The organism is Caballeronia sp. GAWG1-5s-s, from assembly GCF_023631445.1.
Lineage (GTDB): Bacteria > Pseudomonadota > Gammaproteobacteria > Burkholderiales > Burkholderiaceae > Caballeronia.
Genome location: NZ_JALQDC010000020.1, coordinates 113765 through 167692, shown reverse-complemented (window position 1 = coordinate 167692; position 53928 = coordinate 113765). Strand labels below are relative to the sequence as shown.

39 protein-coding genes and 1 CRISPR repeat array (1 of these 40 running past the window's edge) are annotated in these 53928 nt (G+C 64.3%); of the genes, 15 read left to right on the top strand and 24 right to left on the bottom strand.

Annotated elements, in window-relative coordinates:
• Positions 1-114: 114 nt before the first annotated feature.
• Positions 115-563: a CRISPR direct-repeat array (repeat unit 28 nt; unit sequence GTTCGCTGCCGCGTAGGCAGCTTAGAAA).
• A 378-nt stretch (positions 564-941) separates the two neighbouring features.
• The 3 genes from NCR34_RS14170 to NCR34_RS14160 all read left to right on the top strand — a co-directional run bounded on the left by NCR34_RS14170 (position 942) and on the right by NCR34_RS14160 (position 7292).
• Positions 942-2297 carry a hypothetical protein gene (locus tag NCR34_RS14170; protein WP_250500160.1) on the top strand — a complete coding sequence of 452 codons (1356 nt, stop codon included), beginning with the start codon at positions 942-944 and terminating at the stop codon, positions 2295-2297.
• Complete coding sequence (locus NCR34_RS14165; RefSeq protein WP_250500159.1) at positions 2297-6640, top strand: RHS repeat-associated core domain-containing protein; 4344 nt, start codon at positions 2297-2299, stop codon at positions 6638-6640. Before NCR34_RS14170 ends, NCR34_RS14165 begins: the two co-directional genes overlap by 1 nt.
• A gap of 349 nt (positions 6641-6989) precedes the next feature.
• A complete protein-coding gene (locus tag NCR34_RS14160; RefSeq protein ID WP_250500158.1) occupies positions 6990-7292 on the top strand; it encodes a hypothetical protein in 303 nt (100 codons plus the stop codon).
• Between the two features lie 82 nt (positions 7293-7374).
• Here NCR34_RS14160 and NCR34_RS14155 read toward each other — a convergent pair whose 3' ends face one another.
• The 6 genes from NCR34_RS14155 to NCR34_RS14130 are packed head-to-tail and all read right to left on the bottom strand — an operon-like array spanning position 7375 to position 14122.
• Positions 7375-8496 carry a Gfo/Idh/MocA family protein gene (locus tag NCR34_RS14155; RefSeq protein WP_250500157.1) on the bottom strand — a complete coding sequence of 374 codons (1122 nt, stop codon included), beginning with the start codon at positions 8494-8496 and terminating at the stop codon, positions 7375-7377.
• Positions 8493-9566 carry a sugar phosphate isomerase/epimerase family protein gene (locus NCR34_RS14150; protein ID WP_250500156.1) on the bottom strand — a complete coding sequence of 358 codons (1074 nt, stop codon included), beginning with the start codon at positions 9564-9566 and terminating at the stop codon, positions 8493-8495. Before NCR34_RS14150 ends, NCR34_RS14155 begins: the two co-directional genes overlap by 4 nt.
• A 55-nt stretch (positions 9567-9621) precedes the next feature.
• Positions 9622-10584 carry a substrate-binding domain-containing protein gene (locus NCR34_RS14145; protein ID WP_248322915.1) on the bottom strand — a complete coding sequence of 321 codons (963 nt, stop codon included), beginning with the start codon at positions 10582-10584 and terminating at the stop codon, positions 9622-9624.
• A gap of 31 nt (positions 10585-10615) precedes the next feature.
• Positions 10616-11632, bottom strand: a complete 1017-nt coding sequence (locus tag NCR34_RS14140; protein WP_175940872.1) for an ABC transporter permease — start codon at positions 11630-11632, stop codon at positions 10616-10618.
• The gene (locus NCR34_RS14135) at positions 11613-13100 is read right to left on the bottom strand and encodes a sugar ABC transporter ATP-binding protein (RefSeq protein WP_250500155.1); all 1488 of its coding nucleotides are present in this window, start codon (positions 13098-13100) and stop codon (positions 11613-11615) included. The genes NCR34_RS14140 and NCR34_RS14135 overlap by 20 nt, the downstream gene beginning before the upstream one ends.
• Before the next feature lie 2 nt (positions 13101-13102).
• Positions 13103-14122 carry a LacI family DNA-binding transcriptional regulator gene (locus NCR34_RS14130; protein WP_175940870.1) on the bottom strand — a complete coding sequence of 340 codons (1020 nt, stop codon included), beginning with the start codon at positions 14120-14122 and terminating at the stop codon, positions 13103-13105.
• A gap of 198 nt (positions 14123-14320) precedes the next feature.
• On the opposite strand from NCR34_RS14130, the gene NCR34_RS14125 reads away from it, so the two are divergent.
• Entirely contained in the window at positions 14321-14740 is a 420-nt protein-coding gene (locus NCR34_RS14125) for a YciI family protein (RefSeq protein ID WP_244849746.1), read from the top strand.
• Here the strand turns inward: NCR34_RS14125 and NCR34_RS14120 are convergent.
• Both NCR34_RS14120 and NCR34_RS14115 read right to left on the bottom strand, forming a co-directional pair.
• On the bottom strand, positions 14737-15444 hold the full coding sequence (locus tag NCR34_RS14120; RefSeq protein WP_250500154.1) for an SDR family oxidoreductase: 708 nt from the start codon (positions 15442-15444) through the stop codon (positions 14737-14739). The two genes, NCR34_RS14125 and NCR34_RS14120, sit on opposite strands and share 4 nt — an antisense overlap.
• Before the next feature lie 77 nt (positions 15445-15521).
• Positions 15522-15950, bottom strand: a complete 429-nt coding sequence (locus tag NCR34_RS14115) for a MarR family winged helix-turn-helix transcriptional regulator (protein WP_175940867.1) — start codon at positions 15948-15950, stop codon at positions 15522-15524.
• 361 nt (positions 15951-16311) lie between these two features.
• Here NCR34_RS14115 and NCR34_RS14110 point away from each other — a divergent pair, with 361 nt between their 5' ends.
• On the top strand, positions 16312-17472 hold the full coding sequence (locus NCR34_RS14110) for a branched-chain amino acid ABC transporter substrate-binding protein (RefSeq protein ID WP_250500153.1): 1161 nt from the start codon (positions 16312-16314) through the stop codon (positions 17470-17472).
• 3 nt (positions 17473-17475) lie between these two features.
• On the opposite strand, the gene NCR34_RS14105 is transcribed toward NCR34_RS14110, so the two are convergent.
• Positions 17476-18414 carry a LysR substrate-binding domain-containing protein gene (locus NCR34_RS14105; RefSeq protein WP_250500152.1) on the bottom strand — a complete coding sequence of 313 codons (939 nt, stop codon included), beginning with the start codon at positions 18412-18414 and terminating at the stop codon, positions 17476-17478.
• Between the two features lie 93 nt (positions 18415-18507).
• Between NCR34_RS14105 and NCR34_RS14100 the strand changes: the two genes are divergently transcribed.
• The 3 genes from NCR34_RS14100 to NCR34_RS14090 all read left to right on the top strand — a co-directional run bounded on the left by NCR34_RS14100 (position 18508) and on the right by NCR34_RS14090 (position 22142).
• Positions 18508-19662 (top strand): methionine aminotransferase, encoded by a 1155-nt coding sequence (locus tag NCR34_RS14100; RefSeq protein ID WP_248322907.1) that lies wholly within the window; start codon positions 18508-18510, stop codon positions 19660-19662.
• Between the two features lie 24 nt (positions 19663-19686).
• The gene (locus tag NCR34_RS14095; protein WP_250500151.1) at positions 19687-20469 is read left to right on the top strand and encodes an ABC transporter substrate-binding protein; all 783 of its coding nucleotides are present in this window, start codon (positions 19687-19689) and stop codon (positions 20467-20469) included.
• A gap of 104 nt (positions 20470-20573) precedes the next feature.
• A complete protein-coding gene (locus NCR34_RS14090; RefSeq protein WP_250500150.1) occupies positions 20574-22142 on the top strand; it encodes a DHA2 family efflux MFS transporter permease subunit in 1569 nt (522 codons plus the stop codon).
• Between the two features lie 19 nt (positions 22143-22161).
• Here NCR34_RS14090 and NCR34_RS14085 read toward each other — a convergent pair whose 3' ends face one another.
• The 3 genes from NCR34_RS14085 to NCR34_RS14075 form a co-directional block, all read right to left on the bottom strand.
• Complete coding sequence (locus NCR34_RS14085; protein ID WP_250500149.1) at positions 22162-22599, bottom strand: DUF29 domain-containing protein; 438 nt, start codon at positions 22597-22599, stop codon at positions 22162-22164.
• 92 nt (positions 22600-22691) lie between these two features.
• The gene (locus tag NCR34_RS14080; protein ID WP_250500148.1) at positions 22692-26354 is read right to left on the bottom strand and encodes a DUF748 domain-containing protein; all 3663 of its coding nucleotides are present in this window, start codon (positions 26352-26354) and stop codon (positions 22692-22694) included.
• A 145-nt stretch (positions 26355-26499) separates the two neighbouring features.
• Positions 26500-27966: a DUF1254 domain-containing protein gene (locus NCR34_RS14075; protein ID WP_250500147.1), complete on the bottom strand. Its 1467-nt coding sequence runs from the start codon at positions 27964-27966 to the stop codon at positions 26500-26502.
• A 265-nt stretch (positions 27967-28231) separates the two neighbouring features.
• Here NCR34_RS14075 and NCR34_RS14070 point away from each other — a divergent pair, with 265 nt between their 5' ends.
• The 6 genes from NCR34_RS14070 to purU all read left to right on the top strand — a co-directional run bounded on the left by NCR34_RS14070 (position 28232) and on the right by purU (position 37772).
• On the top strand, positions 28232-28882 hold the full coding sequence (locus tag NCR34_RS14070; protein WP_250500167.1) for an FMN-binding negative transcriptional regulator: 651 nt from the start codon (positions 28232-28234) through the stop codon (positions 28880-28882).
• A gap of 148 nt (positions 28883-29030) precedes the next feature.
• Positions 29031-31259: a heavy metal translocating P-type ATPase gene (locus NCR34_RS14065; RefSeq protein WP_502800076.1), complete on the top strand. Its 2229-nt coding sequence runs from the start codon at positions 29031-29033 to the stop codon at positions 31257-31259.
• 421 nt (positions 31260-31680) lie between these two features.
• A complete protein-coding gene (locus tag NCR34_RS14060) occupies positions 31681-31983 on the top strand; it encodes a hypothetical protein (RefSeq protein WP_250500145.1) in 303 nt (100 codons plus the stop codon).
• 210 nt (positions 31984-32193) lie between these two features.
• Complete coding sequence (locus NCR34_RS14055) at positions 32194-35262, top strand: acetoacetate--CoA ligase (RefSeq protein ID WP_284506564.1); 3069 nt, start codon at positions 32194-32196, stop codon at positions 35260-35262.
• Between the two features lie 197 nt (positions 35263-35459).
• Complete coding sequence (locus NCR34_RS14050) at positions 35460-36779, top strand: glycosyltransferase family protein (RefSeq protein WP_250500143.1); 1320 nt, start codon at positions 35460-35462, stop codon at positions 36777-36779.
• A 117-nt stretch (positions 36780-36896) separates the two neighbouring features.
• Positions 36897-37772 (top strand): formyltetrahydrofolate deformylase, encoded by an 876-nt coding sequence (gene purU / locus NCR34_RS14045; RefSeq protein WP_206469051.1) that lies wholly within the window; start codon positions 36897-36899, stop codon positions 37770-37772.
• 59 nt (positions 37773-37831) lie between these two features.
• Here purU and NCR34_RS14040 read toward each other — a convergent pair whose 3' ends face one another.
• The 10 genes from NCR34_RS14040 to NCR34_RS13995 form a co-directional block, all read right to left on the bottom strand.
• Positions 37832-38686 carry a glycine betaine ABC transporter substrate-binding protein gene (locus NCR34_RS14040; RefSeq protein WP_250500142.1) on the bottom strand — a complete coding sequence of 285 codons (855 nt, stop codon included), beginning with the start codon at positions 38684-38686 and terminating at the stop codon, positions 37832-37834.
• Between the two features lie 100 nt (positions 38687-38786).
• Positions 38787-39977, bottom strand: a complete 1191-nt coding sequence (locus tag NCR34_RS14035) for an FAD-binding oxidoreductase (protein ID WP_250500166.1) — start codon at positions 39975-39977, stop codon at positions 38787-38789.
• 23 nt (positions 39978-40000) lie between these two features.
• Entirely contained in the window at positions 40001-41296 is a 1296-nt protein-coding gene (locus NCR34_RS14030) for an aromatic ring-hydroxylating oxygenase subunit alpha (protein WP_250500141.1), read from the bottom strand.
• A 62-nt stretch (positions 41297-41358) separates the two neighbouring features.
• Positions 41359-42117 (bottom strand): electron transfer flavoprotein subunit beta/FixA family protein, encoded by a 759-nt coding sequence (locus tag NCR34_RS14025; RefSeq protein ID WP_250500140.1) that lies wholly within the window; start codon positions 42115-42117, stop codon positions 41359-41361.
• On the bottom strand, positions 42114-43280 hold the full coding sequence (locus NCR34_RS14020; RefSeq protein WP_250500139.1) for an electron transfer flavoprotein subunit alpha/FixB family protein: 1167 nt from the start codon (positions 43278-43280) through the stop codon (positions 42114-42116). The genes NCR34_RS14025 and NCR34_RS14020 overlap by 4 nt, the downstream gene beginning before the upstream one ends.
• Before the next feature lie 3 nt (positions 43281-43283).
• Entirely contained in the window at positions 43284-45197 is a 1914-nt protein-coding gene (locus tag NCR34_RS14015; protein ID WP_250500138.1) for a (Fe-S)-binding protein, read from the bottom strand.
• Positions 45198-45212: 15 nt separating this feature from the next.
• Positions 45213-47276: an NADH:flavin oxidoreductase gene (locus NCR34_RS14010; RefSeq protein ID WP_250500137.1), complete on the bottom strand. Its 2064-nt coding sequence runs from the start codon at positions 47274-47276 to the stop codon at positions 45213-45215.
• A 22-nt stretch (positions 47277-47298) separates the two neighbouring features.
• On the bottom strand, positions 47299-47841 hold the full coding sequence (locus tag NCR34_RS14005; protein ID WP_175940849.1) for a DUF5943 domain-containing protein: 543 nt from the start codon (positions 47839-47841) through the stop codon (positions 47299-47301).
• Between the two features lie 29 nt (positions 47842-47870).
• On the bottom strand, positions 47871-48842 hold the full coding sequence (locus NCR34_RS14000; RefSeq protein ID WP_206469039.1) for a dipeptidase: 972 nt from the start codon (positions 48840-48842) through the stop codon (positions 47871-47873).
• 21 nt (positions 48843-48863) lie between these two features.
• Positions 48864-50138: a serine hydroxymethyltransferase gene (locus tag NCR34_RS13995; RefSeq protein ID WP_250500136.1), complete on the bottom strand. Its 1275-nt coding sequence runs from the start codon at positions 50136-50138 to the stop codon at positions 48864-48866.
• A 449-nt stretch (positions 50139-50587) separates the two neighbouring features.
• On the opposite strand from NCR34_RS13995, the gene NCR34_RS13990 reads away from it, so the two are divergent.
• Complete coding sequence (locus NCR34_RS13990; protein WP_250500135.1) at positions 50588-51583, top strand: GlxA family transcriptional regulator; 996 nt, start codon at positions 50588-50590, stop codon at positions 51581-51583.
• A gap of 57 nt (positions 51584-51640) precedes the next feature.
• Here the strand turns inward: NCR34_RS13990 and fdhA are convergent, their stop codons facing one another.
• Together fdhA and NCR34_RS13980 are read right to left on the bottom strand one after the other, a co-directional pair.
• Positions 51641-52837: a formaldehyde dehydrogenase, glutathione-independent gene (gene fdhA / locus NCR34_RS13985; protein WP_206469037.1), complete on the bottom strand. Its 1197-nt coding sequence runs from the start codon at positions 52835-52837 to the stop codon at positions 51641-51643.
• Positions 52838-52978: 141 nt separating this feature from the next.
• A protein-coding gene (locus NCR34_RS13980) for an MFS transporter (RefSeq protein ID WP_250500134.1) crosses the window boundary here: on the bottom strand, positions 52979-53928 show its 3' portion. 469 nt of this gene lie beyond the right edge of the window; 950 of the gene's 1419 nt are visible here — the last part of the coding sequence; its start codon lies off the right edge, out of view; it ends in the stop codon at positions 52979-52981.

The window sequence follows — 53928 nt, the reverse complement described above, 5'->3', positions numbered from 1 at the left end:
GCTAACCCAGCGCCGCGTGTACACATGCTGCACGCCGCACATCCCCCTCTGAGGGGCGTCGGTCGTGGATCGCATACGGAAAATCTGCCGCCGATACGCAGCGTTCAGACGCTTGTTCGCTGCCGCGTAGGCAGCTTAGAAAGCAGTCGGGAACAGTTCCGCGGCGAGCGCGATGTTCGCTGCCGCGTAGGCAGCTTAGAAAGCGATGTAGGCGAAGGGATAAGACGTGTAACCGTTCGCTGCCGCGTAGGCAGCTTAGAAAAAGCCGCTCGACCAGTTCGAGATTGAACGGCTGTTCGCTGCGGCGTAGGCAGCTTAGAAAGATGCGATCAAAAAGGCTTGCGGAAGGTACAGGTTCGCTGCCGCGTAGGCAGCTTAGAAATCCATCGGCTGAAAGGAAACATCGTCTGTGTAGTTCGCTGCCGCGTGGGCAGCTTAGAAAACTTGAAGATGAGGATGCCTTCGGGTTCAAGCATTCGCTGCCGCGTAGGCAGCTTAGAAAAACGTGCGCACCTTGTTGCTCCGTGACGCTGCGGTTCGCTGCCGCGTACGCAGCTAAGAAGACTACTGCAACTGACTCCCGCGTCGGCCCCAGAATCGCCCTCGCCGAAATTGCGAATCGTCAATAAAAGCCATGTTCGAATATACGCGCCCCGAAGCGCTCTCTCCTCCCGAAGCACCTTCGCTCCCGCGCACAGCACCCCCAAGCACCTCCCGCGTTTCGCTGCCGCTTATCAGTGTATTTGGCTTAAACGCTTTCCCTGATTCCTCTCGAAAAACATCCCGCATAGCGTGTCGCCGTCGTGTCGAGCCGCTGGCAGCTCGGCCGTTCTTACGGCGCGCGAACAAACTCGCTGCGCCAAGAGCAACAGAACAGCTTCGTAACTCAATATAACCAACAGCGGCGAGTGCCTTCGCAGGCAAACCCTTAGAACAACAAAATGAATGATTGGCACCCCACCAATCCGGTTGAACGCCGCTTCATGGCCGTTCACGAAGACTGGCTCGGTTTCGCAAGCGATCCGCAAGCGCGGCTGCTCTACTGGCACACCAGCGAAGCCGATCAGCGCATGATCGCCGCGTACATCCAGCGGCAAAGCCAGCTATCGAGCGCAGTACTGCGCCTGCATTCGACCTTCGACGATGCGGAGCACTATGCCGCCGCCTTGGCCGACGAGATCATGGCCTGGTACGAGAGCGGCAAGGAAGCCTCGACCGCAAACGGCGTGACGGCGGATTGGAAGCCACCTTTGCGGGATCGCAACGAAGCGGCCACGCCTTACCTTCTGCGCGTGACCGGCAGCCTGATGCGCCATCACCCGGACGTCTTTCCGCTATGGGTGCTGGTCCTTGAACCCGAGCCCATCCGCAAGCCGGCCGACTTCGAGCGTTGGCTCGACGCGCTCCTCGCAAACCTGGAACAGGACGCATGGCAAGCCCAGCGTCTTCGGCTCTTGCTGACGGGGACCGATAACGAGCCGCTTCCTCGGCTCACGAAAGACCGTCCGCAACAAGTGAAAGTGCTGCGCGGCCGCTATCACATGGAAGCGTTGCCGCGCGAGTTGATCGCCGACTCCGGCGAACGCGGCCCCGCCGCTGACTTCCGACGGTTGTTCGTCGCGCTGAACGACACCATCACCAGTGGCACGCCTGCCCGGCTCGAAGAGTTGCGTTCGCAGGCTCTCACGATCACGAAGGCGCAAGGCTGGCCCGACCAGAGCGTCGTCGTGCATATGCTTGCCGGCGCGGCGTATCTCAAGTGGAATTCGCCGCAGCTTGCCTTATCCGCTTACGAACAGGCGACGCAGGCCGGGCGGGAGGCCGTCGCGGCGAATCACGAAGCAGGCAACAAGCTCGTCATCAACAGCCTGTTCGGCGAAGCCTCTGTCTACTGGATTCAAGCCGACTACGCGCACGCCGCTGAACGCTACGCGCAAGCCGCCGAGTTGGCCGAAGCCGATCGCGACGGGTTTCTCTCGGTCGAAGGCTGGCGCATGTGCAGTGAGTGCTTCGCGCAGATGAGCCGGCCCGACGCGACGGTCGACGCGGGACTGCGCGCGCTCGATGCCGGCACCCTCATCCCTGTCCCCATGCGTGCCAACAGCAACCTGCAGATGGTCGCGCAGAGCCTGCTCAAGCGCGTCGGCTCGTTCCACAAACAGCGGCGCGAGTTGACGTCACGCCTTGTCGCCCTCTATGGCGAGAATTGGCCCGAAACCATCCGCCCGCTACCCGCAGGTGAAGTGACACAGCAGTTCGCCGAGGCATTACCGCTTGAAGCAGGAGATCAGGCGTAATGGCGCTGCTCGCAGTCAATCACCTGACGCCGGTGATCGGCATCGACGTCCACCTGATTCAAACAGTCGCAGGCCCCATTCTCCCGCTGCCTCACCCGCACGTTGGATTGGTGCTCGATCCAATGGAGTACCTGAGTTGCTTACCCGAAGGCGTCGGCAGCATGGTCTCCATCGGCATGATGGCGATGGGCGCGGCTTCCATCGTGAAGATGGGCATGCGCAGTGTCGGCGCGGCAGCGGTCGGTATCGCGTCAATGGGCGTCATGATGGCCGCAGGCGGCGGTGGCGGGCCGATCTTCGTCAACGGTCTGATGCGAACCACTGCGGGTACGCAGACGATTCACGTTCCGGGCCTGCATTTTCCGATCGGCGGCACGTTCACCGGTGACGATGCGCCGAAGCCCTCGAGCAATAGCGAGTCGTTCCTCGGCAGCCTCACCGTGCGCGCCAACGGCGACCCGATGTCTTACGCCGTCCTGCCCGCGCTGAGTTGCTGGTTCGCGGGCATGCTTCCGCTATCGCACAACGCAGAGCACAGCAAACGCGAGTGCGCTTCGTTGCCCACCTCGCTCATGCTGCCGATCCCCGCATCGCGCCCGGTTCTCGTAGGCGGGCCGCCCGTGCCGAGCATCGCGGCGCTCGCCGGCATGGCAATGAGGGCCGCACACGCCCACGCGATGAAGCAGAAGCCGAAGTTTTGCGGCGTGTCGCGGGCGATTCAAGATCGGCTGGGCGATGGATTGTGGGGCCGATTCATCAAGGGACTCGTCCAGCGCGGCTTCGGTGAACCCGTCGATGGGGTGACCGGCGAAGTGATCGTAGAGCAACACGACTTCACGGTCACAGGACGGCTGCCGCTTGTATGGAACCGCTATTACGCAAGCCACGACCTTCTGCCCGGCGCAGTTGGGCAAGGCTGGCGCACGCCTGCGGACATCCGCCTCGATCTATTCGAACACGATGGCGATATCGGCGCCATCCTCCGCCTGCCTGACAAACTCGTCGCCTTCGATCAGCTACCGATCGACGAAGGATGGTCCGCGCGAATCATCGAAGGCGTCGGAGGCCATGCCCTTTATCGCGACGGCGAGCGCTTCATCGTGCGCACACGCGAAGCGCTCGAATATCGCTTTGCAATGCACGATGGATGGCGTGACGCCGCGCTATTCGCGCAGCCCAACGGACCGCTCGCGCTGTGGCTGGAGCAACTTAACGACCTCAACGGCAATGCTTGGCGCGTTCGCTGGCGGACCGGACGCGATGCGCCACAGCAACCGCTGTTGCGCCTGATCGAATATGCGGGCGATGCGCCTACCGGGCGAAGCGTGCAATGCGCGCAGGGAAGCCTGCGCGGCCAACTCGGCGAGATCACGCTGCACGATGCAAACGGCGAGCGTCATGCGCTCGTGCGCTATGCGCAGGACCGCGCGGGCGATCTCGTCGCCGTGCATGATGCGCTCGATATGCCGTATTGCTTCGAATACGGCGGCGATCATCTGATGGTGCGCCATACGGATCGCAACGGACTGTCGTTCTATTACTCGCATCAGCATCACGACGATGGTCTGTGGCGCGTCGATCACGCGTGGGGCGATGGCGGACTGTATGACTACCGCTTCGAGTACGACCTGACGCATCTCGAGACGCACATCACCGATTCGCTCGGCGGCGTGACGCTTCTGCAAGCCGACGCGCGCGGTTTGCCCATCATGCTGACCGATCCGATGGGCGGTGTGTCCAGTTATCAATACGACGGCCTCGGGCGCACGACGTCGATGGTCGATCCGGCGGGCAATCGCACGACGTGGGAATACGATGCGTTCGGCAACGTGCTCACGCACACGCTGCCGGATCAAAGCCAGATCTGCACCGAATATGACGCAACGCTCAAGCCCGTGTCGATCACCGATCCCGAGGGAGGAGTCTGGAAGCAGACCTGGAATGCACGCGGCGGTCTCGTCGATCAAACGACGCCTGCGGGCATCAGAACGGCTTACCACTACGACCTTAGTGGGCAGCTCGTACGCGTAGTCGACCCGATCGGACAGGCGACGACGATTGCCTACGACCCGCTCGGATATGTCGCCGAGATCATCGACGCGGCGGGTCGCAGCATGCGTCTTTCGCACGATACGCGCGGCAATCTCCTGCGCCGCGAAGCGCCGGGCGAAGACGTCACGACATACCGTTGGGACGCGAAGAACCGCTTGAGCGCCTGCGAGCTGCCCGGCTCGCGCCTTGTGCGCTGCGAGTACGACGCGCAAGACAATCTCATCCGCTACATCGACGAAGCGGGCCAACACACGACGTTCAGCTACTTCGGGCAAGGAAAGCTGCGCACGCGCACGGCCCCGGACGGCAGCGTCACGCGCTACCACTACGACACCGAGGAGCAGTTGATCGGCGTGAGCAATCCGCTCGGGCAGCGGTGGCAACTCAAGCGCGATGGCAATGGCCGGCTTGTCGAAGAAGTGGACTATTGGGGACAAGCGCGACAGTACATCTATGACCCCGCCGGTCATCTGACGCAGACCATCGACCCGCTGGGGCAAGCCCTCGCCATCCAGTGCGATGCGCTGGGACGGGTCATCGAGCGACGCGCACAGCCGACCGAAGCGGAACGCTACGCGTACAACCGTAAAGGCCAGTTGACCGAGGCGAGCAACGCGCACGGGACGGTCGTGCGCGCCTACGATGCCGATGGTCGACTCACGCGTGAAACGCAGCAACAGGCGTCGTTCGGTGGCGCGATCGACTATGCCTATGACGAGGCCGGACGCCTGGTGACCCAACGGCGGCGTATGCAGGCCGGCGCGAAACCACCGTTCGAACAGACGCTGACCTACGGCTATGACGCGTTGGGCCATCCTCAGACGCTCCAGATCGACGATCAAGAACCGATTCGCTTCACGCGCGACATCGCGGGGCGTCTGAGCCGCGTGAGCTTCTCGGCGGAACTCGATCACGTTCTCGAATACGACCGCGCCGGGCGCCTCGCGCGCCATACGACGATGCAGGCGGCGCGCGCTGTCGATCAGGTCGCCTATCGTTACGACGCACTGGGCAACTTGACGCAGCGCGACGATTCACGGCTGGGCGTGGACAGCTACCGCTACGATCCGTTGGGGCGGATTGTGGCGCATACCGATCCCGCGCAGACGCTGCGCTACTTCGTGTATGACAAGCAAGGCGACCGCTTCAGCAGCCAATACGCGGATGGCAATCGACGGCACATTCAGCACCATGACGGCGCGCGCTGGTGGCTCGATGCAGCAGGTCAACTGGTCGAGCGGCACGACCGCCGGTCGGGCATGCAGTGCTTCAAGTGGGATGCCTTCGGGCGGCTCGCGGAGTTCGAGAACACGCACAACGAGAAGTGGGCTTATCGCTACGATGCGCTGGGCAGGCGGATCGGTAAGGTCGCGTTGGGTGGGCCTTACAGCACGACGCCCGGCGAAGCTCAGACTTGGTTTTTGTGGGATGGCGATGCGATGGCCGGCGAACTGCGCGACACGCCGGTACGACAGCAGGCACGTTTCTATGCGTATCATCTGAATAGCTTCGAGCCGCTGGTGATGCAGCTCAGCGCGACAGATGAAGCGGCTGGCGCAATAGCCGCTCGTACGTTCTATTACCAGAACGATGTGAACGGCGCGCCGGTGAGGTTGCGCTCAGGCGACGGTGAGATCGCATGGGAGGCGCATTATGATGTGACCGGTGGCGTTGATTACGCCGAGACGGATAGAATCGATCAGCCGATTCGGTTGCAGGGGCAGTACTTCGATGCGGAGTCGGGACTGCATCATAACCGCTTCAGATACTTCGACCCCACGACGGGCGGTTTCATCAGTCAGGATCCGATTGGCTTGCTTGGTGGTACTAATCCCTATCGGTTCGCTCCGAATACCCTTGGTTGGGCCGATCCTCTTGGACTAAGCTGCGAAGAACTAAAGAATCAAATGCCTCATTCTCTAGAGGAGGAGTTGGCGACGGCAGAGCGGCTCGGCGTTAAGCCGATGGTTGCCAATATTGATGATCCGAAATTCGAAGCGCTGGTTAATTCTGGGACGATAAAATATGTGGTAACTCCAGATGGGACGCTCGTAGTTGGCCCTCACTCTGTGAATGGGACAGAAATATCTCATGCTGTTTTGTCTGGAGGACAACCGGTGATCGCTGCTGGACAAGCGGACATTGCAGGCGATGCCGTAAATGGTTTTTTTGGGCTGGATATCAACACTTATAGCGGTCATTATATGGATGGAGCTAGTTCGGCCTTAAATGAATCTGTTGCCAACATTGGAAGGGGGGCCTTCAATGATGCTGGAGTTATCGTCCCGTAAGAATCTTGAGGTTATTGACTTCGATAAAATTTTTACTGGAGGGATGACATGCGATAGTGTTAGAGGCGTTTTAGGAAAAAACGCGGTTCGAGTCTCAAGTAAAAGTTATGACCAGGGAAGCACTGTCGCAGGATATTCCATTTCTCGTCTATTTATTGTAACGCGAGGCTATTGCTGTGTAAGGTTTGATGGGAGATCCTTATCTTTGCACAAAGGGTTGGCTACTTTTGTGGGTGATGGTTATTATGAAATTGAAACTTCATCCAATGCGGGGTGCGACGCAATTGTAGCGTGGTTGAGAAAGGGTTTTAGTTGACGGAAAACGCAATGACGGCCGCACGGAGCGCGAATGGAAGAAGATACAGACTATCTTTTCGTCAAGCGAAAACTTGTAGCGCTTCTGGAGAAGTATGCGAGCGTGCTGGATGAAGAAATGTTGACGTCCGTACGGCATTACATTGAGCACGACGAATATGAGATGGGTTTCGAGGGCCTATTCATCGACCTCATGAAAATAAACTTCGATCCGAATAGTATCGAAATGGATGTATATCTAAAAATCGGTGAGTCGCTATCTCTGAATGTTAAAAGCGTCTTTGATGGTAACTTCTGGATGCACCTCAAGAACTATGTGAGCACTAGGCAGCTTTGAAACATATGCAAGAGAAAAGGAGACCCCGCTCACTCCGCTGCCGCGGGGGCAGCTTAAGGATGTCGATATCGGACACGCCCCTCTACCCCACCCCCACCCACTCCCCCTCCCCCGCACTACTCCTCAACACCGCCTCCACAAACCTCAACCCCGCGACCCCATCCTCCACAGTCGTGAGCCACTCATCGCCCTGAATAGTCCCGCGCGCGATACACCCCGCCGCATCCGCATAAACCTGCGCGAACGCTTCGATATACCCTTCCGGATGTCCCGCCGGCACGCGCGTCGCATGCTGCGCCTCAGCGCTTTGCACACGCCCGCGCGTGATCCGCTCCGACGCCCCGCCGACCGGCGTGAACCATAGCTCGTTCGGCGCTTGCTGATCGAACATCAAACCGGCCTTAGTGCCATACACGCGCAGCCGCAACGCGTTCTCCTCGCCCGCCGCCACCTGACTCGCCCACAGCATGCCGCGCGCGCCGTTCGCATAACGCAGCATCGCCTGCACGTGATCGTCGACGCGTCTTCCCGGCACGAACGTCGTCACATCCGCCGATAACGCCGAAGGCCGCATGCCCGTCACATACTCCGCCAACTGATACGCATGCGTGCCGATATCGCCGAGGCAACCCGCCGGGCCCGCGAGCGCCGGATCGGTGCGCCACGCGGCCTGCCGGTTCGCCTGCGTCTCGACCGGCATCGAAAGCCAGTCCTGCGCATACTCTACCTGCACGACGCGGATATCGCCGAGCGCGCCGTTCCGCACCAGCGCGCGTGCATGCCGCACGAGCGGATAGCCGGTGTACGTGTACGTCACCGCGAACACGCGATTCTTCTCCCGCGCGAGCTTCGCCAGCGCCTCGCCTTCAGCGAGCGATACGGCGAGCGGCTTGTCGCAGATCACGTGGATGCCGGCTTCCAGAAACGCCGTCGCGATGGGCGCATGCAGGTGGTTCGGCGTGACGATCGCGACCGCTTCGATGCCGTCGGCGCGACTCGCTTCGACGCGCGCCATCTCGCGATAATCGTCGTAGCTGCGCGGCAAGCCGATGGCCGCCGCGCTCGCCGCCGCGCGCTGCGGATCGGACGACAACGCGCCCGCCAGCAACTCATAGCGGTCATCGAGCCGCGCCGCCATGCGATGCACCGCGCCGATGAACGCGCCCTCGCCGCCGCCGACCATGCCGAGTCGCACGCGCCTCATCGCTTTTCTCCTGCTTTGTTCTCAATGCCGAGCACATCGCGCATTTGCTCGCGGCTCGCGCCGCTGACGGCGAAGTCGTCGAACGCATGCTCGGCCACGCGAATGATGTGATCGCGAATGAACGTCGCGCCTTCCCGCGCGCCGTCTTCCGGATGCTTCAACGCGCATTCCCATTCCAGCACGGCCCAGCCGGGAAAGTCGTATTGCGCCATCTTCGAGAAGACCGCCTTGAAATCGATCTGGCCGTCGCCGAGCGACCGGAAGCGCCCCGCTCGCTCGACCCATCCCGAATAGCCGCCGTACACGCCTTGCCGCCCATTCGGCCGGAACTCCGCGTCCTTCACATGAAACGCCTTGATGCGCGCGTGATAGATGTCGATGAACGCAAGATAGTCCAGTTGCTGCAAGACGAAGTGACTCGGGTCATAGAGGATGTTCGCGCGCGGATGATCGTCCACGGCCGCGAGAAAGCGCTCGAACGTCACGCCGTCGTGCAGGTCTTCGCCGGGATGCAGCTCGTAGCACACGTCGATGCCCGCGCGGTCGAACTCATCGAGAATCGGGCGCCAGCGCGTGGCCAATTCATCGAACGCGGCTTCGACGAGACCCGCCGGGCGCTGCGGCCACGGATACACGTACGGCCACGCGAGCGCGCCGGAGAACGTGACGTGCGCATTCAGGCCCAGCCGCTTCGATGCCGCCGCCGCGTGCTTCAACTGCGATATCGCCCATTCGGTGCGCGCCTGCGGATTGCCGCGCACATGCGGCGCGGCGAAGCCGTCGAAGAGCGTGTCGTAGGCCGGATGCACGGCGACCAACTGGCCTTGCAAATGCGTCGACAGCTCGGTGATGACAACGCCCGCATCCTCGACCGTGCGGCGAATCTCGTCGCAATAGGCATCGCTCGATGCGGCTTTCTCAAGATCGATCAGGCGCAGATCGGCGGGCACCTGAATGCCCTTGTAGCCGAGTCCCGCCGCCCACGACGCAAGACTGGCGAGCGTGTCGAACGGCGCTTCCCCGCTCATGAATTGCGCGAGAAAAATCGCCGGGCCCTTTATCGTCTTCATCTTTCGCCTCGTTGAAAACGCCGGTCAGCGCCATTCAGCGTGACCGGCTGTGCACTCAGAACGGCGAGTTCGGGAAATAGAACTGCTTTGCGTTGTCCTTCGTGATGAGCACCGAAGGAATGATGGTCGTCGGCGGCAGCTTGTCGCCCTTCAGACGCGCTTCGGCCGTGAGCTTGATCGCGTCGTAGATGAACTTCGGCGAGTACGAGACGTCCGCCTTCACGCGCTGGTCGCCGTCCATGATGCGCTTGACCGCTTCCTTCGATCCCGCGCCGCCGAACACTTCCTTGATATCCGTGCGGTGCGCCTGATCGATCGCCTTCAGCACGCCGATCATCATGTCGTCGTCGGCGGCCCAGACGGCGTCGATATGCTTGAAGCGCGTCAGATAGTCCTGCATCACCTTGAACGCGTCGTCGCGGTTCCAGTTCGCGTACTTCGCATCCAGAATCTTGATGTCCGGATGCTGCTTCATCACGCCTTCAAAAGCGGTCCAGCGTTCGTTGTCGAGCGTCGTCGGAATGCCGCGCAGCGCGACAATATCGCCCTTGCCGTTCAGCGTCTTCGCCAGATATTCGGCGGGCAGCTTGCCGAACGCGGTGTTGTCGCCAGCAACATACGCGTCTTGCGCGCTGGTGTCGGTGAGGCCGCGATCGACCACGGTCACGTACACGCCCTTCTTCTTCACCTGCGCGACCGGTTGCGTGAGCGACGCGGATTCGAACGGGAAGATCACGAGCGCGTTGATCTTGTTGACCGTCACGAGATCCTGTAGCTGATTGGCCTGCTCCGGGGCGCCGGACGCCGTTTTCACGATGATCTTGAGATCGGGATGCGCCTTCTCCAGTTCCTTCTTGGCCTCGTTCGCCCACCAGACGATGCCGCCCGTGAAGCCGTGCGTGGCCGTCGGAATGGCGACGCCGAGCACGACCTTGTCGGCGGCGAAGGCGGACGATGCCGTGGCGAACGCGCTCGCCGCGAGCGTCAGCGCGCCGAGCGCGCGAAGCAGTTTTTTCATGACGATGTCTCCTGTTATTCGAAGTAGAAAGTTACCGACGGCCACGCTGCAAGAAGGCTACAAAGATGATCACGGCGCCCTGCACCGCCGCGTTCAGATACACGCTGATGATGCTCGTGAGGTTCAAAATGTTGTTGATGACCGAAAGCAGGATCGCGCCGATGACCGTGCCGATCACGCGCCCTTCGCCGCCCTTGAGCGCCGTGCCGCCGACCACCACGGCGGCGATCGCTTCGAGTTCCCACAAGAGGCCGGTCGTCGGCGTAGCTGACCCTAACCGCGGCACGTAGAGCACGGTCGCCACGGCCACGCACAGTCCGAGCAGCACATAGGTCGCGATCTTCACGTTATCGACGCGAATGGCCGCATAGCGCGCGACCTGTTCGTTCGAGCCGATGGCTTGCACGTGCCGCCCGAACACCGTGCGGTTCAACACGAGCGCGCCGCCCGCCGCGACGATCGCGAAGATCCAGATCGGCACCGGCACGCCGAAGAGGCTCGCGTAATACACGGGGCCGTAGAGATCGACGAGCGAATTGTCGAGCGTGAGCGCGCCGCCGTCCGCGAGCCACGTCAGAAGCGCTCGAAACACGCCGAGCGTGCCGAGCGTCACGATGAACGGCTCGATACGCCCTTTGGTCACGAGCAGTCCGTGCGCGAAGCCGAAGAGCGCGCCCAACACGAGCGCGAGCACGATGCCGAGCGCGACGATCAGAAGCGGCGGCAGCGCATGCCCGTGCACGCCCTGAAGCAGGCCGTTCATCATGAAGATCATGCTGCCCGCGATGAGCGCGGCCATCGATCCGACGGACAAGTCGATGCCGCCCGAGATGATGACGAAGGTCATGCCGACCGCGATGATGCCGATGAACGACGTGCGCGTGAGCACGTTCATCGCGTTGTCGAAGGTGGCGAAGTCGCCGTTCAACAGCGTGCCGCCGATGCACAGCGCGATGAGCCCGATCAGCGGCCCGACGCCGAGCAGAAACCGCGCGACGGCGGTGAGGCGGCTTTCTTGCGCGGTGTCTTCAGTGTGTGCCGGTCGCATGCGCGATCAACCTCTCTTCGGTCAGAAGGTCCATGCCGAGCGTCGCGACCAGTTCGCCCGCGCGCATCACGGCGACGCGATGGCACAGCCCGATCAGTTCGATCAGCTCGGAAGAAATGACGATCACCGCGCGGCCTTCGGCGGCGAGGCGGTGAATCAGAAAATAGATGTCGCGTTTCGCGCCGACATCGACGCCGCGCGTGGGTTCGTCGAGCACGACCACGCGCGGATCGGGATGCAGGAACTTCGCGAGCGCCAGTTTCTGCTGATTGCCGCCCGAGAGCATGCGGGCGCGGCTGCGCGTATTGCCGGTGCGAATGCCGAAGTCCTTGACCGCGAGCGTCAGCGCGTCGCGCTCGGCGCGTGCATCGATGAGCGGCCGCGCGTAGCGTTCCAGCGTCATCATCGTCAGGTTGTCCTTGAGCGCCATGTCCACGTGCAGGCCGCGTCCCTTGCGGTCTTCGCTCAAGTACGTGATGCCGTGGCGCATCGCGTCGCGCGGGTTCTTGAGCTTCACGGTCTCGCCTTCGATGGCGATGCGCCCCGCCGCGAGCGGCCGCAAGCCGACGAGCGCCTCGAACAGTTCCGTGCGTCCCGCGCCGACGAGCCCCGCGAAGCCGAACACTTCGCCCTGGCGCACGGAAAAGCTCACGCCTTCGGCCCATCCGGGCACGGACGCGCCTTCCACCTGAAACGCGAGCGGCGCGTCGGCGGCGAGCGCGGGCTTCTCGGGAAACATGTCGGAGACTTCGCGGCCTACCATCAGGTTCGCCATTTCGCGGCGCGTGAGGTCGGCGGTCGGCGCGCGCGCGACGAAGCGGCCATCGCGCATCACGATCACTTCGTCGGTCACGCGTTCCACTTCGTCGAGTTTGTGCGAGATATAGACGATCGTCGTGCCCGCCTCCTTCAGGCGCGCCATCAGCGCGAAGAGGCGCTGCGTTTCCGATGGCGTCAGCGTGGCGGTCGGCTCGTCCATGATGAGCAGGCGCGTGTCGCGCAGCATGGCCTTCGCGATCTCGACAAGCTGCTTCTCCGCGACGATCAACTCGCGCACTTTCGTGTCCGGATTCTTGTGCAGGCCGACTTCGCCTAGCGCGGCGCGGGCGTCCTCGCGCATCGCGGGTTCATCGAGGAAGAAGCCTTTGCGCAGCTCGTGGCCGAGAAACATGTTCTGCGTGATGCTCAGATGATCCGCGAGATTCAGTTCCTGGTGAATGAGCACGATGCCCGCGCGTTCGGCGTCGCGCGAACTTGCGAACGCGGCGGGCGTGCCGTCGATCAGCACGTCGCCGGCGCTCGCGCGCTCGTAGCCCGCGAGGATTTTCATGAGCGTGGACTTGCCCGCGCCGTTTTCGCCGAGCAAGCCGTAGATGCGCCCCGGCGCGAGATCGAAGCTCACGCCGTGGAGCACGCGCACCGGGCCGAAGTTCTTCTCGACTGCGTCGAAGCGCACGGCAAGGGTCATCGTCAGGCGCTCCTTCTTTGTATCAGGCGATGCGGCAGCAGCACGCCCGGCACCTCCGCGCGCGGATCGCGCAGGCGCTTGAGCAAGAGTTCCGCCGCCGTCTCGCCGAGCGCGCGCATCGGCTGCGCGACGGTCGTAAGCGGCGGCACGGCGTGGGCGGCCACCGCGATGTCATCGAAGCCGACGACTGCGACATCTTCCGGCACGCGCAGCCCCGCGCTGCGCAGGCCGTTCAGCACGCCGATGGCGAGCGTATCCGACACGGCGAAGATGGCGGTCGGCCGGTCGCGCCCGAGCGACGCGAGCTGCCGGGCGGCGCGCTCGCCGGCGTCGTAATCGAGGCTGTCCAGTTCGACTTGCCACGCCGGATTCGCGACGATGCCCGCGGCCTGCAGCGCATCGCGATACCCCGCGAGGCGCTGCCGGCCATACAGATAGCCTTCGCCCGAGTTGATCAGCGCGATGCGCTCGTGGCCCTTGTCCAACAGATAACGCACGACATCGCCTGCGGCAAGATGGTTGTCGATGCCCACGTAAGGCACGCGCGCGGCCGGATCGAATTCGCAGCACGCCACCCACGGCAGCGTCGACGCCTGCTCGACGAGTGCCTTCTGCACGGCGGCAGGGTCGAGACAGATCGCGCCGTCCGCGCGACGCCCGCGCAGCAGGTCGAAGTAGCTGCGCTCGCGCAATGGGTCGGCGCCCGTGTCGCAGAGAAGCATGAAGTAGCCGTTCTGCCGCGCGACGGTGTCGATGCCGCGCACGATTGCCGCATAGAACGGGTTGCCGAAGTCGGGGACCATCGTGAGAAGCAGGCGGCTTTCGGCCGTGCGCAGATTGCGCGCAAGTTCGTTCACGCGATAGCCGCTCGCCGCGACCGCCTCGCGCACTTTCTCGCGCGTGGCCTCGCGCACATTGCTGTGGCTATTGAGCACGCGCGACACCGTGGCGACGGACACGCCGGCACGCCGGGCAACGTCGGCAATCGATACTTCCTCGGGAGGACGCACGGGATCGGACATGCTGCGCGCCGGGCGGCGAACGAAATGTAATGGATTACATTATTCGACGGTGTTCGTCCGGAAGGCAACCCGAATCGGATAGGGATAAACGCCTAAGCGAAAATTCGACGGCTCGTGTCGATCGCGCGGCGGCGTGCGCGTCGTAAGGTGTGAGCGCGCGAAACCGCGCGTTTGTCGACCTCGAACAGGAGCACTCCCATGCGATTCATGATGCTGATGATCCCGCGCGGCTACGAAAGCGCGGAGCCGGGCGCGATGCCGAGCGCTGAAGCCGTCGCCGCGATGATGAAGTATAACGAAGAGTTGCAGAAGGCCGGCGTGCTGCTGGCGCTCGACGGACTGCATCCGCCGTCGATGGGCGCGCGCGTCACGTTCGAAGGCGGCAAGCCGCGCGTGACCGACGGGCCGTTCGCGGAGGCGAAGGAAGTGCTCGGCGGCTACTGGATGATTCAGGTGAAGTCGCGCGAAGAGGCGATCGAATGGGCGAAGCGGTGCCCTGCTTCGGCGAACGAGATCATCGAAGTGCGCCAAGTTCAGGAGTTCGGCGACTTCCCGCCCGACGTGCAGGAAGCCGCCGCCGGCTTCGAAGAAATGCAGAAGGCGCAGAAGCCGGCTTAACCGGGAATGCCGGTGATGTAGATCGGCTTCGCGGTGGACAGCGACTGCTTGACGCCGCGGCCGGTGTCATCCACGAGCACTTCTTCTTCGTCGCGCTCGACAGCCGCGAGCACTTGCTCGACCACGCTCGCGGGCGAGATCTTCGGCGCGCTGACTTCCGCGACCATGTCGGTGTCGATGTAGCCCGGATGCACGCCGACCACGAGCGTGCCTTGTTCGCGCAACTCGCCGCGCAGCGCGTTGGTCACCGCCCACGCCGCCGACTTCGACGCGCTGTAAGCGCCGGCGTCCGGCAGCGCGACCCAGCTCAGCACGGACAGCACGTTGATGACCGCGCCGCCGCCGTTCTTCTTGAGCGTGGGCGCGAACGCCTGCGTCACGGCGAGCGGGCCGATCACGTTGACTTCGAAAAGATCGCGCATGTCTTGCGTCGATGCCGGATCGACCAGCGCGCCGCGCGCCAACGCCCCCGCGTTGTTGACGACGATCTGCACGTCCGTGTACTTGGCCGCGGCTTCGGCGATGTCGGCGGGCTTCGTGACGTCGAGGCGGATGGCTTCGACGCCTTCGATATCCACGCTGCCCGGATCGCGCGCCGCCGCATAAACCTTGGCGGCGCCCGCCTGCAACAGCGACTTCGCAAACTGCTTGCCGAGACCGCGATTCGCGCCGGTGACGAGTACGACCTTTCCCTTGATCTGCATGACTGCTCCTGTTAGTGCATATGCACTTTGGCCGACATGAAAAAGGCACGCGGTTCTGCGTGCCCGGTTTCGTTGATTCAATCCATTGCGGTGATTTCGAACAGCATCTGACGCAGCGACTTCGCGCGCTTCTCGCCGTATTTCTGCTCGAATTCCGCCTGCGCCGTCCGCCACTTCTCGACGCCCTGCGCGAGCAGCGCCTTGCCCGCCGCCGTCAACGTGAGACCGACCGCGCGCGAATTCGGCGACTGCTGATCCGCCTGCACCATGCCGTCGCGCTGAAGCGGCTTGAGCGCGCGCACGAGCGTCGTGCGGTCCATGACCATGGCGTCCGCGAGTTCGACCATCTGCACGCCGGGCTTGCGCGCAATCGACGCGAGCAGCGTGAATTGCGCCGAAGTCAGGCCGACTTCGCCCATGTGCCGCTCGTAGAGTTGCGACACATAACGCGCGGCCTGCCGGATGGCGAAGCAGTTGCAGTCGAGAGGAGATGAGTGCGTTGACATGACTCGTAGCTTATATGTGTATATGCACTCGTGTCAAATGGCGCGTTTTCATCGGCGTGATAGGCGCAGCGCATGACGCGGCACGAATCGTCGCGCACCCAGGCTCGGCGAAACGCGTGACGCCGCGCCGCGTCTGAAGAAGCGCCCTGCCGCGCCTGTGCCGAAATCCGCAGTCGCCGCGCGACGAATCGACAAGACGCGGCCAATTTGGCTTCCTACATTGCGCTTGTCCGCCGTCATGCGGGCCCGGATGCGACTTTCGCCGCGACGAGGGCAACTCCGTCTTGCGGGCGGGTAATTGGTCATGTTCCATGCAGTAGCCGCGTTCCTGGATTGCCAAACCACAAAAGGAGAGGAAACCATGCGTATCCGTACGAGCGTCAAACCCTTGGCATGGCTGGTGGCGTGCGCGAGCGCCGCACTCGCCGCCGCGCCCATGACCGCCGCCGCCGAAGACGTCACGGTCAAGATCGGCTTCGCCGCGCCGCTCACGGGCGCGAACGCGGGCTACGGGAAGGATCTCCAGAACGGCGTGCAGCTCGCGCTCGACGAGGCGAACGCCAAGAAGATCAGCATCGGCGGCAAGACGGCGAAGTTCGAGATTCAGGCGGAAGACGATCAGGCGGACCCGCGCGTCGGCGTGCAGGCGGCGCAGAAGCTCGTCGATGACGGCGTGGCCGTCGTCGTCGGTCATTTCAATTCGGGCACGACGCTGCCCGCTTCGCCCATCTACAACAACGCCGGCATTCCGATGATCGATCCGGCCGCGACGAATCCGACCATCACGACGCGCGGCCTCGAGAACGTGTTCACGGTGATTTCCAGCGACGCGCAGAACGCGGGCAATGCCGGCGCGTACGCCGTCACGACGACGAAAGCAAAGCGCATCGCGATCATCGACGACCGGACGGCCTTCGGTCAGGGCGAAGCCGACGAGTTCGAGAAAGCGGTGAAAGCGAAAGGCGGCAATATCGTCGGCCGCGAATTCAGCGACAACCAGACCGTCGATTTCAGCGCGCAACTCACGCGCATCAAGTCCCTCAACGCGGACCTGATCTTCTTCGGCGGACTGGACCGGCAAGCGGCGGCGGTCGTCAAGCGCATGAAGCAGCTCGGCGTCAACGCGCAGTTCGTAGGCGGCGGCGGCGTGATGGACGCCGACTTTCTAAAGCTCGCGGGCGACGCCGCCGAAGGCGCGCAGGCGTGGGAATACGGCAGCCCGCTCGACAAGCTGCCGCAAGGCAAGGCGTTCAGCGACAAGTTCCAGAAGCGCTTCGGCGTCGCGATTCTGTCGTACGCGCCGTTCGGCTACGACGCGGCGTGGGCCGCCATCCACGCAATGGACAAGGCGAAATCCGCGGATCCGAAGGTGTATCGGCCGGTGCTGAAGAAGATTTCGTTCGAGGGCATCACGGGTCCCATTGCGTTCGACGACAACGGCGCGCTGAAGAACGCGTCATCGACGCTGTATCAGGTGAAGAACGGGCAATGGGAAACCGTCGTCACCAAGCACGGCATGTAGGCACTATTGAGGACGCAGGTTGTCGCGCGTGGCCGCGGCTTCGCCGTTCAGCCACTGCGCGAACTGCTGCAACGCGGGCGACGGCGCCGGCCGCTCCGGATAGACGAGGTAGTAGGCCGCGCCGCTAGGCACGCGCAACGCGAATGGCGCGATCACGCGTTTCGCGCGCAGGTCTTCTTCGATCAGCGAGACATCGCCAATCGTGACGCCCAGGCCCTGCATCGCCGACGAGATCGCGAGGTCGAGCGTGTCGAAATGCTGCGCCTTCGCGGACGGCAAGCCGTCGTAGCCGTACGCGCCGAGCCACAAGAGCCAGTCGCGGCGATCGCGCGTCGGGTGCAGCAGCGTCTGGCCCGCGAGGTCGTCGGGCGTCGGCTCCGCGTTGCCGCGCGGTTTCCAGAGTTCGGGCGCGCAGACCGGCGTGAGCACTTCATCGAACAGATGATGCACCGTCAGGCCCTTGCCCGACGGCTTCGCGGACGTCGGACTGAAGACGATGGCGGCGTCGAACTGTTCGGCATTGAACTCGACGCCGTGCGACACCGACGCCGTCACTTCCACGACCTGTTCGGGCCGCTCGTTCTGCAGGCGGATCACGCGCGGCAGCACCCAGCGCATCGCGCAGGTCGGACACTTGACGCGCAAGGTTCCCGAGGCGCTGCCGCCCTTGGCGAGCGCGTCGCCGATCTGCGCGAACGCCTGCTGCAACGGCGCGATGAGCAGCGCGCCGTGATGCGTGAGCGCAAGCCCGCGCGCCTGCCGCACGAACAGCGCGTAGCCGAGCTGCGCCTCCAGTCCCGCGATTTGCCGGCTGACCGCGCCCTGCGTCACGTTGAGCGCATCGGCGGCGCGCGTGAAGTTCAGCTTCTGGGCGACCACGAGAAAAGTCTTGAGAACGTCGAGCGAGGGCAGCGGTTTCATCGGGTTAACGAAAGGAGCCATGAGCGGCGCACATGGCTAGTATGACAAAGTTTCGATTGTCGGCCGTTTATTGCCGCGGTTGAATCGTCGCACTGTCTATTGGAGCGAGCCGTCGTGCACAGCGCCTGTATTCCCGAATCGAAGCTGCCGAAAGTCGGCACCACCATTTTTACCGTGATCGGCCAGCTTGCCGAAGAGCATCACGCGCTGAATCTGTCGCAAGGCGCGCCGAATTTCGCGTGCGATCCGAGGCTCGTCGAAGGCGTCACGCGAGCCATGCAGGCAGGACATAACCAGTATTCGCCGATGTCCGGCGTGCTGGCGCTGCGCGAGGCCATCGCGTTGAAGACGCAGAAAGTCTACGGCGCGCAGTACGATCCGGGCACGGAAGTGACCGTGGTCGCGAGCGCGAGCGAAGGGCTGTACGCGAGCATCAGCGCGCTCGTGCATCCCGGCGACGAGGTGATCTACTTCGAACCGTCGTTCGACAGCTACGCGCCGATCGTGCAGCTTCAGGGCGCGACGCCGATCGCGATCAAGCTGTCGCCGGAAAATTTCCGCATCGACTGGGACGAAGTCGCCGCCGCCATCACGCCGAAGACGCGGATGATCCTCGTCAACACGCCGCACAATCCGACGGGCAGCGCGTTCACGCCCGCCGACATCGAGCGGCTCACGGCGCTCACGCGCGATACGAAGATCGTCGTGCTGTCGGACGAAGTGTACGAGCACGTCGTGTTCGACGGCGCGCCGCATCACGGCATGGCGCGTTATCCGGCGCTCGCCGAACGCAGCGTGATCGTGTCGTCGTTCGGCAAGTCGTATCACGTGACGGGCTGGCGCGTCGGCTATTGCCTCGCGCCCGCCGCGCTGACCGCCGAGATCCGCAAGATTCACCAGTTCATGACCTTCTCCGCCGACACGCCGATGCAAATGGCGTTCGCCGAGGCGCTCGCGGACGAATCGAGCTATCTGAATCTCGGGCCGTTCTATCAGCATAAGCGCGACGTGCTCGCCCGCGCGCTCGCCGGCTCGCGTTTCGAACTGTTGCCGAGCGCAGGCAGTTTCTTCATGCTCGCGCGCTACAGCGCCATCTCGGACGCGCCCGACAGCGATTTCGTGCTGCGGCTGATCCGCGAGGCGCGCGTCGCGACCATTCCGCTGTCCGCGTTCTACACGGACGGCACCGACAATCGCCTGATTCGCCTGTCGTTCGCGAAGGACGACGATACGCTCATCGAAGGCGCGCGCCGCCTTTGCCAGATTTAGCCCTTTGATTTCCCGGAGACCACGATGAAGAAGAACCACCTCGCCGCCGCGCTTTTCGTCGCGTGCTCGCTCGCGAGCGGCGCGGCGCTCGCCGCCGACACCCTGCGCTTCGGCGTCGAAGCGCAATACCCGCCGTTCGAATCGAAATCGGCGACGGGCGAACTGCAAGGACTCGATATCGACGTGGGCAACGCCGTCTGCGCCGCCGCGAAGATGCAGTGCAAATGGGTCGAAACGTCGTTCGACGGCCTGATTCCCGCGCTGCAGGGCCGCAAGTTCGACGCGATCAATTCCGCGATGAACGCCACCGAGCAGCGCCGTCAGGCGATCGACTTCACGACGGTCGTGTATCGCGTGCCGACGCAACTCATCGCGAAGACGGGCAGCGGGATCGAACCGACGGCGGCGGCGCTGAAAGGCAAAAGCGTGGGCGTGCTGCAAGGCTCGATTCAGGAGACGTTCGCCAAGGCGCACTGGGAGAATGAAGGCGTGAAGATCGTGCCGTATCAGGACCAGAATCAGGTCTATGCGGACCTCAAGTCCGGCCGTCTCGACGCGACGCTCGTGCTCGCGCCCGCCGGACAAAGCGGCTTCCTCTCGAAGCCGGACGGCGAAGGCTTCTCGTTCGCCGGCGCGCCGGTGCGCGACGACAAGATTCTCGGCAGCGGCATCGCGTACGGCATCCGCAAGGGCGACGATGCGCTGAAGACCAAGCTCGACGCGGCCATCGCGAAGGTGAAGGCGGACGGCACCATCGACAAGTACGCGAAGAAGTATCTCGGCAACATCGACATTTCAGCGAAGTAAGCTGCGGGCGGCGGCTCTGCAGCTTTTTTGAAGCGCAGGCACACTGGCGGATTCGTTGACATCCGGCCGCGACCTGAACGTCGCGGCGCTTCGCCGGGAGATGCATGAGCACGCCGCCGCAAACCACCGCCGCACCGCCTCCGCCGCCGCTCAAGGGCGGCCAACTCGTGCTCGCCACCTTTGCCGTGGCGCTCGCGACCTTCATGAACGTGCTCGACTCGTCGATCGCCAACGTCGCGATTCCGACGATCTCCGGCAACCTCGGCGTGTCAGTGAACGAGGGCACGTGGGTCATCACCGTGTTCGCGGCGTCGAACGCGGTTTCCATTCCGCTGACCGGCTGGCTCACGCAACGGCTCGGGCAGATCCGGCTTTTCGTCGGCGCGATTCTGATGTTCGTGCTGTCGTCGTGGCTCTGTGGGCTCGCGCCGAATTTGCCGGTGCTGCTGATTGCCCGCGTGCTGCAAGGCGCGGTGGCCGGGCCGCTGATTCCGCTTTCGCAGGCCATTCTGCTCGGCTCGTATCCGAAAGAGAAAGCGTCGATGGCGCTCTCCCTCTGGGCGATGACCGCGACCGTCGGGCCGATTGCCGGCCCCGCGCTCGGCGGCTGGATCACCGACAGCTATTCGTGGTCGTGGATCTTCTACATCAACATACCGGTGGGCATCTTCGCGGCGGGCGTGACATGGTTCATCTACCGCACGCGTGAATCGCCGACGCGCAAGGCGCCGATCGACGTAATCGGGCTCGCGCTGCTCGTCGCGTGGGTGGCGTCGCTGCAGATCATGCTCGACAAGGGACGCGACCTCGACTGGTTCTCGTCACCGGTGATCGTCGTGCTGGCGATCGTCGCGGCCATTTCGTTCGCGTTCTTCGTCGTGTGGGAACTGACGGAGGCGAATCCGGTGGTGGACTTGCGGCTCTTCACCGGCCGCAATTTCTTCGGCGGCACGGTGGCGATTTCAGTGGCGTACGGCGTCTTCTTCGGCAACCTCGTGCTTCTGCCGCAGTGGATGCAGCAGTACCTGAACTACCGCTCCGTCGATGCCGGCCTCGTTACCGCGCCGCTCGGCGTCTTCGCCGTGATACTCGCGCCGATCATGGGCAAGATCCTGCCGCGCAGCGACGCCCGCGTGATCGCGACGATGGCGTTCATCGGCTTTGCGTTCGTGTTCTGGCTGCGCTCGAAATACGTGATCGAGATCGACACGTTCCATCTCGTGCTGCCGACGCTGCTTCAGGGCATTCCGATGGCGATGTTCTTCGTGCCTCTGACGGCCATCGTGCTGTCGGGCCTGCCGCCTTCGAAGATTCCGGCGGCGGCCGGTTTATCGAACTTCGCGCGAGTGTTTTGCGGCGCGGTGGGCACGTCGCTCGCCGGCAACGCGTGGGACGATCGCATCGCGCTGCATCACGAGCGGCTCACCGAGCAGGCCAACGCCTTCAATCCGACGTTCTGGCAGGCGCTCGGCGCGTCGCAATCGACGCTCGATATCAGCGAAGCACAGGCACGCGGCATGTTCAACTTCACCGTGAATTCGCAGGCCGCGATGATGGGCCTGAACGATATCTTCCTGATCTCGGCGGTGATCTTCATTCTGATCATCCCGCTTATCTGGATCACGAAGGTGGCGAAGGGCGGTGGAGGCGGGGCCGCGGCGGCGGCGCATTAGAGCGGAGGCGGGCCTCCGCTCAGTCAGGATAAAACTCCGGATCGAGAACCTGCGCCATCGGCCAGGGGCACGTCTCGGGAAACGCGTCGATATCCAGACCCGTTTCCGATTCCGCGAGATTGCGTGCGCGCGACCAGACCACGTCGATCCACGCCGCGTCGTCGAACTTTCCGCGCAGGCTCGGCGCTTCGTTGAGCGCGTACTCCACTTCTTTGCGCTGCGTGCGGATGGTATGGCTCCAGCTCTTGCTGCGTCTTGCGTGCTGATACGTCCACTTCAACAAATGCGCCAGCAACACCGACATCCGGCTCGCCAGTTCGCGTTGTTCGCTCTTGCCCACGTCCTCGATTTCCTCTGCGATATGCTCGATATCGATGGCCGTGAGCTTCCCTGCACGCAGCAGCGCGGCCTGTTCCCTGGCCCACGCGACAACGTCCTGCTCGTAAGGCGTTCCCATCGGCTGACTCCCGTCTTCTTTCGAATCTCCGGTTTGGCTCATCGTAATTCGCCCCTCGCTGTTCTTCGAGATCGTCCGTTCGGCTAACGCCGCTATTTCAGGCCTAGATCGACGCGGCTTCCCGCGCCTTTATCGTCGATGCCGTCGGCAGTCAGCTTCGGCGCGACCACGAAGATCCGGCTGCTGTCGATCTTGCCGTCGAAATATTCCTGCACCGCCTGCGCGCGCCGCTGCGCGAGGTCGCGCAACGACGCTTCGTCGACCGGCGCGTTCTGCAGCAGCGCAGCCTTCATGTCGGCATCCGGCACAGTCTTGGTCAAACCGATCATATTGCGCGGCTTCTTGAAATCGGCCGACTTGTAGACCTTCGTCAGGTACTTGTCGTAGTCGTCGCCGGACACCTTCACGCTCGCCCAGTCGACGTTTTCGCCATTGCCCGAAATGTCGCGCACCTTCGCGCGCTTCACCTGCGCGTCGAGCCACGCGCTGCGCAAGCCCGGTTCGTCCACCTTCGGATCGACGCGGCCCGTAACGTCCAGCCGGATCGACGGCTTGTCCGCGAGCGCCTTCGCGATGGTGTCGAGTTTCTTCTGCGCGGCATCGGTGAGCGTGGCCGAGCCGGCGTCGAATTCAACGTAGTTCAACTCCTCGCCGCTGCCGCCGAACGCATGCGCCAGCAGCGAGAACGGCGCGGTGACGGCCTTCTGCACGAGGTTCAGAATGGCCTGCCACACGAGCCCGCCGACCGAAAATTCCGGATTCGACAGCGAGCCCGAAATCGGAATGTTCACGTCGATTTCGCCGCGCGAGTTCTTCAAGAGCGACACCGCGAGCCGCACCGGCAGCTTCGTCGCGCTCGGATTGTCGACGTGATCGCCGAAGGTCAACTGGTCGATGAACAGGTGGTTGTTCGCCGTCAGCTTGTCGTCGGCGAGCATGTAGTGCAGATCGACGTTCAGCTTGCCCTTGGTGATCGGGTAGCCCGCGTATTTCGCCGAATACGGCGTGAGGTTCGTCAACTCCACGTCGTGCGCGCTCGCGGTCAGATCGAGCGCGGGCTTCGCGATCAGCGGATTCACCTGCCCCTTGATCGACACCGGTCCGTTGGCCGCCAGCTTCGCGGTGACGTCGACGGGCGCGGGCGTCGTGGATTGCGTGCCGAACGCGCCGATGGTCCCGTTGATCGCCACGAGATTCGCCGTGTAGTTCGGCTTGATGAAGTTGTCGGTGTACGTGACGCGGCCGTTCTGCAAGACGAGCTCGCAGAAGCGCAGGTTCACCGGCGGCCCGGACTTCGCCGTGTCGGCGGGCGCGCTCGCGGCAACCGGCGCCGAGGCTGACACAGACGCCGCCGGCTGCGTCACCGACTGCGCCGCCGCGTGGTCGCTCGCCACGACGTTCTTCAGGTTCAGCTTGCCCTGCGCATCCAGCAGCACGCGCCCGTAGAAATTGGCGAACGTGACGCGCGCCGCCTCAACGTCCGTGCCGCGCTCGCCGTAGCTCGCCTTCAGATTCGTGAGGCCCAGCAGCTTCCAGCCGGCGAAGCGGTCGGACGTCGCCTTGTCGATCATGCGCACGTCGGTGAGCGACGCGTCGCCCTTGTACGACGCCGCGAGCGTCTTGCCGCTGCCCGACATCGTGACGTCGCCGTTCGCGTTGAGCGCCGCGCTCGCCAATTCGACGTTGAGCTTGTCGCCGAAATACGGCTCGAACGCGGACACATCCACCTGATCGCCCTTCACATGCAGCGCGACCTTGAGCGGACTGAGGGTGACATTGCCATTCACGGCGAGCGCGCCGCGGCCGTTCAGCGTGAGCTTGCCGTCGAGGGGAAGCGGCTTGGTCATGTCATCGCTGAACTGCCTGACATCGACCGACAGCGGCGCGACGCTCAGCTTCACCGGCCGCGCGACCGTTTCGTCGGTGAACGTGGCCGATGCGCCGTCCAGCCCGATCTGACCGATCTGATAGCGCCACGCCGGACCGGCCTGCTGCGCCTTCTGCACCTTGCGCGTCGCCGTTTGCTCGGGCGCGGCCTCGTGCGGTCCCGCGAGCGCCGCCAGATCGATGCTGCCGTCCTTGCGGCGCGTCGCCTCCAGCGCGAGGCCGCTCACCCGCACGCTGTCGAGCGCGGCGGTGCGCGCGGCCACGTCGACCTTGCCGATCTTCGCGACCGCCGATCCGAGCTTGATCGGCGCTGCGCCCGCCGCATTCGACGGAACGAGCGTGAGACCAGCGACCGTGACATCGCCCGCGCCGACCTGCGCGCCCGCATCGGGCTTCGACCAGTCGACCGACACCGGCAGATTCGCGCTCACCGTACCCGCGACGACGCGCGCCGCCACCATGTTCGCGATGTACGGCTGCAGCGGCGGGAGCGCCAACGCGTCGAGCGCGAGCTTCGCGTCTGCCGTGTGGGCGGCTAGCGTGACGTTGCCCGACGCCGCGAGCGTGCCGCCCTTGTCCGACGCCGTCTTGAGCGTGTAGCGCGCGGGCGTCTTGCCGAGCGTGGAGAAGCCGTCGAGCGTGACGGCGAGGTTCGTCAGCGCGGCTTCGACATGCTGCTTCAGCAGATCGTCGGCATACGCGAGGCGCCCGCCGTCGATGGCGAGATGGCCGATCGCGAGGTCGAGCGGCGGTGACTTGCTATCCGCGGGCTTCGTGGCTTCAGGCTTCGAAGGCGACGCGAGCTTTGTCACGTTGTACACGCCCGAGTCGTCGCGCGTGATATGCGCATCCGGCCCGGACAGCGTGATTTCGTCGAAGTGATAGACGCTGCGCAGCGGCTGCATATCCGCGATCTTGACGTGCAGCGCGCGAGCGGCGATGAGCGGCGCGTTCGCGCGGTCGGTCACGGCGGCGTCGGCGAGATCGGCGGTGCCGTCGATGCGGATGGTCGGCACGTCGCCCGCAATCGCGAAACGCACGTTCAGATCGGTCGAAAGCCGGCCGCTCTTGACCGCGACCGGCAGTGAGGCGGGCGCGTACGACGCCAATTGCGGCACGTCGAGCCCGTCGAGCGTCAGCGCGATTTCCGATTCGCGCGACTGCGCGAACGGCTTCGTGCGGCCCTTCAGCACGAGCGGCGAGCCGTCGATGCGCGCCTGCAAAAGCGGCGTCACGAAGATATCCGTGGCGGACGGCAATGTCGCGATGAACGGAATGCCGAGCGCGAAGCGGTCGATGGTGTGCTTGGTTTTCGTGAGCCTGTCGTCGACGACGATGCGGCCATTCTCGATCCGGATGTTCGACACCGAAAACCGCGCGGGCTTTTCCGAGGGCGGCGACGAAGGCTTCGAGAACTTCGCGATCAGATCGGAGAAATTGAAATGCTCGGCGTCGTACCGGACGATGTTGATGCGCGGCGAGTCGATCTTCAGTTCATCGATGACCGGCGCGAGCCGGAACAGCGACGTCCACGACGTGCGCACCACGAGCCGCGACACATCCACGAAGCCGGGCGCGTTCGGGCCTTGCGCGCGGGATTCGCCGATATGCACGTCATCGGCTTCGAAATCGAGCGTATAGGGATTGAGCGCGACGCGCCGGATGCTCACCGGGCGGTCGAGCTGTGTCGAAAGCTGCTGTTCGGCAACGTGCCGGATGACCGGCGGCGCGACGAAGAACCCGAGCAGCCCGATCACCAGCAGCGCGACGACGAACCCGATGGCGATGCGCCGCGTGCGGGGCGCGTGGACCACGCCGCGCAAGGTCTGCCCGGCCGTGGTGAACGTTGACTTCGTGGTGCTTGACATGCGATGCGCGGCGACGCGATGCGCGCATCGGCGCGGCGCGATCTCGCCGTCTCGGAAGGAGGATGCCCGAGTATACGACGATGCGCCGCGCCAACGTTGTCAAAACTCTTCGATGACGCGGCGCGAGAAGACGTGCGGGAAGACGCTATTGCCGCTGCACGGGCGGCGGCGCCCACGTGCCGTCGCTCGCCTGCGGCTTCGGCGCATAGAGCCGCATGGCCAGCTGGAACTCGCCCGCGGGCGCGGGCAGCCAGTTCGACGCTCGCGCCTTGCCCGGCGACTCCGACGACACGATCACGTCGATCGAGCCGTCGCGATTCTTCTTCAGGCGGTCGCGGTCGGAAAGGGACAGGCGCGGCACTTTGGCATCGGCGAGCGCGCCGTCTTTCGTGTAGGCCGTGAGCGTCCAGAAGCCGCGCACCGGCGGAAGCTGATTCGGCTCGAAGTGCAGCACGTAGTCGTTCGCGCCGTTCAGCGCGTGCCCATCGCTGTCGACGGATGCGACCGGCTTCGCTTCGCCGTCTTTCGTGCTCGTCGCCGTCTGCCGCCGCGCGAGATACGCGCGCAGCGTGTAGTCGGTGCCGTAGTTGCCGACGCCGTCGCCGAACCACGTCCAGCCGTTCTTCGTGATCGCGTTGGGCGGCACGGTCGAGAGCCGCTCGCGCGCCTCCGCGATGCCCGCGTCGAGCACCGGCGCGTCCGTCGTCTTGAACTGCACCGGCTCGCCGGGCTTCACGCCGATGGCGGCGAGACGGCTCATCGCGGGCGTGTCGGCGGTGGCGGGCGGGTTGTCGTCGAGCGAGCGGGCAAGACGCGCGAAGAAGGCCCTTGCGTCGAGCGATTCGGCCTGCGCGCCGGGCGATGCCGTCGGCGGCGCGGCGGGCAGCGGCGGCACCGCCGGCTGCTGCCCGCTGCTGCCGCCGGGCCACGCGCCGGTGACGGCAGGCGTCGCATCGGCGACGGAGCCTTTCGCGGGCGTGAGCGGCTCGATGCGCATCGCGGTTTGCAGCTTGCGCGCCTCGCGCACGTCGCGCGAGCCATTCACGCGCACGCGCACCGACAGCCACACGTAGCGCGTGCGGCACTCGACGCGCGTGGCATCCGCGGGCAGCGTGCCGCTGAAGCCCGCCGGCACGAACGCGATCGACTGCATCTTCGGATACGGCGTGGTATCGGCGCTCGAATAGAGCGCGTTGGTCCACGCGTCGAAGGCGCGCGCGTCCAGATATCGCCCGCGCGGCGCGGCGGGCAGCGAGACGATCACCGGATCGGCCGACACATCCAGCCATGCGGTCGAGTCGAGCGTATCGACGCTCGGCCAGCCCGCTGCGCCGACGGGCGGCAGCGCGCTCGCGTGGCGGAACGTATTGAGCGGCGCGCGGCCGGACTGCGCCGCGTTGCCGCTCGCGCGCTCGCGGGCGATGTCCGAGGCAACGAGCGGAAAGCCGAACGTGTAGGCATCCGCCACCTGGTCCTTCACCCAGCCGGTGCTGGCTTTGGCTTCGGGCGGCTTGTTCGCCGCGCAGCCGGACAGGAGGCTCGTTCCGGCGATGCTTGCGCCTAGACAGAAAGCGGCGTTGAGCGGGAAGGTCCAGCGTCGTGGTAGGTTCATTCGAATGGGAGTCCGGTTCTTGTTTCGCATGGGTTGACGCAACTTCCGGCGCGCAAACCGATGCTGCCGCCTTAACGTTTGCGCCTTTGTTACGGGCGCGGAAACTATCTCGAAATTCGGGTTTTAACGTATCCGCTGATGATAGGCAAGGAGCCACTGCCAAAACCGTCATCAGGCGCTGATGACGGAAGCAAACCGCATGCGCCGGCATCGCGTAACATCGGGTTTCCTGCTGTTCTTCATGCCACCGTCACAGAGCCGACCGATGTATCTGCCCGCCCATTTCGAAGAAAACCGCGCCGACGTGCTTCACGCGCTGATCGCCGCGAACCCGTTAGGCGCGCTCGTCACGCACGGTCCGAACGGGCTGGACGCAAATCATATTCCGTTCGAACTGGACGCGAATGCGGGCGAGCACGGCGTTCTGCGGGCGCATGTGGCGCGGGCCAATCTGGTCTGGAAAGAAGTCGCGCCGGGCGAGAACGTGCTCGTGATCTTTCAGGGCGAAGCCGGGTATATCTCGCCGAACTTCTATCCAAGCAAGCAGGACACGCATCGGCAGGTACCGACGTGGAATTATTTCGTCGTGCATGCGCACGGCCGCATCACCGTGCGCGACGACGAAGCGTACGTGCGCGGCGTCGTCGCGCGGCTCACGCGCAAGATGGAAGCGGCCGAGCCCGCGCCGTGGAAGATGGGCGACGCGCCGCGCGATTACATCGACGAGCTGCTGGGCGCGATCGTCGGCATCGAGATCGAGGTGACGCGGCTCGTCGGCAAGGCGAAGCTCTCGCAGAACAAAACCGATGCCGACCGCTTGGGCGCGGTCGCGGGTCTGCGTCAGCGCGGCGGCGATGCGGCGCACGCGCTCGCCGACGTCATGTCCGCCACGCTGAACGACCCGCCGCGCGGCTGAGAACCGCGCTTGACCTTCCAGTCATGGGAAGGTCGATACTGGATGCATGAGAACGGGAATTGCGTCCGTTCAGCCAGATCCGGAGCGTTTCACCATGTCATCGGCTTCAACTCAATCGGAACGGACCGCCGAATTCGCCGTCGGCGGCATGACGTGCGCGTCGTGCGTCGCGCGCGTCGAAAAGATGCTCAAGCGCGTGCCGGGCGTGGATGCCGTCGCCGTCAATCTCGCGACCGAGCGCGCCACCGTGCACGCGAGCGACGCCGTCACCGACGACCAACTGCTCGCCGCCATCACAAAGGCCGGGTACGAAGCGACGCGCATCGTTCCTGACGCGCCGCCCGCCGTCGACGCATTGCACACGCGCGACCGGGAACTGGCGGCGGTCATCGGCAGCGCGGTGCTTTCGATGCCGCTTCTTGCGCCGATGCTCGGCCTCGATCTCTCGCCGTGGCTGCAACTGGCGCTCGCAAGCGTCGTGCAGTTCGGCTTCGGATGGCGTTTCTACGTCGGCGGCTATCGCGCCGTGCGGGCGCTCTCGGGCAACATGGATCTGCTCGTCGCGCTCGGGACGTCGGCGGCCTGGGGCGTGTCCGTCTATCAGATGTTCGCGCACGGCCACGCGCATCTGTATTTCGAGGCGTCGGCGGTGGTCATCACGCTGGTGCGCTTCGGCAAGTGGCTGGAGGCCCGCGCGAAGCGTCAGACGACCGACGCGATCCGCGCGCTCAACGCGCTTCGCCCGGACAAGGCGCGCATCCGCGATGCCGCAGATCCCGCGCGGGAACGCGAAATCGCGCTCGCGGACGTGCGGATCGGCGATATCGCCATCGTGCGGCCGGGCGAGCGCGTGCCGGTGGACGGCATCGTGCGCGAGGGCCGCACGCATATCGACGAATCGCTGATTACCGGCGAAAGCCTGCCGGTCGCCAAGGAACCGGGCGCGCGTGCGACAGGCGGCTCGATCAACGGTGAAGGCGTGATCGCCATCGAAACCACCGCCGTCGGCGCGGAGACGACGCTCGCGCGCATCATCCGGCTCGTCGAATCCGCGCAGGCGGAGAAGGCGCCGATCCAGCGGCTCGTCGATCGCGTGTCGGCCGTGTTCGTGCCGGCGATTCTCGGCATCGCGTTAGTCACGCTCGCCGGCTGGCTGCTGCACGGCGCAAGCGGCGAGACGGCGTTGCTCAATGCGGTCGCGGTGCTGGTGATCGCGTGCCCGTGCGCGCTCGGCCTCGCGACGCCGACCGCGATCATGGCGGGCACCGGCGTGGCGGCGCGTCAGGGCATCCTCATCAAAGACGCCGAGGCGCTGGAGCGCGCGCATGCCATCGAAATCGTCGCGTTCGACAAGACCGGCACGCTCACCGTCGGGCGGCCGGCGCTCGTCGCGTTCGACGCCGCGCCGGGCCAGCATCGCGACGAGGCGCTCGCGCTCGCGGCGGCCGTGCAGCGCATGAGCGAGCATCCGCTGGCGAAAGCAGTGGCCGCTGCCGCAGGCGATGCCAACGCGACGCGGCGTTTCGAAGCGAGCGCCGCGCGCGCAGTCGCGGGGCGCGGCGTGGAAGCGGACGTCGCGATGGCGGAGCACGCTGGTGCGCCTCGACGCTTGGCCATCGGCAGCGGGCGCTGGCTGCAAGAATCGAACGCGGCCGTGCCCGACGCGCTCGCCGAGCGTGCACGCCAACTCGAAGCGCAGGGCAACACGATCTCGTGGCTGTTCGAGCCGGAGCGCGGCGCGGTGCTCGCGCTGCTCGCGTTCGGCGACACCGTGAAGCCCGCCGCGCGCGCCGCCATCGAACGGCTCTCGGAGATGGGCGTGACGAGCGCGCTCGTGACCGGCGACAACGCGGGCAGCGCGCATGCCGTCGCGCGGGCGCTCGGCATCGCGCCGGAGCGCGTGTTCGCGCAGACGCTGCCGGCCGACAAGGCACAGGTCGTCGCGCAACTGAAGGCGTCGGCGAAAGGCGTCGTGGCGATGGCGGGCGACGGCATCAACGACGCGCCCGCGCTCGCCGCCGCCGACATCGGCATCGCGATGGCGAGCGGCACGGACGTCGCGATCGAAGCGGCGGGCATCACGCTGATGCGCGGCGATCCCGCGCTCGTCGCCGATGCCATCGACATCTCGCGGCGCACCTATCGCAAGATCCGGCAGAACCTGTTCTGGGCGTTCGTCTATAACCTGATCGGCATTCCGCTCGCGGCGCTCGGCATGCTCGATCCGATGTGCGCCGGCGCGGCGATGGCGTTTTCGAGCGTGAGCGTCGTGACCAACGCGTTGCTGCTCAGAACGTGGCGGGCTCGGGCCGGACACGCGGGGCCCGAGGCGGCCGATGCGGTGCGCGACGGCAAGCCGGTCACTCGGACCGCATAACACGCGCTGTTCGCGGCGGCGGGATGGCGGCGATGCCGCCGTCGCGAGAGGCGGTTCTCCGCGGGCCGCACCGCATTGTGCTTTGATGCGATCCTTGCAACGCGCATGACGCTCCGGGCTCGCGGTATTGCCCGCCGGGAACGCCATGCCGATGTCGCCGGTCTGCTTGCGAAGTAGATCGCGGCCCCCGGATGGCGACGATGCACGCGTCCCGAGAGGCGGCTTTCAGCGGCCGCGCCCGCAACTCGCCTGCATGCTCTACTTGCAACGCGCATGGCGCTCTGCGCTCGCGGTATTGCCCGCCGCGAACGCCATGCCGATGTCGCCGGTCTGCGTGCGAAGTAGATCGCGGCCCCCGGATGGCCACGATGCCGCCGTCGCGAGAGGCGGCTTTCAGCGGCCGCGCCCGCAACGCGCCTGCATGAGCTTCTTGCAACGCGCATGGCGCTACGCTCGCGGTATTGCCCGGCGCGAACGCCATGCCGATGCCACCCGTCTTCGTGCCCGAGTAGTGCGCGGCGGCCGGATGGCGACGATGCCGCCGTCGCGAGAAGCGCCTTTCAGCGCAGCGCATGCGCTTCTTACAACGCGCAACGATACCCAGCACCCAGCCCGGTTTGCGAATTCACCACGCTGCCACATGGCAGTGATCAACGCGCACCGTGGCAAGCATTTTGAAATCCGAAATGTTTCTCATCCTGCCCGACGCGACATCGCCCGTTAACGCACTCGGCACGGACCGCTCGATAGACGGAAAAACACGGATGCCCGTTTGTGCGTGGTCGCACATTGCGGCGATTTCGCTCGCGGTACTCTGGCTTCACACACCTGACCGGCGGCGAGGCGCTGTACCGAAAACTGAGAGATTTCCGGAGCCCGACGCTGAACACATAAGCATTCAATCACGCAGCGCAGATTACAGGTCCGTCGCACCATGCAACGTCATAACGCTATGCGCGAGCGTGCGCGTATGGGCTCGCGCCCGTCCCTGTTTCAGCCAGACGCGGAGCGCATTGCGCGCTCCAGCATGACCCGCTTTACCGAGGGCTTCGAAGCACTGACGGGCGAGCATTTCGCCGATTACCCGTCATTGCACGCCTACAGCGCCCGCGAATTCCGCCGCTTCTGGCAATACTTTCTGCACTCCGCGCAAGGGCTGGAATGGTCGGGCAACGCGGACCCGGTTTGCATCGGCGACCGCTGCGAGACCGCGCGCTTCTTCCCGCATGTGCAGTTGAACTATGCCGAGAATCTGCTGAACGCGGGCATTGCGCCCGACGACGCCCCCGCGCTCGCTTCCTGTTATGCCGATGGCGGCCGCGTCGCCTACACGCGCGGCGAACTGCGCGAACGCGTCATGCGGCTTGCGCACGCATTGCGCGAACTGGGGCTCGCACCGGGGGACCGCGTCGTCGCGATCATGCGCAACGACGGCGACGCGATCACCGCCGCGCTCGCCGTCACCGCGCTCGGCGCGACGCTCTCCACGGCCGCGCCCGAGAATGGCGTGCAGTCCATCGTCGACCGCTTCGCGCCACTCGCGCCGCGCATGTTGATCGCGCATACCATGCCGCGTTCGTTCGATACGGCCGGCTCGCTCAGCGCGCACGTCGCGGCGGTCGCGGCCGAACTGCCGTCGCTCACGGACATCGTGTGTCTCGACGACATGCCGCTGCCGACCGGCATCGGCACGCGTCAGCACGTGTTGCACGACCTGATCGTGCAAGGCGACGCGGCGCAATTCGCGTGGCAGCGGTTCGCGTTCGCGCATCCGCTCTTCATCATGTTTTCGTCGGGCACCACGGGCAAGCCGAAATGCATCGTGCACGGCGCGGGCGGGACGCTCGTCGAGCATGTGAAGGAGCACCGGTTGCATAGCGACCTCGGCCCCGGCGACAAGCTGTTCTTCTTCACGAGCTGCTCGTGGATGATGTGGAACTGGCAGTTGTCGGCGCTCGCGTCGGGCGTGCAGATCGTGACCTATGACGGCCCCGTCGCGGCGGTCGATACGCTCTGGCGCATCGTGGCGAACGAACGCGTCACGGTGTTCGGCACCAGTCCCGCTTACCTGAAGATGAGCGAGGACGCGGGCCTCGAACCGGGCGCGCAATTCGACCTGTCTGCGCTGCGCGCGATGATGTCGACCGGCGCCGTGCTGTTCGATTCGCAGTTCCACTGGGTGCATCGGCATGTGAAGCCGTTGCAGCTTCAGTCGATCTCGGGCGGCACTGATATCCTCGGCTGCTTCGTGCTGGGCAATCCGAATCTGCCCGTGTTCGCGGGCGAGGCGCAGTGCAAGAGTCTCGGCCTCGACGTGCAGGCGTTCGATCATGGCGCGCCGACGGCGCTGCCCGGCGAGCTCGTCTGCACGAATCCGTTTCCGTCGCGGCCGCTCGGTTTCTTCGGCGACGACGAGGGCGCGCGCTTTCACAGCGCGTATTTCTCGCAGAACGAAGGCGTCTGGACGCACGGCGACGTCATCGAATTCTCGCCCGAAGGCTCCGCGCGTCTGCATGGCCGCAGCGACGGCGTGCTCAATGTTCGCGGCATCAACGTGAGTCCCGGCGAGATCTATCGCATCCTCAGCGACATTCCCGAGGTTTGTCAGGCGATGGCCGTGGCGCAGACCGGCGAGCGCGCGGGCGAGAGCGGCCAGCGGATCGTGCTGCTGCTCGTGCTGCGGCCCGGCGCGCATCTGAACGCGACGCTTGCCGTGCGCATGCGACGCGAGATCATGCGACAAGGCTCCGCCGCGCTCGTACCCGACGTGATCGTGCAGGTCGACGGCCTGCCGGTCACGCACAACGGCAAGCCGTCGGAGGCCGCCGCCCGCGATGCCGTCAACGGCTTGCCGGCGCGCAACGTGTCGTCGCTCGCGAATCCCGGCTGTCTCGATGGCATTCGCGCGCACCCGCTGCTCGCGCGGCAGACGGGCGAACTGCCCGCGCCGGGGGAATCGGCGGAGAGTGTCGAAGCGTATCTATGCGCGCTGTGGGAGCGGTACTTCAACTTTGCGCCGATCGGCCGGGAAGACAACTTCTTCGAACTCGGCGGACACTCGCTGCTGGCCGCCCGCATGCTCGCCGATATTCGGCGGACGACCGGTCGCACCCTGCCGATCGCGACGTTGATCGTCGCGCCAACGATTGCGCGGCTCGCCGGCGCAATCGTTTCCGACCAGGGCACGAGCGCCGCCAACTCGACGCTCGTGCAGATGCGGGCGGGCCGCGGCCGGCCGCTCTTCATGGTCCATAGCATCACGGGATCGGTCATGGAGTGCCTGACGCTCGCGGCTACGCTGCAAAGCGAGCGGCCGATCTACGGGTTGCAGGCGAAAGGACTGGATGGCGATGAAACACCGCAGCGCAGCGTCGAGGACATGGCGCGCGCTTACGTGCTGCGCATGCGCGGCGTGCAGCCGACCGGGCCGTACGCGCTCGTCGGCTATTCGTTCGGCGGACTGGTCGCGCTGGAGATCGCGCAGCAGCTCGTGAAGGCGGGCGAGCAAGTCGAAATGCTCTGTCTGCTCGATACCTACGTGCACGAACGTTGTCTGCCGCTTTCGGCGTGGGCGCGCTATCAGGCCGCCATGCTCGCGTATCGCATGCGGGAGTTCCGCTCGCTCGATGCGCGCTCGCGCGTGCGCTACGTGCGCGGCAAGGCGCTCGCGCTGACGGACCACGTCCGCATGCGGCTCGGCAAGACGGCGCAGCGGCCCGGCCCGGAGACGCGCAGCCTGCCGCCGCCGCTGATGCTCGTGCGCGAATCCATGCGCGTCGCGATGACGACGTACAAGCCGCGCCGTTATCTCGGCGGCCCGATCGTCTACGTGCGCGCGTCGATCATGCAGGACGATCGCGGCGATCCGCTGCCGGTGTGGCAGCGCGTCGCGAAGCAGGGCCTGCGCATCATGCAGGTGGAAGGAAGGCATCACGATCTCGTCGTGGAGCCGCATCTGGCAACCGTCGCGATGGCGCTCGCGCAAGTGTTGTCGAATATGTGAGCCGTCGACGGCGGCGCGTGACACTTCAAGCGACCTGAAAACCCGGCCGGGGCCCGCCTCCGTGCCCACTCGGCGCGTCCATCGAATTTCTTCGATTTCAGACATGCCCGATACCACTCGGCGCGCGGGCTGCGCATACTCCGAAAACTGTAAAAAATCGCAATCACGCAACGTCCGCATTGTTTCCAGTACGACCTATGACTACCCGCTGCCTGAGCTTTCTCCGAGTCGACGCACCCGCAGTTCTCGTCAATCACAAGCACTATTGCGCGCAACTAGGCTACGAGCACGAAACCGTCTCGCTGGCCGGGATCGAATCCCGAGCGCAACGTCTTTTGCTGAAGTACGAAACGGTGCTGCATCACCTTCGGCAGATGCCCGAACATGCGCTGCTCGTCTGCTTCGGCGAAGACTGCCTCGTGTTGAACATGCATCCGGTCGAGCCCATGGCGGATGGCCGTCAGCATCTTCTGCCCGCGCTCGGCGGCAACACCGGCAAGGAACAAACCGCGCTGCAAGTCTGGCGCAATACGCAGCCCATCCGCGATTTCATCGTTCATTGCATCGAGCAGTGCAAGATCTGCGGCGCGACCGACGACGAGATCCAGCTTCTCTCCCCGCTCGACTACATCGAGCCGCACGGCGAGCGCGGCGGCATCATGTGCGCCATGTTCTGCAATCCGCGCTACGAGCCGGTCTGGGCGAACCACGCCAATCTGTGGGCTATCGTCATGGCCGAACAGGAGATGTACGGGTTCATCCATGCGTCGTTCCGCAACGCGCTCGCCGAGCACATCAACGATTGCCAGCAGAAAGGCGCGCGCCTTCTCGACTTCTCGCGACACGCGGCGCACGTGCCCGCCGAGCCCTTCAGCGTCTTCAATCCCGGCCGGCCGATCGCGCTCGTGACCTATTACACGGCGAACGTGCGCGACTACGGCGCGGTCGCGGAGCAGAACATGCGGCGCTATTGCGAGCGCCACGGCTACACGCTCTACGTTTATCGCGACACGCCCGCCGACGCCGATCCCGGCAGCACCGGCACCTGGCTCAAGCCGTGGTTCCTGCGCAAGCACCTGCCGCATCACGAATGGATGATCTGGATCGATGCCGACATTCTCTTCGTCAACCAGAAGAAGCCGCTCGAACCGCTGCTCGCCGATCGCGACATTCTCGCCGCGCACGACATCGGTCCGTGGGTCATCAACGCGGGCGTGCTCGGCTTCAGGCGCACGCCGGACAACGCGGCTTTCGTCGACGAAATCTATCGCCACGTGAGCGCTGCGCCGGATAAGTCGAGCACGTACGCGAACGGCGGCGATCAGACGATCATCGCCAATCTGCTGCGCGACCGGCTCGGCTGGACGCTCGCGACCGGCCACGACTGCGTGAGTCTCAATACGCCGTGGTATTTCCAGCAGCCGTCGAGCCTCATGGTGCATTTCGTCGCGATTGCATCGACGCTGCGCGCCATGATGATGTGCGCGCAAGAACGCGTCAGCTTGCAAGCGGGCTGACGCTTTCATACCAGCGCGACGGCGTAACGCTTCTATCGCGCGCGCCGCTTCGTTTGCTCTACTAGCGAGACGCTCGCCCCATTCCGGGCGACGCCTTCTCTCGAACGTGGAGCACGCATGTCAGCGCAACCTCGCCTCAATCAACTGGTGCTCACCGTCGCGTGCCCGAGCGCGGCGGGTCAGGTGGCCGCGATCGTCGGCTTTCTGGAGCACCACCACGGCTATATCGACGAACTCAGCGTCTTCGACGACGACCTGAGCGAACGCTTCTTCGTGCGCTGTGTCTTTCATGCCGCGCGCCGCGACGACATGCTGGACCTCGCGATGCTGCAACGCGAATTCGCACCTATCGCCACGCGCTTTTCGATGACGTGGGCCATGCACGATCTCGCCGTGCGGCCGAAAGTGCTCATCATGGTGTCGAAGCTCGAACACTGCCTCGCGGACTTGCTGTTCCGCTGGCGCATGGGCGAGCTCAAGATGGATATCGTGGGCATCGCATCCAATCATACGGATCTCGCGCCGCTCGCTGCGCAGCACGGCCTGCCGTTTCATCATCTGCCGATCACGGCCGACACCAAGCCGCAGCAGGAAGCGCGCGTGCTCGATCTCTTCGACACATCGGGCGCCGAGTTGCTGATTCTCGCGCGCTACATGCAGATTCTCTCGGCCGACACCAGCCGCAAGCTCGCGGGCCGCGCGATCAACATCCATCACTCGTTTCTGCCCGGCTTCAAGGGCGCGAAGCCGTACCATCAAGCGCATGCGCGCGGCGTGAAACTCATCGGCGCGACCGCGCATTTCGTCACCGACGATCTCGACGAAGGCCCGATCATCGAGCAGGAAGTGGAGCGCGTCGATCACGCGTATAGCCCGGAGCGTCTGCTCGCGACCGGGCGCGACGTCGAATGCATCACGCTCGCGCGTGCCGTGAAGGCGTTCGTGGAGCGGCGCGTGTTCATCAACGGTGAGCGGACCGTCGTGCTGCGTTGAAGCCTGAAATACAAAGCGCCGCTGATGAGCGGCGCTTTTGCTTCGGCCCTGCCTGACGCTCATTTCACCCAGCTATCCACGCGATCGCCGTGTGCGCTGATCCATGCGTCCGCGGCGGCGGCCGGCTTCTCGCCGTTCTGCGTCGCGAGCATCACGCTGTCGATTTCGCCCGGCTTCCACTGGAACTTCTTCAGGAACGCGACGACAGGCGGCGCCTTCTTTTCCAGCTCGGGATTGACGACGTTATCGACATGCTCGGCCTCGCCGAAGACCTTCTTCGGATCTTCGAGGAACTTCAGCTTGTACTTCGCGAACATCCAGTGCGGCTTCCAGCCGGTCACGATGATGGGCTTTTTGGCCGCTTCCGAACGCGCCAGCTCGGCCGTCATCGCGCTGCCCGAACTCGGCATCAGCTTGTAGTCGAGGTTGTATGCCTTGATCGCTTCGCTCGTCTTTTGCATGACGCCCGCGCCCGCGTCGATGCCGACGATGCGCGAATCGAACTCCGCCTTCTTCGCTTCGAGGTCGGACAGGCTCGATACGTCCGCGTTTTCCGGCACGATCAGGCCGATCTTCGCATCATTGAAGTTCGGTCCGAGATTCACGACCTTCGACTTGAAGTTGTTCCAGTACGCGCCGTGCGTGACCGGCAGCCATGCGGACAGCGTCGCGTCGAGGTCGCCGCGCGCCACGCCTTGCCACATCACGCCCGCCGCGACCGGCACCAGTTGCACCTGATAGCCGAGCCGCTTTTCGATGATGCGCGCCGCCACGTTCGACGTCGCCACGCTATCGTCCCATCCTTCGACGTAGCCGATCTTGATGGTCGGCTTCTCATCGGCGCCCGCACCCATGCTCGCGGCAAGGGCCGCGCTCATCGCGCCCAGCACGAACAGTCTTCTCATCGCTTTCATTGCTTTCCCCTTTGCGGCCCCACGCCGTGTATGCAGAATCGCCAGCCAGAATTGCCACGTAACGCACTTTTACGACACGCAGTTGTCCAGAAGCGACGCGTTATTTATCGACGACGAGATCGGTGAGCGGCGTGCTGCAACACAGCAGCACCATGCCCTGATCGATCTCGCGCTGACGGATGCCGCCCGCATGTTTCATCGATACTTCACCGGAAACGAGCTTCACCTTGCACGTGCCGCACATGCCCTGCGTGCACGACGACGGCAGGCGCACGCCCGCTTTCTTCGCGGCGTCGAGCACATGCTGCGTGCTGCCGCATTCGATCTCGCGCCGGCTCTTGGCAAAGCTCACCTTGAACGTGGTGTCGACGGGCGCGGGCGCGAAGCCGCTCGAATCATCGCGCGCTTCAATGGTGTCGGCGTGCGCGGCGATCGCATCGCCGACATGCGCGCTCGCCAGCTGCGAGGCCACGTCCGCGATGGTCTCGAACGAGAAGCTCTCTTCGTGATAGTGCGTGCGATCGAAGCCGCCTTCGTCGAGGAGATCGCGCACCGCTTTCATATACGGCGCGGGACCGCACGTGAAGATCTCGCGTTCGAGGAAGTCCGGCGCAATCAGCTTCAGCAGCGGCAAGCTCAAAAAGCCCGTGATTCCAGGCCAATTCGTGCGCGCGCCGACACGCTCGCACACGAATGCCGTGCGGAAATTCGCATGATTCGACGCGATGAGATCCAGCTCGCGCGCGAAGATGATGTCGTCCGGCGTGCGCGCGCTGTGAACGAAGACGATATCGGCATCGTCGCCCAGTTCGTGATGCGCGCGGCTCATCGACATGAGCGGCGTGATGCCCGACCCCGCCGAGAGAAACAGGAACTTGCGCGCCGGATGCCGCGCGCAGGTGAACTCGCCCGACGGTCCGAGCACGCGCACGCGCGATCCCGCGACGACGTTGTCATGCAGCCAGTTCGACACCTTGCCGCCCGGCACGCGCTTCACCGTGATCGAGATGGTGTGCGGGCGCGTGGGCGCGGACGAGATCGTATAGCAGCGGTTCACCGGCTCGCCGTCGATGTCGAGTTCCAGCGTGATGAACTGTCCCGGCTCGAAGACGAATGAGCGTTCATCGGGTGCACGGAAGAAAAAGCTCTTCACGTCGTGCGTTTCCTGCCGGACGTGACAGCAGACGAGCGTATCGTCGGTGTCGCTGTTCCAGCGCGCGGGCAGCGCGCCCCAGAACCTCGGTTGCGTCACGCGGCTGGGAGTCGGCTCGAACGTCGCCTGATCGCGCATCATGATGTGCCTCTTTAACGCGCCTAGCGCATGAAGGAAACGACTTTCTCGCCATGCGACGCGAGCTTCTCGTCGGGCGCGTTCGCATAGTCGCCGAGCCGCCCGATGTACCACTCGGAGAACTTCTCGACGAGCCCTTCGGTATAGGGCGAATACGGGCCCGGCTCGTACGCGCTGCTCACCGCGCCGAGTTGCGAATACTCGACGAGCGTGCGGTCCTGATCGTTCGTCGCGCGCCACACGGCGGTGAGGTTATCGACGTCGTAGTCGATGCCTTCCTGCGCATCCTTGTGCACGAGCCACTTCGTGCGCACGAGCGTTTCACCTGCGGACAGCGGAATCACGCAGAACGTCACGATGTGATCGCTCATGAAGTGATGCCACGAATTCGGCTGCGTCCAGAACGACAAGCCGCCCAGGTCCGCGCGCGCGAAGCCGCCCAACAGCTTCTTGGATGCGACCTTCGCATCGAGCGTCTGCGATTCGCCGTCGCGATCGAGCGGCAGGCGCTGCGTGCGAAAGCCCGTAACGAGATCGGAGAGACGATCGATCTCCGCGGACGGCAGATTCATCGCTTCCCACTGCTTCGTGCGTTCGATCACGGTGCGCTCGAACGCAGCCATGCCTTCCTCGTTCGCGGGCGAGCGCTGATAGCCGAAGCCGTATTCATAGAGCGAAATGGTCAGCTCGGGATGATTCGCGACGCAGTGATAGCACTCGCGATTGTTCTCCATCGTGAGCTTCCAGTTGCCCTTCTCCACGATGTCGATGCTCGCCGCGATCTTGCAATCCTTCAGGCCATGCGGATGCAGATACGGCTCCATGGCCGCGCGCATCACGGCGAAATCGGCGGGCGGTTCATCGGCGAGACAGATGAAGATCAAGCCTGCGAGATTCTCGACATGCACCTTCTTCAGGCTGTGCTTGCAGCGGTCGAACTGATCGCCCATGTGCTCCGCGAACATGAGATCGCCGTTGAGGCTATACGTCCAGCTGTGATACGGGCACACGATATTGCCGAGCGAGCCTTTCTCCTCGTTGCACAGCCGCGCGCCGCGATGACGGCACACGTTATGGAACGCGCGAATCTGCATGTCGTCGTCGCGCACGATCAGGATCGAATCGGCGCCGATCTCGACTGTCGTGTAGTCACCGGGCTCGGGCACGTCCGGCTCTACAGCGACTTGAATCCAGTGCCGTTTGAAGATGGCGTCCATATCGAGCGCGTGAATCTCTTCGCTCGTATAGAACGGCGCTTCGAGCGTGTAGCCCTTCTTGCGGCGTTCGATCATTGCGCGAACGTCTGCCGATACTTTCATCGTGTGCTCCTGCATCGCTTTGGCCCCGCTTTGGCCCGTTTATCGTCTGCTGCGCGTCGAAATCAGTAATCGACCAGTTGATGCTCCCGCAAATACGCGAGAATCACTTGTGCTTTTTCGACGGAACTCCCTTCAATTACGACGCTGCCGCCACGGCTCTCCGTCGTCGTCGCGGAGAGCATGCGCGCGTGACCGCTGCGCTTCTCCGGCGCGGCGAGGCGCTTGGGCTTCGCTGCGATAGGACCGAGCGTCCACGCCTTGCCCTCGTTGTCCACCGGCGCATTCGATGCCACCGGCACGACCTGTCCCTCGCGCATGCGCGCATACGCGTAACGCGGCGCGGCATTGGCGAGGGGATGCACGGCGATGAGCGCAGGCAGTTGCACGCGCACGCGCCGGCGCAGGCCCTTGGGCATGAACTGGCGCACCTCGACGCCTTCCTTGGTCACGCTCAGATCCACCGCCGACCCGACGAGCGCGATGTTCAACGCATTCGCCAGCTTGTACGGCAACGTGCCGCTATCGAATGCGCCTTCTGCGCGCGTGCCCGTCAGCACGAGGTCATAGCCCGCGATGCGCTGTGCGAGCGCGGCGCTCGCATCGCCTTGGGTGTTGAGGACTTCGACGCGCGGCGCGCCGAGCGCGAGATACTCCGCAAGCGCGGGGTTCGAGGGATCGCCCGCGTGCAATACGTCGAGTTGCGCGCCTTGTTGTCTCGCGATATCGAGCGCGATGGTCAGCGCGGCGGCGTCGTTGCGGCTGTAGCGCGCGACGCCGCTGACAGGATGGCGTCCCACGGAAACGAGTACGGCGATCTTCATGCGAACACTCCTTCCGCGAGCGGCGCGTCCAGCACGATGGACGCTCCATTGCCACGCGATGCGCGCGCGGCCGCAGCCGCATCGGTAAGCGCCTTGATCGTCTCTTGCGTATCCGCGACGACCGTGAGATTCGCGCGCTTCGCAATGGGCGCGCTCGCATCCGTATTCACCGCGATGACGTGACGGCAATCCTTGATGCCTTGCAGATGCTGCACCGCGCCCGAGATGCCGAACGCGATATACACGCTCGCCTGCACGGTCTTGCCCGTTGCGCCGATCTGCTTGTCGCGCGTGAACTTGCCGTCATCCACTGCGACGCGGCTCGCGCCTATCGCAGCGCCGAGCGTGCTGGCAAGCGCTTCGAACGCGGCAACGTCGGAGACGCCGTTGCCCGCCGACACGATGAAATCCGCCTCTTCCAGCGCGATCTGCGCGGCGTCCAGTTCCTCGATGCCGAGATCGACATACCCGCTCGCCGTCGCTGCAGGCACAATGCCCTCGCTCGCCACGCGTTCGCCCGCGCCGACGAAAGGCAGCTTCGCATCCACCGCATTCGGCGCGAGCATCACGACCTCCGGCAATGCGCGCGATGCCCATGCGCGGCCCGCTTGCGCATAACTCGCGGCGTGCGTGGCATCCAGTTCGACGACATGCGTCGCGATGCTCGCACCCGCGAGCGCCGCGTAACGGCGGCCGAGATCGCCATCGCCCGTTGCGTTGTCGGGCATGAAGAGATGCGCGGGCGCGAACGCGGCGGCGCATGCGGCGAGCGCGCGCAGTTCTTCGTCGGGCGCGAAGCGTCGGCTATCGAATGCATCCAGTTCGATGATGCGATCCGCGCCGAGCGATGCCGCATCGTCGTTGAAGGCGCCGAACGCGATCAGCACGACCTCCGTCTCCTCGTCAGCCAGCAGCGCGGCAGCGGCAAGCGCCTGGCGCGCGTGGTCGTCGAACGCGCCGCGATCCGTATGCGCCGCCACCAGCACGCTGCGCCGCGCGGGCTTCGTCGTGCGACGCGGCTTTGCCGTATCGCGATGCGCGGCATGCGCCGACGCGAAATCCTGCAGTGCGCCGCTACCGACTTCGCCCAGCGTGATACGCCGCAGTCCCGCTGTGGTGACGATGAACGGCCGGCGCGGATCGATTCGTTTGATCGTGTTCATGCGTTACTCCAGTGCTGCGGCGACCAGCTCCGCGACGTCGAGCACCTCGGGACGAGCACCGACCACGCCTTCGAGCATCGCGGTGCATTGCGGGCAGCCCACGGCGACCACATCGGCGCCGACCGCCTTCGCATCCGCGATGCGAATGTCGGGAATGCGCTGCTTGCCGGGGATATCGGTGAGCGGCGCGCCGCCACCGCCACCGCAACAGCGCGCGCGCATGCCGTGGCGCTCCATCTCGACGACCTGTATGCCGATGGTCTTCAACATCTTGCGCGGCGCTTCGGTCTCGCCGTTATAGCGGCCGAGATAGCAGGGATCGTGATACGTGATTTTCTTGTCCGCGAGCACGGCCGCCGCCTTCGGCGTGAGCTTGCCGCTTGCCACGAGTTCGGCCATGAACGCGGTGTGATGCTGCACTTCGTAGAAGCCGCCGAGCGCGCGATACTCATTGCGCAGGCTATGCAGCACATGCGGGTCCGCCGTGACGATGCGCCGGAACGTATAGCACGACAACGTCTCCATCAGCTTGGTGGCGCATTGCTGGAACGTGGCTTCGTCGCCCAGGCGGCGAGCGGTATCGCCCGTATCGGTTTCGACGCCGCCGAGCACCGCGTAATCGACGCCCGCCTTGTTCAGCACCTTCACGAACGCGCGCAGCGTACGTTGATAGCGCATGTCGAACGCGCCTTCGCCTGCTATCAGCAACACGTCCACGGGCCGTCCCGGCTGCGCGACCTGCACTTGCAGATCCACCGACCAGTCGTAACGCGCGCCGATGTCATAGCCATTCGCGCTGCCGGTCTCGCGCAGATTGGCGAGCGTGATCGGACCTTTGCCCGGCACGTCACCTTCGACGAGCGTCTGGTTGCGGCGCATATCGACGATGGCATCGACATGTTCGATCAGCATCGGGCACTCCTGCACGCACGCGCGGCATGTGGTGCAGGACCAGATGGTGTCCGCTTCGACCATGCTGGAGATCAGCGGCTTGCCCGGCGCGCCCGCATGCTTGCCGACGGGAATGCCGGGCGTGGGGCTGCCCGCATAGGCCGCGTCCGTGCCGCCGACCATGCCGGTCACGAGATCCTGTATGAGCTTCTTCGGGTTTAACGGCTGGCCCGATGCGAACGCGGGGCACGCCGCTTCGCACTTGCCGCACTGCACGCATGCATCGAAACTCAGGAGCTGATTCCAGCGGAATTCGACCGGCTTGCCGACGCCGTATTCCTTCGCATCGAGCACGGGCTTCTTGAGCGCCGTGGGCGGCACCACATCGTGTTCATGCTGCGCGTTGAAACGCTCCTGACGCGGATGAAACGCGAGATGCAGAAGACCCGCCATCGCATGCTTCATCGGGCCGCCGCGCGCCGCGCCGAAGGTCATCGTGTAAGCGCCCGCCGCGATCGACAAGGCGACGATGATCGCAAGCGCACCCGACATCCACGTTGCAGGCAGCAGCGTGAACAACGCGAGGCCGAACGCGAACGCGCCGAGCAGCAGCGGCAACGCGTCCCACGGTCCGCGCGACAGACGCGCCGGCACTTGCTTCGCGCCGTGCCTGCGCTTCCACACGAAGAACGTGCCGCCCAGCATGACGAGCGCCGCGATGAAGATCAGCTTGTCGATCCACGGCGAATAGATCGCGAGACCGTAGTTGACGAAGACGAGCGCCATCGCGAGAATCGCGCCGCCTGCTGTCGCGACGTGCGTCTTCGCAATGTACGGATCGCGCGCAACGACATGGTGCAGGTCCACGAAATATCGCTTCGGGATACTAAGCAGATTGGCCCATCCGTACGCGCCGGCCGCGGTGGCGCGGCCTTCGCGCCAGTAGGCCGCGCGCTTCATGACGGCGAAGGCGAGACCCGCCACCGAGAGCCACAGCAAGGCGGTGATGACAAACACGGGGTTCATCGTGCAATGCCCTCGTCAAAAGTCTTTGCAAAGCCGCAGCGCGTCGTAGATCGCGCCGTGGATGTTGTGCATCGAGATGCAGTCGCCGACTCTGAACAACAGGAAGCGCCCGTTGCCGAGTTCTTCGGACAAGCACGGTTGCGCTTGCGCCGCGAAGAGCGTGTGCACGTCCACCTGGCCGCGATTGAGCGATTCGGGCTTCAGCTTCCAGTACAACGCGTCGTTGGGCGTGCTGCCGTTCTCGATCACCACCTGATCGACCGCGCGCTCTTCCTGTTCTTCCGTGTACTCGTTGCGCAGCACGGCGATCTTCTTGCCGTCTTCCTCGTACACCTTGTCGAGCCAGTAGTTCGGCGTATGGATGACGCCTTGCGCATACAGACGGCGATAGAAGATGGGGAACGTGGTGCCGCCCACGTCATCGGCCACTTTCACATCGGGCGTCACGATCTCGACGTTTCCACCGCGCGATGCGATGAAGTCCGCCACGCCCGCGCCGGCATGCGTGCTCACGCCGTCGTAGACGAGCACGTTCTTGCCCGGCTCGACCTTGCCCGACAGAATGTCCCACGCGCTCACGGCGAGCCCTTGCTCGACGCCCCACGCAGGCACCTGATCCGTGAACGACGATCCGCCCGTCGCGAGCACGACGATGTCGGGCTTCTCCGCCATGATGGTCTTGTCGTCGGCCGCGACACCCAAGCGCCGGTCCACGCCGAGCCGCTTCGTTTCCATGTCGAACCAGCGCACGATGCCCGCCATCTGCTCGCGTTGCGGCGCCTTTGCGGCAAGCATGATCTGTCCGCCGACGTAATCATTCTTCTCAAACAGCACGACGTCATGCCCGCGCGATTTCGCCACGCGCGCCGCCTCCAGTCCCGCAGGCCCCGCGCCGACGACCACGACCTTGCGCTTCGGTCCACGCGACTTCTCGATGACATGCGGCATGGTCGCTTCACGCGATGTCGCCGCGTTCTGCACGCACAGCACGTCGAGCCCGTTGTACTGGCGGTCGATGCAATAGTTCGCGCCGACGCATTGCTTGATCTCGTCTTCGCGGCCATCGCGAATCTTGATGACCATGTGCGGGTCCGCAATCTGCGCGCGCGTCATGCCGACGAGATCGACCATGCCGTTCGCGAGCAGACGCTCGGCCTGGCCTGCATCGCGAATACTCTGCGCATGCATGATCGGCAGCTTCACCACCGACTTGATGCCCGCTGCGAGATGCACGAAAGGCTCGGGCGGGAGCGCCATCGGCGGCATGCAGTTGGCGAGCGTGTTGTGCGTATCCGCGCCGGAGCCGATCACGCCGATGTAATCGATAAGGCCCGTCTCCGACATGGCCTGCGCGATCTCCTTGAGGTTCTCGTGCGACAGGCCGTCTTCATGGAACTCGTCGCCGCACATGCGCAGGCCCACGCAGAAGTCCGCGCCTACCGCTTCGCGCACGGCCTTCAGCACTTCCACGCCGAAACGCAGGCGGTTTTCGAGCGAGCCGCCCCATTCGTCCGTGCGAAAGTTGGTGCGCGGGCTCCAGAACTGATCGATCAAATGCTGGTGCGCCGCCGAGATTTCGATGCCGTCCATGCCCGCATCCTTCACGCGCTTCGCGGCGGCTGCGAAGTCTTCGATGATGCGGCGAATCTCTTCCACTTCGATGATCTTCGCATTACCGCGATGCACCGGCTCGCGCACGCCCGAGGGCGTCATCAGATGCGGCCAGTTCTCGCCATGCCATGCGGAGCGGCGGCCCATGTGCGTGGCCTGGATCATGATCTTCGCGCCGTGGCGATGCATGGCTTCGGCAAGACGCGAGAGCGGATCGATGATCTTGTCGGTCGACAGGTTCACCGACTTCCACCAGCCTTGCGGACTGTCGATCGACACCGGGCTCGAGCCGCCGCACACGGCGAGCCCCACGCCACCCTTCGCTTTCTCCTCGTAATAGCGGATATAGCGATCGCCGGGCAGGCCGCCCGGTTCGGCATAAACCTCCGCATGCGCCGTGCTGACGATGCGGTTACGCAGAGTCAGCTTGTTCAGCGTGAGCGGCTTGAAAAGGTTCGGGTAACGCATGGCGGACGACCTCGGATTGAAGCTACGCGTGGAGTTGCAACGGCGACACTTCGAACACGCAATGCTCGTGGCCTTCGGCCGCGCATTGCGTCTCGATGGATCGCGAGCGCGGGCCCTTCTTCGCGCTGTCTGATACGGTGTCGTTCACCCAGTCCATCGCGCCGGCGAACCAGCCCGCGAACATGTAGCAGAGCTTGCCCTGCTTGCCGGGCTGCGCGAGCACGAACGACGAGTGCCGCAAGTGGATGCGCGCCATCGCGCTTTGCGGGTCCGATTCGACGATATCGAAGAGACCCCAGCCGCGCTGCGACAGGCGCTTCAGGTAATGCTCGAACACGTCCATGCCGGCGATGCCGTGCTTCGCGGCTTCCTTGTCGCACCAGTGATACGCGGACTTGTAACCGGCCTTGTAGAGAATCTCGGCATACGTCTCGCGTCCCAGTGCTTCTTCCACGGCCACATGATTGTTCGTGAAGAAGTGACGCGGCACGTAAAGCATCGGCAGCGCGTCGGTGGTCCAGACGCCCGTTTGCGCGTCCACGTCGATAGGCAGTTGCGGTTGCATCTCAGGTTCCTGTTCTTGTGTCGTTGCGTTCACACGTTCCAGACTTCGCCGAATACGCGCAGCCAGTTCTCGCCCATCACCTTCTTGATGCGCGACTCGCTCCAGCCGGCGCGCTCCATCGCGGCCGTCAGATTCGGGAATTCGCCGATCGTTCGGATTCCTTCCGGATTGACGACCTTGCCGAAGTTCGTAAGCTGGCGATAACGGCCCTTGTCGTGCGTGATCCAGTCGAAGAACTCGGTGCTGTAGCCTTGCGTGAAGTCCGTGCCGATACCCACGCGGTCTTCGCCAATGAGATCGACCACGTATTCGATGGCCTCCAGATAGTCTTCGACGGTCGCGTCCGGGCCGCGCTTCAAAAACGGCGCGAACATCGTCACGCCGACGAAGCCGTTGGCATCGGCGATTTCCTTCAGTTGCTCATCCGTCTTGTTGCGCGGATGTTCCTTGAGACCCGACGGACAGCAATGCGAATATGTGACGGGCTTCTTCGAGCAGGCGATCGCATCCGATGACGTCTTCGCGCCCACATGCGAGAGATCGACCATGATGCCGACGCGATTCATTTCCTGAATCACTTCGCGGCCATAGCCGGACAGACCGCCATCGGCTTCATAGCAGCCGGTGCCGACGAGGTTCTGCGTGTTGTAGCAAAGCTGCACCACGTTCACGCCAAGTTCCTTGAACACTTCGATATAGCCGAGGTTGTCCTCGAACGCATACGAGTTCTGGAAGCCGAAGATGATGCCCGTCTTGTTCTCTTTCTTCGCGCGCAGGATGTCGTCGGTCGTGCGCACGAGCGTGAGAATCTCGCTGTAATCGCGGATCTGCTGCTTCATTTCCGCGATGTTGTCCACGGTCTTCTGAAAGTCTTCCCACACGGACACGGTGCAGTTCACCGCCGTGACGCCGCCCTTGCGCATGTCCTCGAACACGGAGCGCTCGAACTTCGAGATGTTGAGGCCGTCGATGATGATGCTGTTATCGTGCAGAGTGCTCATCGCTTGTTGCTCCGTGTGTGCTCAGTAGATGGGGAAACGTTCGCACAGCGCGAAGATTTCGCGGCGCACGCGTTGTTCGGTTTGCGGGTCGCCTTCGGGGTGCGCGCGCAGCGAGTCGAAGACTTCGAGAATCAGGCGGCCGATGTCGCGGAACTCGTTCACGCCGAAGCCGCGCGTCGTGCCTGCGGGCGTGCCGAGGCGAACGCCTGACGTGACCGTGGGCTTCTCCGTATCGAACGGAATGCCGTTCTTGTTGCAGGTGATGCCCGCGCGTTCCAGCGCCTGCTCGACCTGATTGCCCTTCAGGTTCTTCGGACGCAGATCGACGAGCAACAGATGGTTGTCGGTGCCGCCCGTCACGAGATCGACGCCGCCTGCCTTGAGCACTTCGCCGAGTGCCTGTGCGTTGGCGAGCACGTTGTCGATATAGCTCTTGAAATCGGGCTGCAGCGCCTCGCCGAAGGCCACCGCCTTGCCCGCGATCACATGCATCAGCGGACCGCCCTGGAGCCCCGGAAACACGGCGGAATTGATCTTCTTGGCGATGTCTTCGTCGTTCGTCAGCACGAAGCCGCCGCGCGGTCCACGCAGCGTCTTGTGCGTGGTGGACGTCACGACATGCGCGTGCTCCACCGGATTGTCATGACGCCCCGCCGCGATGATCCCCGCGATATGCGCCATATCGACCATCAGCTTCGCGCCCGCGTTGTCCGCAATCGCGCGCAGCCGCTTGAAGTCCAGCTTGCGCGGATAAGCCGAGAAGCCCGCGATGATGAGGGAAGGTTTGTGTTGCTGCGCCAGTTCCTCGATTTGCTCGTAGTCGATGAGCAGGGTGTCGCGACTCACGCCGTACTGCACCGCGTTGAACCACTTGCCCGAGAGCGCCGGCTTCGCGCCATGCGTGAGATGGCCGCCTGCATCGAGCGACATGCCGAGCACGGTGTCGCCCGGCTTCGCCAGCGCGAGCATCACCGCGCCATTGGCTTGCGCGCCCGAATGCGGCTGCACGTTCGCGAACTTCGCGCCGAAGAGTTGCTTGATGCGATCGATCGCGAGCGCCTCCACTTCATCGACGAATTCGCAGCCGCCGTAATAGCGCTTGCCCGGATAGCCTTCTGCATACTTATTCGTCAGAACGGAGCCTTGCGCTTCCAGCACGGCGCGCGACACGATGTTTTCCGACGCGATCAATTCCACCTGCGATTGCTGGCGCTCCAGCTCTTTCAGTATCGCGCTGCGCACCGAGGCATCGCGGGCCGCGAGCGGCGCTTCGAAGAAGGGATTCGAGTTCGACATGGGCTTGAGTCCGGGTCAGAAAGAACGGTCGTTGGATGAAGCGCGCGTCGCGTGTTTCAGGCCGCTCGTGTCTTCATCGTTGCGTCTATTCTTGACCCTCGCCTTGCTGGTCAATTTATGAATTCAGACGTGTTCTTGGCCTTTTCCGACATGCGCGTCCTTTTTCGACAAGTGGCGAAAAGGCTTTGGGTGTAGGACGCTTTGCCCGCGCGCACTGCACTGCGGAGGAACGATCGTGCGCTTAATGAGTGCTTTCAAACGGGCGTTCGCGCCGCGTTAGTGCGTGCTTTGACGCGTGAATCGCCAGTGCACGAAGCCGCTCAGGGTTTAGCCTGATGGCATGCTAGTTGCACTCGAAATCAAAATGCAGAAGTGTCAAACAATGACAGAAGCAACAAGCGCCGCGAATGACGGCGTCGAACATCAGATTCCAAGGAATCAACTCCCCCATGTCCTCCGATCGCACGGCGTCGCTGTCGCACTTCGCCTTCATGCCGCTTCCCAACTTCACGATGATGGCGTTCACCAACGCCATCGAAGTGCTGCGCATGGCGAACTATCTGACGGGACAGCCGCTGTATCGATGGTCCATCGTGAGTCCCATGGGCGGACCGGTCACGGCGAGCAATGGGCTTTCCGTCGATACGGGACCGGTGGAATGCGTGGGCCAGCCAGATATCGTGTTCGTGGTCGGCGGCATCGACGTGCAGCGTTCGACCGCGCTCGAGCATCTCTCCGCGTTGCGCCGCTTCGCGCGCACGGGCTGCGTGCTCGGCAGCCTGTGCACCGGCACGTATGCGCTCGCGCGTGCGGGTCTGTTGGCGGGCTATGCCTGCGCGATTCACTGGGAGAACATGTCGGCGCTTAAAGAAGAGTTTCCGGACACGCGCTTCCTGAAGGAACTCTTCGTGATCGACCGCGATCGCGTGACGTGTACCGGCGGCGTCGCGCCGCTCGACATGATGCTGAATCTGATCGCCTCGCGCGTCGGCACTGCGCGCGTCACGCAGATCGCCGAGCAGTTCATCGTCGAACACGTGCGTGATACGAGCGCCCAGCAGCGCATGCCGCTGGTCGCGCGGCTCGGATCGGCGAACAAGTCCTTGTTCGAAGTGATCTCGCTGATGGAGAACAACATCGAAGAGCCGTTGTCGCGCGAAGAACTCGCGCGGCTTGCCGGCATGTCGCAACGGCAATTGCAGCGGCTCTTTCGCGAGCATCTCGGCATGACGCCGACGCATTACTATCTGACGCTGCGTTTGCGACGCGCGCGCGAGCTGCTGTTGCAGACGGATATGTCGATCATGCACATCACGATGGCGTGCGGATTTCAGTCCGCCTGCCACTTCTCGAAGAGCTATCGCGATGCATTCGGCACTGCGCCTACGCGCGAGAGAAGGAAGCAAGTGCCGCCTTTGAGTTCAGTGCCGGTGATGGTGGCTTAAGTTTGTTCGGCGGTATACGGAAATGCGCCCCTTCTTCAAGGGGCGCATTGTTTTTGTTTAGGCCGCTTTGAGCATGCCGTGCGGATCGAGCACGAACTTGCGCGGCGCGCCGCCATCGAATTGACGATAACCGTCCGGCGCCTGATCGAGCGACACCACCGACACGTTCACGATATCCGCAATCGGCAGACGATCCCACAGAATCGCTTGCATCAAGTTGCGGTTGTACTTCATCACCGGCGTTTGGCCCGTGTGGAACGAATGCGACTTCGCCCAGCCGAGGCCGAAGCGGATGCTGAGACTGCCCTTCTTCGCGGCGGCGTCGGCGGCGCCGGGATCGTCGGTGACGTAGAGGCCCGGAATGCCGATCGCGCCCGCTGCCTTCGTGATTTCCATCAGCGAGTTGAGGACCGTTGCCGGCGCTTCCGCGTTGTGCTCGCTGCCATGACCGTGCGCTTCGAAGCCGACGCAATCGACTGCGCTATCCACTTCCGGCTTGCCGAGAATCTGTTCGATCTGTTGCGCGAGCGTCGCGTCTTTCGATAGATCCACCGTCTCGAAGCCCATCTTGCGCGCGTGCGCGAGACGCTCTTCGTTCATGTCGCCGACGATGGTGCAGGCCGCGCCCAACAGACGCGCCGATGCCGCCGCCGCCATGCCGACCGGTCCCGCGCCCGCGACATAGACGGTCGCGCCCGGCTTCACGCCCGCCATGACGGCGCCGTGATAGCCGGTCGGGAGAATGTCGGAGAGACAGGTGAGGTCGCGGATCTTCGACATAGCCTGCGCCTTGTCGGGGAACTTGAGCAGGTTGAAGTCGGCGTACGGGACCATCACGTACTCGGCTTGTCCGCCGATCCAGCCGCCCATGTCGACATAGCCGTACGCCCCGCCCGCCCGCGATGGATTCACGTTGAGGCACACGCCCGTGTGCTGCGCCTTGCAGGTGGGACAGCGTCCGCACGCGACGTTGAACGGCACGGACACGAGATCGCCGATGGCGAGCGTTTCGACGTCGCGGCCGATCTCGATGACTTCGCCTGTGATCTCGTGCCCCAGCACGAGACCGATGGGCGCGGTGGTGCGGCCGCGGACCATGTGCTGGTCCGACCCGCAGATATTGGTGCTGACGACTTTGAGAATGACGCCGTGGCCGATGTCGCGGCCACGCGGATCGACCATTCTCGGATAGTCGATGGACTGGACTTCGACCTTGCCCTGACCGAGATATACGACGCCGCGATTCGTGCTCATGTGACTCGTCTCCTTGGATTCGTGGACGGCGGGCGCGAGCTCGTTCTTTGCGATGCTCGCGGCCGTGCGGGAAGAGTACGCTCGGCCGCGAAAATCACTTGCGTCGAATGCGACGTGGGTTTGGTTGGGAGCGACAGGGGGTCAGTTCTCCGCCGAGGCCCAGACCTTCGCGCCTTCATCGTGCTCGGCTTCTGAGACGAGCTTTTCCAGCGCCACGCCTCGCGTCTCCACGCCCAACACCCAAACCGCCGAGGCCGCCACCACGAAGCACAGCGCTCCGAGCGTGAACACGCCGCCCTGCCCGAACACCGGCAACACGACGCCCACGACATAAGGCCCGATCAACGACCCCACGCGCCCGATCGCCGACGCGAAGCCCGATCCGGTGGCACGCGCGCCTGTTCCGTATAGCTCAGGCGTGTAGGTGTAGAGCGCGGCCCACATCGCGAAGAGGAAGAACTGCATCGCGAGTCCGGCGCAGATCAGCAAGGTCGGCGTCTCGGCGTGCAGCGCGGTCTGCCCATACAGATAAGCCATCACGCCACTGCCGACGAGCGATGCGATGCACGTCGGCTTGCGTCCCCATCGCTCGACGAGCCATGCCGCGCACAAGAAACCCGGCACGCCGCCGAGCGAAATTAGCACCGTATAGAGCACAGACTTCGTCACCGCGAAGCCCGCTTGCTGCATCAGCGCGCCGAGCCATGACGTCAGCCCATAGAAGCCGAGCAGCGCGAAGAACCATAGCATCCACACCATGATCGTCCGACGCCTGTACGCCGCGCTCCAAATTTCACGAAATGCGCCGACGCCTTTCGCGACCGGCGGCTCGGCAAGCATCGAGGGCGCCGGCAGCTGGTGCAAGCCGGTCGCCTTCATCACCTTCGCTTCGACGTTCGCGAGCACGCTGTCAGCGTCCGCCGTGCGTCCGCGATGTTCGAGCCAACGCGGCGACTCGGGCACCACGCGCCGCACGATCAGCACGAACACAGCGGGAATGGCGAGCAACGCGAACTCGGTACGCCAGCCCAACTGCGGCAACACGAAGTACGACACCACGCCGGATGCGATGAACCCGAGCGGCCAAAAGC

Bases quoted from the DNA above. Each gene is read 5' to 3' on its own strand.
- NCR34_RS14170 (WP_250500160.1), top strand. From the start codon at position 942: ATGAATGATTGGCACCCCACCAATCCGGTTGAACGCCGCTTCATGGCC.
- NCR34_RS14165 (WP_250500159.1), top strand. From the start codon at position 2,297: ATGGCGCTGCTCGCAGTCAATCACCTGACGCCGGTGATCGGCATCGAC.
- NCR34_RS14160 (WP_250500158.1), top strand. From the start codon at position 6,990: ATGGAAGAAGATACAGACTATCTTTTCGTCAAGCGAAAACTTGTAGCG.
- NCR34_RS14155 (WP_250500157.1), bottom strand. From the start codon at position 8,496: ATGAGGCGCGTGCGACTCGGCATGGTCGGCGGCGGCGAGGGCGCGTTC.
- NCR34_RS14150 (WP_250500156.1), bottom strand. From the start codon at position 9,566: ATGAAGACGATAAAGGGCCCGGCGATTTTTCTCGCGCAATTCATGAGC.
- NCR34_RS14145 (WP_248322915.1), bottom strand. From the start codon at position 10,584: ATGAAAAAACTGCTTCGCGCGCTCGGCGCGCTGACGCTCGCGGCGAGC.
- NCR34_RS14140 (WP_175940872.1), bottom strand. From the start codon at position 11,632: ATGCGACCGGCACACACTGAAGACACCGCGCAAGAAAGCCGCCTCACC.
- NCR34_RS14135 (WP_250500155.1), bottom strand. From the start codon at position 13,100: ATGACCCTTGCCGTGCGCTTCGACGCAGTCGAGAAGAACTTCGGCCCG.
- NCR34_RS14130 (WP_175940870.1), bottom strand. From the start codon at position 14,122: ATGTCCGATCCCGTGCGTCCTCCCGAGGAAGTATCGATTGCCGACGTT.
- NCR34_RS14125 (WP_244849746.1), top strand. From the start codon at position 14,321: ATGCGATTCATGATGCTGATGATCCCGCGCGGCTACGAAAGCGCGGAG.
- NCR34_RS14120 (WP_250500154.1), bottom strand. From the start codon at position 15,444: ATGCAGATCAAGGGAAAGGTCGTACTCGTCACCGGCGCGAATCGCGGT.
- NCR34_RS14115 (WP_175940867.1), bottom strand. From the start codon at position 15,950: ATGTCAACGCACTCATCTCCTCTCGACTGCAACTGCTTCGCCATCCGG.
- NCR34_RS14110 (WP_250500153.1), top strand. From the start codon at position 16,312: ATGCGTATCCGTACGAGCGTCAAACCCTTGGCATGGCTGGTGGCGTGC.
- NCR34_RS14105 (WP_250500152.1), bottom strand. From the start codon at position 18,414: ATGGCTCCTTTCGTTAACCCGATGAAACCGCTGCCCTCGCTCGACGTT.
- NCR34_RS14095 (WP_250500151.1), top strand. From the start codon at position 19,687: ATGAAGAAGAACCACCTCGCCGCCGCGCTTTTCGTCGCGTGCTCGCTC.
- NCR34_RS14090 (WP_250500150.1), top strand. From the start codon at position 20,574: ATGAGCACGCCGCCGCAAACCACCGCCGCACCGCCTCCGCCGCCGCTC.
- NCR34_RS14085 (WP_250500149.1), bottom strand. From the start codon at position 22,599: ATGGGAACGCCTTACGAGCAGGACGTTGTCGCGTGGGCCAGGGAACAG.
- NCR34_RS14080 (WP_250500148.1), bottom strand. From the start codon at position 26,354: ATGTCAAGCACCACGAAGTCAACGTTCACCACGGCCGGGCAGACCTTG.
- NCR34_RS14075 (WP_250500147.1), bottom strand. From the start codon at position 27,966: ATGAACCTACCACGACGCTGGACCTTCCCGCTCAACGCCGCTTTCTGT.
- NCR34_RS14070 (WP_250500167.1), top strand. From the start codon at position 28,232: ATGTATCTGCCCGCCCATTTCGAAGAAAACCGCGCCGACGTGCTTCAC.
- NCR34_RS14065 (WP_502800076.1), top strand. From the start codon at position 29,031: ATGACGTGCGCGTCGTGCGTCGCGCGCGTCGAAAAGATGCTCAAGCGC.
- NCR34_RS14060 (WP_250500145.1), top strand. From the start codon at position 31,681: ATGAGCTTCTTGCAACGCGCATGGCGCTACGCTCGCGGTATTGCCCGG.
- NCR34_RS14055 (WP_284506564.1), top strand. From the start codon at position 32,194: ATGCAACGTCATAACGCTATGCGCGAGCGTGCGCGTATGGGCTCGCGC.
- NCR34_RS14050 (WP_250500143.1), top strand. From the start codon at position 35,460: ATGACTACCCGCTGCCTGAGCTTTCTCCGAGTCGACGCACCCGCAGTT.
- purU (WP_206469051.1), top strand. From the start codon at position 36,897: ATGTCAGCGCAACCTCGCCTCAATCAACTGGTGCTCACCGTCGCGTGC.
- NCR34_RS14040 (WP_250500142.1), bottom strand. From the start codon at position 38,686: ATGAAAGCGATGAGAAGACTGTTCGTGCTGGGCGCGATGAGCGCGGCC.
- NCR34_RS14035 (WP_250500166.1), bottom strand. From the start codon at position 39,977: ATGCGCGATCAGGCGACGTTCGAGCCGACTCCCAGCCGCGTGACGCAA.
- NCR34_RS14030 (WP_250500141.1), bottom strand. From the start codon at position 41,296: ATGAAAGTATCGGCAGACGTTCGCGCAATGATCGAACGCCGCAAGAAG.
- NCR34_RS14025 (WP_250500140.1), bottom strand. From the start codon at position 42,117: ATGAAGATCGCCGTACTCGTTTCCGTGGGACGCCATCCTGTCAGCGGC.
- NCR34_RS14020 (WP_250500139.1), bottom strand. From the start codon at position 43,280: ATGAACACGATCAAACGAATCGATCCGCGCCGGCCGTTCATCGTCACC.
- NCR34_RS14015 (WP_250500138.1), bottom strand. From the start codon at position 45,197: ATGAACCCCGTGTTTGTCATCACCGCCTTGCTGTGGCTCTCGGTGGCG.
- NCR34_RS14010 (WP_250500137.1), bottom strand. From the start codon at position 47,276: ATGCGTTACCCGAACCTTTTCAAGCCGCTCACGCTGAACAAGCTGACT.
- NCR34_RS14005 (WP_175940849.1), bottom strand. From the start codon at position 47,841: ATGCAACCGCAACTGCCTATCGACGTGGACGCGCAAACGGGCGTCTGG.
- NCR34_RS14000 (WP_206469039.1), bottom strand. From the start codon at position 48,842: ATGAGCACTCTGCACGATAACAGCATCATCATCGACGGCCTCAACATC.
- NCR34_RS13995 (WP_250500136.1), bottom strand. From the start codon at position 50,138: ATGTCGAACTCGAATCCCTTCTTCGAAGCGCCGCTCGCGGCCCGCGAT.
- NCR34_RS13990 (WP_250500135.1), top strand. From the start codon at position 50,588: ATGTCCTCCGATCGCACGGCGTCGCTGTCGCACTTCGCCTTCATGCCG.
- fdhA (WP_206469037.1), bottom strand. From the start codon at position 52,837: ATGAGCACGAATCGCGGCGTCGTATATCTCGGTCAGGGCAAGGTCGAA.